The organism is Ruegeria sp. AWH4_226 (genome assembly GCF_056159225.1).
In genome coordinates this window covers 1,250,114-1,305,427 of the sequence record NZ_JBSWUU010000001.1, presented here as the reverse complement: position 1 = coordinate 1,305,427, position 55,314 = coordinate 1,250,114, and the positions used below count along the sequence as shown (strand labels likewise).

The window sequence follows — 55,314 nt, the reverse complement described above, 5'->3', positions numbered from 1 at the left end:
GCCCCGTCAGCGCATCACGCGTGCCGTCCAGTTTGGGTTGCAGCGAGCCGCTGGCACCGGTGCACAGGTACCGCTCACCCCGCATCACCGCGTCGATTGCCTGTTTAATCTCGTCCGTTGGGACGTCTTTCAGCACATAGCCCTTTGCGCCATGGCTGAGCGCGGTTGAGATATATTCCGGGCTGTCATGCATCGACAGGATCAGGATGCGCGTATCCGGCAGGCGTTCGAGAATGATCTCGGTGGCACCCAGCCCGCCAAGGCCGGGCATGTTCAAATCCATCAGGATGACATCAGGGGCCAGATCAGCGGCCTGATCAACGGCCTCTTGCCCGGTTCCGAGAGTGCCGACGACCTCGATCTCGGGATAGCTTTCAAGGATCGACTGAATCCCTTCGGCCACCATCGGGTGGTCATCGACTATCAGAACTCGAATCGTCATGTGCCGGCCTTTCGGTTCAATGTGGCTTCTTCCTGCGGTGGTAACAGGTGGCTGAGGGGTAGGGTGACTTCGATCACGGTGCCGCCTTGCGGACCGCGTGATGACAGAATCCGCAGGGAGCCGTCAAGCTGTTCGATCCGCTCTTGCATGTTGCGCAACCCGATGCCCGAGCTTGCATGACCCGGCTCACGCGGAAGACCGCGGCCATTATCTGAAATCCGCATCGTTGCGCCTTTCTTGTGGCCGCGCAGGTCAATGGTAACGCGGGTCGCATCTGCGTGACGCTCGATATTTGTCAGGGCTTCCTGCGCTATCCTGTACAGCGCGATCTTGGCCTCTTGATCCAGCCGGTTGCGGAAAACCACGGTTGAGAATTCTGTTTCGATGCCGGTACGTTCACTGAAATCATCTGTCAGCGCCTGCAACGCGGGACCGAGGCCCAGATCGTCCAAGACGCCAGGGCGCAGATCGCGGCTGATACGGCGGACCTCGATGATGGCAGTGCCCAGATTTTCTATGCCTTTATATAGTGGGTCGCGGGCGGCCTCGTCGTCCCCGCGTTCAAGCCGACGCCGAGCGTTGTCCAATGCATAGCGCACACCAACCAACATCTGGCTGATACCGTCATGCAGTTCGCGCGCCACGCGACCGCGTTCTTCCTCTTGCGTATCGAGCACCCGCTGCGTCAACTCTTTCAGCTTGGCATCCGCCAGTCGCCGCTCGCGAAAATTCAGGAACATACCTGAGGCAAAGACGATCAGGACTGCCGCCAGAGTGATCCCGCCTATATAGTAGAATGTCCGCTGCACGCGGGCCTCAACCTCGGCCCGGGCTGCGGCGATCGAGGCGACGACATCGTCTATGAAAACGCCGGTACCGACCGCCCACTGCCAATTGGGAAAACTGGTCACGTAGGTGATCATCTGTGCCTCTTCCCCGGTTGAGGGTTTGGGCCAGAGATAGGTGTGATACCCAGCACCCTGCCGGGCGACGCGAATCAATTCGTCCACAATCGGCGTGCCTTCGCTGTCGGTCAGGCCGCTCCAGTTCTTGTTGATGAACTCAGTCTGGCGCGGGCTGACAAGATTGTTACCATCGTAATCATACACAAAGAAGAACCCGTCATCGCCATAGATCATGGCCGACAGGATCTGCGTCACCTGATCCTTTGCCTCCTGATCATCGGGTTGGGCCGAGCCGTAGACGAAATAGAATCCATTGCGGGCTTGGGTCACGTAGTTACGCAATTCGGCCTTCTTGGCTTCGATAAGCTGTGCCTCAAGCTGAACAATTTCGCCTTCGGCGAGTTTGCGGGATTGGTCCGCCACAAGGATCGCAATCGCAGCCACTGCTACGATAAGTGGCAACGTGGCCAGCAGCGACAGCTTCTGCGCATAGTTTGGTCGAAAGACGTTCCGGAATCTCCCCATACCCCTGCGATATGCAAATTTTGCACAAAAAGCAAAGTCCAGCCGTCCGAGGACACGGAGGTGGGCCTAAAACCGAAATAATCAGGGGTAAAACCAGCGGTTTGGCCCAAAGAAAGGCGGTTTCTACGTAGTAATAGGTATTTTCTTCACTGGTCGCAGCGATATGATGCCCGACACTGAAAACGATCAACTGCCCCAACGGGCAGACCACGACTTTGGGAGGACTGACTAAATGGATCGTCGTTCATTTTTGAAAACCACCGCACTGGGCAGCAGCGCGGCGGCAGCAACGGCGCTGGCCGCACCTGCCTATGCTCAGGGTAAGCGGACCCTGACAATGGTGACATCCTGGCCGCGCGGCTTTGCCGTTCTGGATGACGCCGCCACCTATATGGAGCAGATGGTCGGCGAGATGTCCGACGGTCAGTTGACCATTGAAAAGAAAGCACCGGGCGAACTGGTGGGCGCGCTGGAAGTATTCGACGCTGTTTCATCGGGTCAGGCGGATATGTATCACTCGGCCGACTACTACTTTATCGGTCAGCACCCCGGTTATGCCTATTTCACGGCCGTTCCTTTTGGCGGAACCGCTCAGGAACTGACCAACTGGTACTATCACGGCGGCGGTGAAGAGCTGCATGACGAGCTGGGCCAGATCTTTAACCTCAAAGGCCTGTTGGCAGGTAACTCAGGTTCGCAGTCCGGTGGCTGGTTCCGGGGCGAGATCAACTCGGCCGCGGATTTCAACGGGTTGAAGTTCCGTATGCCCGGTCTGGGCGGCAAGGTTTTGGGTAAACTGGGCGCATCCGTTCAGAACATTCCCGGTGGTGAACTCTATCAGGCGCTGTCTTCGGGTGCGCTGGATGGTCTGGAGTGGGTTGGCCCGATGGCCGACGAACGCGCCGGGTTCCAGGAAGTTGCCAAGGTCTACTACACCGCTGGCTTCCACGAGCCGGGCTCGGGTCTGTCGTCGTCCGTTAACCTGGACGTCTGGAACGAGCTGACCCCTGCGCAACAGGCAATCATGCGCTATGCGTCGATGGCCACAACCCACTATCAGCTGGCAGAAACGCTGGCCAATAACGGTGCAGCGTTGGCACGCCTGCAGTCGCAGGGCGTCAAGACGCTGCAGTTCTCGGATGATGTCTGGGATGCGTTCGGAAAAGCATCTGCCGAAGTCATGGACGAGAACATGGGTGACGAGCTGTTTGCCCGTATCCGGACATCGTTCGAGGAATCGCTGGCAACATCGGCGTCGTGGATCAACAAATCCGACGGCTACTATGTCCAACAGCGTGTTCGCGTTCTGGGCGGCTAAGTAACAGCCTGAAATCCTTGAGGCCTCACGAATGTGGGGCCTCTTTTCAATAGATATTCTCTGAATCTGGGGACCCCTGCTAAAGTAGAGGCCACAGACATTCAGATGAGTGAGGGACATCATGGACGATAGCAGCTCGGTTGGTTTGGCCGACGCTCTTGCCGCAATCGGCGGCGGGATAGTCTGGGTTCTGCAAAATCTTGCGCAAGCCTTTTACAATATCGGCTATGCGGTGACCCATCCGGGCCTTTGGCTGGATTGGTCCGACAAAGAAGCTGTCATGCGCTTCGTCTATTATGGCGGGTCGGTTGAGTTCTTCTTTGCCGTTTTTGCAATTCTTCTGGTCATCACGATCATCGGCATAGTCCGCAACCCATTCATGTGGGGCTGTGTCAGGGTGCTTGAAGGGTTCACAAACACCCTTGGCAGGTTCTTTGCATGGGCTGGTCTGCTGATGGTGCTGCAACAGATCATCATCGTGATCATGCAGCGCATTTTCACAAGGCCCGACATTGTGATCGCGTTTGGTATCCCGGTGCAGTTTGACATCAGCTGGTATGCAGAAATGCTGAAATTTTACAACGCGTTGGTGGTGTCCTTTTGTGTGGGTTACACGTTTGTCCAGGGCGGACACGTGCGCGTTGATCTGCTGTACGCGCCGGCGCGGTTCGGCACCAAGAAGGTGGTCGACATGCTGGGCTCAGTCTTCTTTATGATGCCGCTGGCGGTTCTGGTCTGGATGTATGGCTGGTATTTCATGTGGCGGCATCTGATCGTGCCGAAACCATCGGCCAGCGACACACTGGATCGTCTTTTGATGAAGGCGAAGGCAATGCGATGGAACGTCGAGACCATCGGCTTTAGCCCGAACGGATTCACCGCGTACTTCCTGTTTAAAATCATGCTGGTGGCGTTTGCCGGGCTGGTGTTTCTGCAGGCAGTCGCATTCTTGTACCGGTCGTATCTTGAATATGTCGAAGGACCGGAGAGTGATGGAAAATACCTCGACAAGGACAGCCTTGGCGAGGGCGAAGAAGCCTATGAAGGCGCTCATTAAGGACGGAGACCAAGACAATGCTATTCGGACTTGATGGCGTCGAAATAGGCCTCATTATCGTATTTTTCTGCCTTTTCGGAGGCATCCTTTCCGGGTTCCCGGTGGCCTTTGCCATCGGTGGGGCCGGTATCATCTCATTCGGGATCATCGCGGCTTTGGACAGCGCCGGGTTGTTGATACATCAGGCGATCGACACAGGCACGCAGGCCTATCGGGACCTGGTGAATTCAGGGGTAAAACCCGAGTCGATATCCGTATTCCGGTTCCCGGACTTACCAAGGATAGGCGAGCCGGTCTTCCCATCAGGTTGGGAAACCGCGTTGGATCGCAACGTGTCCTTTATCGTCAACCGCATCAATGAACGTGTTTTGGCAGGACAAGCGATCGAGACATTGCTGGCCGTCCTGATGTTCGTTCTGATGGGGATCACGCTGGAGCGGTCGAAGATCGCCAATGATCTGCTGACCACAATGGCGCGTGTCTTTGGTCCTTTGCCGGGCGGTTTGGCCGTTTCGATCGTTGTCGTTGGCGCGTTTCTGGCCGCTTCGACCGGGATCGTGGGCGCGACCGTTGTGACGATGGGCCTGCTGGCGCTGCCGACCATGTTGCGGAACAACTATGCGCCGGAACTGGCGACAGGTGTTATCGCGGCGTCGGGAACGCTTGGGCAGATCATCCCTCCGTCAATCGTGATTGTTCTGTTGGGGACTTTGGCGGGCGACCTGTATTCGACCGCTCAGGAAACCCGCGCGGTTGAGGCCGGGTGTACAGACGCATTGACTTACCTGGGTGAGCCTGCGGTTGTCTCGGTAGGGACGTTGTTCCAAGCGGCGCTGCTGCCGGGGATCATGCTTGCGTTGCTATATGCGCTCTATGCCTTTGGTTACGCATTACTAAACCCCGAGAAAGCCCCGGCGGTTGAGCTTGGCGGCGGCGGTGGTGAGCCGATTACCCGGAGCGAAGGTCTGACCTGGCTTTTAGGTGCGCCTGTTGCGCTGATTGTTGGCGTCCTGTTGCTGGGCAACATGGGTGTCATTGGTAGTCAGAACATCACGGTTTCTGCCTTTTCGGATATTGGTGAAGGCGCTTCGCTGCGTACAAACGTGTCGGAAGAATGTAAGGCCTCGATGATCGAACTTCACGGTCAATCCGCCTGGGATCAGGCCGTGGCCGAGCAACAAGCGCTGGACGAAGCCGGTGGTGTCACGCAAGCACAACGTCTGTCCGAGGAAGAACTGGCCGCCGCGCAGGATGCCAAAATTGCTGCGGCAGCTCCGATTGGTTCTGGCGTTGCGGTTATCGTCGTACTGCTGGGTCTGACGTTGCTGATGGGCCGTGGCATTGCGCCTTCACAATCGACGCAGCCGCTGATCGTGGGGGCCATTGGGCTTCTGTTGATGCTGCTGGTTGACCTTGTGGCTATTTCTCCGACAACGACGTCCGGGACCACGTTCCTGCTTTTGGCGGTGCCGTTTGCGCTGGCAATCTATGGCTGCAAATTCGCGGCTGAACGCTGCGCAACAAATGATCTGATCCGGGTGGTGTTCCCGCCACTGGTTCTGATCATCGCGGTGCTTGGCTCGATCCTGGGTGGTATCACCAACCCAACTCCTGCCGCAGCGCTGGGTGCGGGTGGTGCGATCATGCTGGCGGCCTATCGCAAGCTTCAGGATCAGGGCCTCACGGGCAAAGTGATCATCTGGTCAACGCTTGCCATCATTGTCTGCATGCTGATGGGGATCAATTTCGACCTGCGGATCAATCAGGATGGTGTGACAGTCGAAAGCTGGATCGCCTTCTTCATTGCCTACGCAGCGTACCTCTACGCGCTGTTCGGTCTGATTTTTGCGTGCTGGGTGCTGTATGCAGGCGGTGTTCTGACCCCAATCGTGCGTGAAACGGCCAAGGTGACCTCGATGGTTTTCACTATCCTGATCGGATCGCAACTTCTGAACCTGGTTGTGATCTCGTTCGGTGGTGAGCACTATATCCAGCAGTTCCTGCGCAGTTTCGACAATGAGTTCACTGTCTTCCTGATCGTGATGCTGGTGCTGTTTATCCTGGGCTTCGTGCTGGATTTCCTTGAGATCATCTACATCGTGATCCCAATCGTCGGCCCGGTGATTTATGGCGGCTCGTTTGACCCGAAATGGGTGACGATCATGGTGGCCGTGAACTTGCAGACCTCGTTCTTAACGCCACCGTTCGGATTTGCTTTGTTCTATCTGCGCGGCGTTGCGCCGAAAGAGGTGACAACCGGTCACATCTACCGCGGGATCATACCGTTCGTGATCATCCAGGTGGTTGGGATCGGCATCCTTTGGACCTTCCCGTCGATTGTCACGATCATTCCGGATCTGATCCCGAATTGATCCGGCCGGAATAAAACAACACAGCCGGGGGCTTTCGAGCCTCCGGCTTTTTTGTTGCTGCTATTTCGTGGGGTTCGGTCAGCAGGCTGAGACACCAATTTAGTCACGCCCGATAGTTGGGGCGACAACTCAAACCGCCTCTAGCTTGGGTAAGTGGAACGGCTCACTCAGAGAATTGGAGCAAATCCCATCGGTTGCCAAATGGATCGCGCCAGACAGCCACCGTGCCATAGGGTTCATGGCGTGGCTCTTCCTCGAAATGGACGCCGTTGGCCATCATCGCCGCGTGATCGCGTTCGAAATTATCTGTTTGCAGGAAAAATCCGACGCGACCTCCGGTTTGGTTTCCGACGGCGGCGACCTGATCAGGGCCTTGTGCACGCGCCAACAGCAATGAACCTGAATCGGTTCCCGGAGGCGTTACCAGTACCCAACGTTTGCCCCCGCCAAGGTCGATGTCCTTCGTTAACGTGAAGTTGAGCGTCTGGGTGTAAAAGGTAATCGCGGCATCGTAGTCCGGCACCACGAGGGCGACAGCATGAAGCGTCTGATGCATGTGTGATCAGCCTTTGGTGGGGTGACGATCGGGTAATTGAATACCCGCGACCTGTTCGGCAATGGGGGCGGTTGACAGCGGGTGATGGGCGGTTTCGTTCAGATCGTCAGGGTTTTTGATACGGCGCCATTCACCCCGCATATAAGCCTCAAGACCGGCAAACCGCGCCTTGTAACCCATCTTCGGGCTGCCCGGAACCCAATAGCCCAAATAGACGTAAGGCAGGCCGGCCTCGCGCGCGATATCAATATGATCGAGGATCATGTATGTCCCCAATGAGCTTTGCGGCTGCTCGGGGTCATAGAACGAATAAACCATGCTCAGACCGTCATCCAGAACATCCGTCAGGCTGACCGCGATCAGGTCTTTGGTGTCGGGATCGGCATACTCGACGACGCGGCTGCGGATCGGGGTTTCCTCGATCATCGCTGCAAACTCGAACACGTCCATATCGGCCATGCCGCCATCGGCATGGCGCGTGTCAAGATAGCGACGAAACAGCTCGTATTGCTCGTCTGTCGCCCACGGAGAATTTGCCCGGCGCTGCAGGTAAGAATTGCGCTTGGCCGTGCGTTTCTGGCTTTTGCTGGGGCGGAAAGCCGACACGTCGATTCTGGCAGACAAACAGGCTGCGCAATCGGTGCAAGATGGGCGATAAAGCACGTTTTGCGACCGGCGAAATCCTTGCTGTGACAGGGAATTGTTCAATTGATCAGCGCCTTCCCCCTGAAGGGCTGTGAACAACTTACGCTCCATCCTGCCCTCAAGGTAAGGGCAGGGTTGGGGTGCGGTTACATAGAATTGCGGCGCAATTGGCAGCGTGTGTCGCATGAAGGTCCCGTCTCTCCTGAAACGGGATGATAGCAACGGTTCCTTGAGCCGCCAAGTGATTCACTTGATTGAATTTATGCCCGTTGGTTGATCATGACCGTTCCAAGGAACGAGTCCGTCAAACCCTGGCGTCGTGCGTTCGTTAGCATCATGATGACCGAGATGATTTGCACCACGAAAAACGCCATGCTGACGAAGTATCCGGCAGTGTGGGCCACGGCCTTGCCCATATCCAGGCGCGATCCGAACGCATCGCGTAACTCAATGCCCATAAAGCGCATGCCCAACGTGGCGGATCCATTTGCGATCGTAACCACGCGATAGATAAAGCTGAGGACAGCGTAGATCAGTGGTAGGAAGAAAAGCCCCAAACCGAGAGTCAGGAAGACTGGCACGATGCACAGCAGTGAGATAAAGGCGATATCAAAAAGCCACGCTACAAAGCGTTTTGTCACAACCGACTGATAGAATTCGGGTTGGCTGTCTGGATCGGGTAGGTGGGTCATTCAGTTTTTCCGAGACGTTGTTCGGGAATACCCTGTCCCGAAATCCGGGACAGGGCAAGATTGGATCAGGCACGTTCGCCTTCGTCGCGGTTTTCGCGGGCGCGCTCGTCCATGAACTGATCGAATTCAGCCTTGTCTTTGGCTTCGCGCAGGCGATGCAGGAACGCTTCGAAATCTTGCTGTTCCCGTTCTAACCGGGCGAGTGTATCCGACTTGTAGGCGTCAAAGGCGCTGTTACCCGACGGTTTCATGGCGCTCATGTGACTCTGCCACGACTTGCGGCGGCTGCAGGATTTGCTGAACATGCGTTTGCTCCAGATCATATAGGCCAGAAGGGCAAGGCCAACGGGCCAAAAAAAGATGAAACCCAGCACCATGGCGGCGATCCAGGCGCCTTTGCCCTTGTCATCCATCCAGGCCTCGGCACGGTAAAGCCATCCCGGGTTTGCAGGGACGGCGTGGTCGGACAGTGCGGTCATTTCGTATCTCCGGGGTTGATGTAAATCGTATTCACATTCTAAAGATGGGATGTACAAGGCCAGTTGCAAGGGGTCTATGTGAAAAAGATTTACATTGACAGATCAAGAGCGGTCTCTGGTTGACCTTGACCGTGATCGGGCGCAGGTTTCGCACATGCAAAACAACGATGTTAAACCCACCCCTTCGCTTGAAGATATCCTTTCTCTGGAAAAGCAGGTTTGGAAGGCGCTGGTCGATGGTGATGCGTCGGCTGATCGTGCGCTGTTGAGTGCGGATTTTCTCGGAGTGTACCCCACCGGGTTTGCAAACCGGGATGATCACGTCAGTCAGTTTGCTGATGCGCCAACAATGGCCCGGTACGAACTAAGCCAGGCCAAGCTGCGGGTTTTAACCCCGGACATGGTGTTGCTGAGCTACCGCGCCGATTTCCAGCGCACAGGGCTTGAGGTGCAAGAGGCGATGTTGATCTCATCCCTGTGGGAACGTCGCAATGACGTTTGGGTCAACAGCTTCAGTCAGGACACCCCGTTGGAGGTCCGATGACTGCGCCGCTGACCATTCACCGCGTACCGCGCGCCTTCGATGCCTCGCTTGGCGAAGAAGCTCTGCGCGCCGTGGAGGGCGTTGCGCCGGAACAGCGCGAATTGATCGCAGGCGCGGCGGGGAGCAGCCCGTACCTGAAAGGGTTGATCGAGCAAGAGCGTGATTGGTTGCCCGGTGCCTTGCAGCACCCCGACCAGGCATTGGCTGATTTGATGGACGCCGCGCGCCGTCTTCCTCCGGATCAGCTCAAACCCGGATTGCGACAGGCCAAACGGCGGCTGGCGCTGCTGACCGCGCTGGCCGATCTGGCGGGCGCATGGCCGCTGGAAAAGGTGACCGGGGCGTTGACGGAGTTTGGGGCGCTGGCTGCGGATGTGGCCGCAAAGGCCGAAATCGCAGCGCTCATCCGGCGTGGCAAACTGCCGGGGATGGGGCCGGACGACGTGGAAACAGCCGCCGGGATGATTATCCTTGCGATGGGCAAGATGGGCGCGTTTGAGTTGAACTACAGCTCGGACATCGATCTGATTGTGCTGTTTGACGAAACTCGGTTTGACCCGGATGATTTCTATGACGCACGGCACGGTATGGTGCGTGCTACGCGTAATTTCTGCGCCACGCTCAGCGATAAGACCGCTGATGGCTATGTGTTCCGCACCGATTTGCGACTGCGCCCTGATCCAGCGGTAACGCCGGTCTGCATGGCGGCTGAAGCGGCTGAACGGTATTACGAAAGTCTGGGCCGCACGTGGGAGCGCGCAGCCTACATCAAGGCGCGCCCCTGCGCCGGTGACATCGCGGCTGGGCAGCATTTCCTTGATACCCTGCGCCCGTTTGTCTGGCGTCGCCATCTGGACTTTGCGGCCATTCAGGACGCCCATGACATGCGCCTGCGCATTCGCGAGAACAAAGGAACCGGTGGCGCACTGACAATACCGGGCCACGACATGAAACTGGGGCAGGGCGGTATCCGGGAGATCGAGTTCTTCACTCAGACCCGTCAGTTGATCGCCGGGGGGCGCGATCCTGACCTGCGCGTGCGCGGCACTGTGTCCGGCCTGTCAGCGCTTGCCAAAAAAAACTGGATCCCTCAGGAGGTCGCGGAAAAACTCACCGATCACTACCGCGCGCATCGTCAGGTCGAACACCGCATTCAGATGGTCCATGATGCGCAGACCCACAAGGTCCCGCAGTCTGCAGACGGGATTGAGCGTGTGGCCTGTCTCATGGGGATTGACGGCGCAGAGCTAACTGCCGACCTGACCCGTCGTCTGACCGAGGTACATGAGCTGACCGAAGGGTTCTTCGCCCCCGGGTCTTCGACGCCTGCACCAGCCAGAGAAACCGATTTCGACCAAGGTGTTCTGGCCCGCTGGACCACTTATCCAGCGCTCCGCTCGCAACGCGGGCGGCGGATATTCGAACGGCTGAAGCCCGAGCTTCTTTCGCGTCTTTCGAAAACGGCGAAACCGGATGAGGCGTTGTTGGCGCTAGACGGGTTCTTGTCAGGTTTGCCTGCCGGCGTACAACTGTTTTCCCTTTTCGAAGCAAACCCGCATTTGATCGATCTACTGGTTGATATCGTGGGTACGTCACATGCGCTGGCGGCGCATCTGTCGCGCAACGCATCCGTGTTTGACGCGGTGATCGGTGGCAGTTTCTTTGCCGCCTGGCCCGGGCAATCAGTCTTACAAGCCGAGTTGGAACAGGCGCTCGAGCAAGAGCATGACTATGAAACGAAACTGGATTTTGCGCGCCGCTGGTGCAAGGAGTGGCATTTCCGTATCGGTGTTCACCACCTGCGCGGGTTGATCGACGGCGTTAAGGCCGGGCAATACTATGCCGAACTGGCCAGCGCCGTTATCGCAGCGATCTTGCCCTGCGTTACCGATCAATTCGCAAAGAAACATGGGCCTGCGCCGGGGCGCGGGGCGGCGGTGTTGGCCATGGGGTCGTTGGGGGCCGGGCGGATCAATTCGCAATCCGATCTGGACATGATCGTGATTTATGACCCGCTGGATCAGGAGATGTCTGATGGACCGCGCCCGCTTGCCACGCGCACATATTATGCCCGGTTCACGCAGGCACTAATCACAGCGCTATCAGCGCCGATGTCGCAAGGGCGGCTTTATGAGGTCGACATGCGCCTGCGCCCCTCGGGCAATCAGGGGCCAGTAGCAACCAGCCTGTCCAGTTTCATCAGCTACCAGCAAAACAAAGCCTGGGTGTGGGAGCATCTGGCCCTGACCCGTGCCTGCGTGGTTGCCGGTGATTCAGGGTTGGCGCAGGATATTGAGTCATTCCGCACAGATTTTCTGTCTGAGCCCGTAGATCGCCACAAGGTTCTGCGCGAAGTGGCCGAGATGCGGGCGCGTCTGGCGGCAGCCAAGTCTCCTGCGGGCATCTGGGACGTCAAGAATGGTGCAGGGCGGATGATGGATATCGAGTTGGTGGCGGAAACCGGTGCCCTGATATCGGGTGTTGCGCAGCGTGATGTCTCCAGCGGGTTGGACGGTGCTGTCGCAGCCGGATTACTGGACGTCGCTCAGGCGCAAAATCTCAAGGCCTGCTATGATCTATGCTGGTCCGTGCAATGCGCTGCCCGGTTGTTGTCTGGCAAGGTTATCGAGGCTGACAAGATCGGCGAAGGCGGCACGGCCTTCCTGTGCCGCGCCACCGGCTTTGAACAGGTCGAACAGTTGCAGGCTGCGCTGCAAGAGAGTTATACCGCCGCCGCCGATATCATCGGCCGCGTGATCGAGGAGGGGCAGGATGCCGCGCAATAATGATCCAAACGATCACAAGGGTCTGATCCGCGAAGCCTATCGTATCGAAGGGATCACACTGCCCGAATGCCGCAGTATCTTTCTGGACTGGGCGCTTAGCCTGCCTGCTGATCGGGATCAAACGCAGGCTCTGAACGATCTTCACGCCGTCTATGCCGCGGAAGAGGCAGATCATCCTATGACGCAGGTTCTGGCCGAGGGGTTGCAATCGGCCAAAGCACCGAAACGGCGCGGCGGGTGGCGATCTCGGCCCCGCTAGGGCTTTTCCCCGGACGCGTTCGCCACTAAGAGGGCGTCATGACCCAAGCCACCGACCGCCCCCGTATCCGCCTGAAACCCAAAGCCAATGCGCGCGGCCTGCGACATGGTTTTCCGTGGGTCTATGCCAATGATATCGTGACCGACCGCCGGACACGCAAAATCCCTTCGGGTGCTTTGGCGGTGCTCGAAGACGACAAACGCACCCCAATCGCGTTGGTCGCCGTGAACCCAGACTCGAAAATCATGTGCCGCGTTCTGGACCGCGATCTGGATACGCAACTGGATGCGGATTGGTTCGAAACCCGTTTGCGCCGTGCGCTTGAGATGCGCGAGCGCTTGTTCGACGCGCCGTACTACCGCCTGATCCATGCCGAGGCGGATGGCTTTCCCGGCGTGATTATCGACCGCTTTGGTGAGGCTTGCGTGATTCAGCCCAACGCCGCCTGGGCCGAAGTGCACCTGGAAACTCTGACCGACGCGCTGGTTGCGGTGACGGGCGTGACGACAGTTCTGAAAAACGCCTCGGGTCGCACACGCGGGCTTGAAGGGCTGGATGACGTAAACCAGGTCGTGCGAGGAACGGCGCCTGACGCTCCGCTGCTGGTGCCGATGAATGGCGCGACCTACATGGCTGACCTCACCGGAGGTCAGAAAACCGGTCTGTTTTATGACCAACGCCCCAATCATGCCTTCGCCGCCCGGCTGGTGGAACCGGGTGCAAATGTGCTTGACGTGTTCAGCCATGTGGGCGGCTTTGGACTGGCGATGCTGGCCGGAGGGGCCGAACACGCTCTGGCCGTTGATGGTTCGGTCGCAGCGCTTGAACTGGCGGCGCAGGGCGCGCAGGCCTCGGGCTTTGCAGATCGTTTGCAGACTCGCCAAGGTGATGCCTTCGATGTTCTGACGCAACTGGGTGAGGAGGGAGCGCAATTCGACGTAGTCATCTGCGACCCACCCGCTTTTGCACCGTCAAAACAGGCGTTGGATGCAGGGTTGCGCGCCTATGAGCGCATCGCGCGCCTTGCTGCGCCACTGGTGGCGCCCGGTGGGTATCTTGGTCTGTGTTCATGCTCGCATGCGGCTGATCTGGGCCGGTTCCGCGATGCGTCCTCACGTGGGATTGGTCGGGCAGGGCGACAGGCTCAACTGATCCATACGGGTTTCGCTGGTCCCGACCATCCGCAACTGCCGCAACTGGCCGAAAGTGGCTACCTCAAGGCGGTGTTCTACCGGTTATGAAGGCGGTACTTGATACCTGCGTCATCTATCCCACGGTGATGCGAGAGATGCTGCTTGGCGCCGCCAGGCAGGGCCATTTTTCGCCGGTGTGGTCTGCACGAATCCTCGAAGAATGGGCCCGCGCAGCCCGCAAACTGGGCCCGGAGGGTGAGGTTCAGGCCCGTGCCGAGATCGCCTTGACTCAAGCACAGTGGCCAGAGGCCGAACGCAACGCGAATCCGGGGCTTGAACAGCGGCTGTGGCTACCTGACAGCGCCGATATCCACGTTCTTGCAACGGCAGTGGGGGCATCGGCGGACGTTATCGTAACCGTCAATGCAAAGGATTTTCCAAGGAACATTCTGTCGGAAGAAGGTCTTGACCGCCGCGACCCTGACAGCTTGTTGCTCGGATTCTGGCAAATTGACCCCGACGGAATGGGGGATGTTGCCGCGCGTGTACTGGCAGAAGCCAATCGATTGTCCGGCGACCAATGGGCCATGCGGGCGTTGATGAAAAAGGCGCGCTTGCCGCGTTTGGGGAAGGCATTGGCCAGCTAAGGCCTATCACGCGGCAAGCGAATTGCCGCGCCTGACTAGGCTTCTGTACCCCAGCGCTGCTCAAGCGCTTCAAGCGCGGCGATGCGTTCGTCGGTTTTGGGGTGGCTCATCAGCCAAGCAGGAACGACACCGGCCCGCTGTTGCGTCAGGTCTTCCAGTTTGTGAAACAGGGACTTCTGCGGCCCTATCCCGATCCCTGCCTTTGTCAGCAGGGCGGCTGCATATTCATCGGCCTCATACTCATCCCCGCGTGACAGACGCGACGCGAGAAGATGGGTCAGAGCATTGGCAATCCACGCCCCGATAAAGGGAATGAAACGGTTCAGAAGCATCATCAACGCCGCCCGCATCGCGTTTTGGCCCGAGAAATCAATCATCCGCCGACGCGCGTGCCCTAAGGCGACATGCCCCAACTCATGTGCGATCACGCTTGCCATTTCCTCGGCCGAGACCTCTCCGCTGCGAAACTTGCGGTAAAAGCCACGCGTGATGAAAATTCGACCATCGGGCGCAGCAAGACCATTCACGGGGTCAATTTCATAGATATAGACAGGAACGCGTTCGATCCCCAAAGCTGCTGCAAGCCGATCGGTCATGCGTTTCAACGCCGGATCTGCCAGTTCGGTCGATTTTGCATCCAACTCGCGATGCGTGCGCCATACGGAAACACGATACATCACAAGGGCATAGGCGATTGCCAGCAGGATTGGGGTAAGACGAAACATGCCCAAGATATGGGTGCGCCTGGCGGCAAGAGCAATCAAAAAGTTGTTGGTTGTTCGTGGGCACGTCATCTCAGGCCACGACCAGCCCTTGCTGAGTGGCCCTGTCACTCAACAATCGGATGCCGTCGATTAACGTGTCAGCTCTCGCATGCCTTTTTCGAGCCCGGCCAATGTCATAGGCACCATTCTGTCTTCGAAGATGTCCTGAATCATGCCGATGGAGTGGGTGTAATTCCAGTGCTTTTCCGGCACCGGATTGATCCATAGGTTTGACGGCCACTGCTCGCGTGCGCGCTGCAGCCAGACCTGACCTGATTCCTGGTTCCAATGCTCGTTCGCACCGCCAGGATAAGCGATTTCATAGGGGCTCATCGAGGCATCGCCAACAAAGATGCACTTATAATCCGAGCCATAGGTGCGCAGCACCTCATACGTCGGTGTTTGCTGATCCCAGCGACGGCGGTTGTCGCGCCAGACGCCTTCATACAGGCAGTTGTGGAAATAGTAGTATTCCAAATGCTTGAACTCGGTCCGGGCGGCCGAGAACAATTCCTCGACCACTTTGACATGCGGATCCATTGAACCGCCCACATCCAGGAACAGCAGAACCTTGACTGCGTTGTGGCGTTCGGGGCGGGTTTTGACATCCAGATAGCCATGTTCGGCGGTGGCGCGGATCGTGCCGTCAAGGTCAAGCTCTTCAGCCGCGCCTTCGCGCACCCAGCGGCGCAGGCGTTTCAGCGCGACCTTGATGTTGCGGGTGCCCAGCTCAACCGTGTCGTCGAGGTTCTTGAATTCCCGCTTGTCCCAGACTTTGACCGCACGCTTGTGGCGGCTTTCTTTCTGGCCGATGCGGACACCTTCGGGATTATACCCATATGCCCCGAACGGAGAGGTTCCGGCCGTCCCGATCCACTTGTTGCCGCCCTGATGACGGCCTTGCTGCTCGCTGAGCCGTTCGCGCAGCGTCTCCATCAGCTTTTCAAAACCGCCCAAGGCCTCGATTTCAGCCTTCTCTTCCTCGGACAAATGTTTCTCGGCCATCTTGGCCAGCCAGTCGGCAGGGATATCGACAGCCTCGAGCACCTGTTCGAAGCTGATCGCATCCAACCCTTCAAAACTGGCGGCAAAGGCACGATCGAACTTGTCGATGTTGCGTTCGTCTTTCACCATCGAGACGCGCGCGAGGTAGTAAAACGCCTCAACATCATAGGTCGCCAGACCCTTTTTCATGCCCTCCAGAAAGGTCAGGTATTCGCGCAATGAGACGGGAACGCCGGACTTCCTGAGGTTTTCGAAGAAGGGCAGAAACATCGGTCAGACCACAAATCGCACAAGGAGCAAAGACAAGACCAACCCCAGCAGAGCAAAGGCGATGCCATAGCCAGCGGCATATTGTGCGATGTCTGCACCGCTGCCCTTGCGTTTGCGTGCGGTCATCGCCCCAAGGATTGCCCCCAGTATCGCCATTCCCAGAACTACGACCATGCGCTATCCGCCCCTGCTGTTGGCGGGTCCTTCGGCAACGTTTTGCATCAACGACCGGACCACTGTTTCCGATCCGAACCCGTAGCGCGCCCACGCAAGACTGTCCAGCCTGACGGAACGTGCCTGAGCGGAACGCCCGGCCTGATTGAGCGCTTCGGATTTCAATAGCAACAACGTCGCCAGTTGCGAGGCGTTCTCGGCCCGTGTCATGACACTGATGGCTTTGTCCAGTTCTGGCAGAAACTCTGGTCCTTTGCCCCGTGCAAGGGCAAAAGCAGCAGTTTGGGTCGTAACATATGCCTGATGCACCTCGGTGCCGGGTGCCGCGCGCAGGTATTGCAGCGCAAGCTGATAGTTCTGCAAAGCCTTCTGCGGGTTGTCGAACTGCGCCATGCGTCCCATCACGTAATACGGATAGGCGCGGCGGTGGTCGGTCCAGCCTTGTTCCTGCCCGATCTGTGCGGCTCTTTGCGCGGCCCGCATGCGCCGTTGTGCGCTGACTTGCGGGCGCAGTGATTTCTGAATGGCATTGATCCATTCTCGGGGCGTGCCGGAAACCGGCTGAGCAGGCAGGGTGTTTCCGCGCGGGTTCAGACGGTTCAGCACGCCCGGCAGGACGGCTTCAACCTGTTCGCGCGTCATGCCGCTGCGCAACTCGGGCGCATAGGCGGTGCGCAGGATCAGCATGTCAAATCCCGTCAGAACGGTGTGGATGTTATCATCGTTGAACACCGAATCCGGCAGGTGATAGAGATCGTTCAACGGCCCCAGCGCCTGTGCGACCTCTTCATGCAAACAATCGCGTTTTTCCTGTGGACTGACGTCATAGGGGACAAAAATGCCCAGACGCTCGCGGCTGTTCAGGCGGCTCCAACTGCTTTTCTGTTTGCGGCGGTCGCGGCGATATTCTTCGAAACTCGAAGAATTGGGCACCACGAAACAGGCGGCCTGCGGCAGAATTTCTTGGATTTGATCCTGGCTCACGGCTTCGATCGTGATGTTGGCCGTACCGTCCGAGATTTGGCGGATGTCGATCCCGGCTTCGCGCCGCAACCGGTTCAGCAACAGGGTGAGGTCCCGCTGCATTGAGGGCGTGGGCAAGCCGGTAAGGCGCACCGTGACAGGCGTTTCAAACCGGGTGAACACGGGCAATTGCGCGCCACCTTCCAGCTCAAAATGCAACGACACGAAATCCGACGCGATATTCGCGTTTGACCGGGCCGGAGGCGTTGGGGACGCGCGCGTGAATGCCTTTGCCGGCGGCAACGTCTCTTCAATCGCCTTGACGCGGGTGGGAATTTCGACCGGTTCAACCGTTGCGCAGCCAGCCAGCACTGCTGCGGCAAGAAGAGCGGCCCAACGTATCATGAGCGCTGGTACCGGATGAACGACGTTTGCTTGCCGATGCGGTCATACAGCTTGCGGGCGGTGTGGTTGAATTCCTGCGTCAGCCAGTAAACCGATGGGGCGCGCTGACGGTCAGCTTCGTCATACACCGCCTGAACAAGGGCGCGCCCAACACCGATGCCGCGCGCCTGAGGGCGCGTGAAAAGGTCCTGAAGATAACAGACGTCTTCGATTTTCCAGGCGTGCCGATGAAACAGGTAATGCGTCAGACCCAGCAATTGACCGTCGTGCTCCGCAACGAAGCATGAAAAATCATGTGGGTCGTCCCCGAGAAGCCGCGCGAATGTGGTGGCATACACCTCGTCCGAGACGGTGGTCTCGTAGAAGTCAAGATAGTCGCGCCACATCTCGGACCACTCTGGTAGGTCTTCGGGCCGCAACGCGCGGATGGTCAAAGTGTCAGCCAATCACAGTGTCCCGTTCTGTCCCGATCCAACCTGGCCCGGTTCGTCCGGACCGCCACTTGCAATGCTGACAGCCAGGCCTGTCCAACGCAAGCAGCGATCTGAATATGGTCTGATGTTTAGCGTTTGCTGCGTGCCATAAAGGCAAGCCTTTCGAACAAGTGTACGTCTTGTTCATTCTTCAGCAACGCGCCGTGCAGCTTGGGAAGGGCATTGACACCATCGCGTTTCAGGTCCTCTGCGCTCAGGTCTTCTGCCAACAACAACTTCAACCAATCCAATACCTCAGAGGTAGACGGCTTTTTCTTCAGTCCTTGCGTGTCGCGAATTTCATAGAATTGGGTAAGGGCGGTGGTCAGCAACCCGTCTTTGATACCTGGATGGTGAACCTCGACGATCCGGCGCATTGTCGCCTCGTCCGGGAAGCGGATGTAATGAAAGAAACAGCGGCGCAGAAAGGCGTCTGGCAATTCCTTTTCGTTGTTCGAGGTGATGATGACGATAGGGCGGTGCTTGGCGCGGATCGTCTCACCCGTCTCATAGACGTGGAACTCCATTTTATCGAGCTCTTGTAAAAGGTCATTGGGAAACTCGATATCCGCCTTGTCGATCTCATCGATCAGAAGAACGACTTTTTCATCTGCCTCGAACGCCTGCCACAGTTTCCCCTTTCGGATATAGTTCGACACATCGTGCACACGTTCTTCGCCAAGCTGACTGTCGCGCAACCGGCTAACCGCATCGTACTCGTACAAACCCTGCTGCGCGCGGGTAGTCGATTTGACGTTCCACTCGATCATCTTCAGATTCAGCGCCCCAGCCACCTGCCTGGCCAACTCGGTCTTGCCGGTGCCGGGTTCACCTTTCACAAGCAACGGGCGCTCAAGCGTTACGGCTGCGTTCACTGCAATCGTAAGATCATCTGTGGCGACATATTCTGCTGTGCCTTGGAAACGTGCGGTCATGGGCCCCTCGTGTGGTTTGGCGCGAACTGTGCTGTTCGGGTTACAGAGGGGTGATGATTTTGACAAGCGGGCCGCGGCGTCCCGTGATATGAATTTCTAAGGGCACTCAGTCTTTTTTCCGATCACGGCATTCTGAAATGAATTGCCAGTCCTGAGTCGCCCAATTTTTGCCCGATATTTTCCACAGAAAAACAAGGTTTTGGTGTTCTGTGTCGTGAAGTTAATCAAGTCTGAGCTATAAAGTATCAAGTCGACGTTTGTGTAGTGACATTCTCACGCGCGTCGGATACATGCTCCGCAGAAGGGGGTGCCAAATGACAGGTGAAACATCAGCAACCGACGTCACTGGCTATACCGAGGGAGCAAAAATGAAGCAGGAAGTTTTTCTGCCGGAAGACTATCGCCCGGCCGAAGATGAACCTTTCATGAATGACCGTCAGCTTGAGTATTTCCGCCGCAAGCTGCTGGACTGGAAGAATGAACTTTTGGCTGGCAGCCGCGATACGATCGAAGGACTGCAGGACAACACACGGAACATTCCGGACGTTGCAGACCGAGCGAGCGAGGAAACAGACCGCGCGCTGGAACTGCGGACCAGAGACCGTCAGCGTAAACTGGTTGCCAAGATCGATTCGGCCCTGCGCCGTATCGATGAGGGTGAGTATGGCTATTGCGAGATGACCGGCGATCCGATTTCGCTGAAACGTCTCGACGCGCGCCCGATCGCAACCATGACGCTTGAGGCACAGGAACGGCATGAACGCCGCGAGAAGGTGCACCGCGACGATTGATCGCTGCAAAATACTGGAATTCATGAACGCCGGGGCCTGTTGCTCCGGCGTTTTTGCGTTAAGTCAACGGCATGAATATCGGCAGCCTAAAAGTTTACGTCATTGGTGGTGGAATAGGGGGGCTAGCGTCGGCTTTGGCTCTGCAGCAACGCGGGGCGCAGGTCACGGTGCTGGAACAAGCCCCAGCCTTGAGCGAGGTCGGGGCGGGGTTACAGATAAGCGCCAATGGTTTTGCGGTTCTTCGCGCGCTAGGCGTCGTGGAGGACGTGCCGGGGGATGCGCAGATCTCCCACGGGACGATCATACGGGATTATCGCGAGGGTCGCGTCATAAGCCGCATTCCTGCGCCCGCGGCTGGACCGACCTACTACTATCACCGTGCCGACCTTCTTGACCTGCTGCATCGGGCGGCAACGGGTGCAGGCGTTGAAATTCGCCTTGGTGCGCGTGTGGTGCAGGTTCACGAACATCCGGCCGAAGCCGAATTGGTGCTAGACACGGGCGAGTCTTTGCGCTGTGACTGCGCGATTGCGGCTGACGGGGGCCGCAGCGCGATACGCCCTATCCTGAACGGAGCGGAGACACCGCAGTTTACCAATCAAGTCGCATGGCGCGCGGTTATTCCTTGGGCGATCAGCGAACTGATGCCGTGCGCCTCGCTAACGATGGGGCCGGGACGTCACGTGGTGACCTATCCGCTGCGCGATCAACAGTTGATGAACGTGGTCGCGATCGAAGAACGTTCGGACTGGCAAGAGGAAGGCTGGCGTCTGCGGGGTGACCCCGACGAACTGCGCGCGCGTTTTGCAGATTTCGGAGGGAGCGTGCGAGATATCCTGTCGGATGTGACCGAGACACACCTCTGGGCTTTGTTCCTGCGTCCCGTAGCAGAAAACTGGCAGAACGGGCGGTTGGCCCTGCTTGGAGATGCTGCACATCCGACGCTGCCCTTCATGGCGCAAGGGGCCTGTCTGGCCCTCGAGGACGCCTGGGTGCTGGCGCAATCCTTTGAAGAGCAATCCGGAGTAGCACAGGCGTTGGCCGCGTATGAATCCCGCCGTCTTACAAGAACAAAAAAGGTGGTTGCCACCGCCGGGTCAAATGCGCGGAATTTTCACCTTCGCGGCCCAATGCGTCTGGCGGCACAATTGGCGTTGAAGGCCATCGGCCCCCGGCTTTCCAAGAGGTACGAGTGGATCTACGCCTACGATGCGACGGCCTGACACCTCAAACGTCAAGATCGACCCAGACCGGAACGTGATCAGACGGTTTATCGTGTCCGCGCACAGCGGCATCAATCTGGCAATCGCGCATCAGGTCAGCAGCCTGCGGTGTCAGCAAAAAGTGATCAATCCGGATGCCGTCATTCTTGTTCCAGGCACCTGCCTGATAATCCCAGAATGAATAGTGGCCGGGGCCCTGAACGCGGGCTCGGAATGCTTCGGTAAACCCAAGGTTCAGGATTTTACGAAAAGCCGCGCGGCTTTCAGGGCGAAACAAAGCATCCTCACGCCAAGCGTCTGGGCGGGCAGCGTCTTCAGCTTGTGGGATGATATTGTAATCACCTGCCATCAGCGCCGGTTCTTCGCTGGCCAAAAGATCACCGGCGCGGTGATAAAGCCGCTCCATCCATGACAGCTTATAGTCGTATTTCGGGCCCGGCACGGGGTTACCATTGGGTAGGTACAATCCGCAAATGCGCAAAGCCTTTTTGCCAATTACCGTGGCTTCGATCCAGCGTGCCTGCTCGTCTTCATCATCGCCGGGCAACCCACGCGTCACATCTTCAAGCGGCAGCTTTGAAAGGATCGCGACACCGTTAAAGCTTTTCTGACCGTGCGTTTCCACATTAAAGCCCCGTTCTTCGAACATCTCGCGAGGAAAGTTCTCATCAATCGATTTGATTTCCTGCAATAGAACGACATCTGGCTGCGCCTCGTCCAGCCACCGCGGCAAAGCTTCGGCCCGCGCTTTGATGCCGTTAATGTTGAACGTGGCGATTTTCATGCGCGATCCTCCGAAGCCTTATGGCAACCTATCGCGCAGAACCGGCCCAACGGCAAGTCGAAGAGCGGGTTTGCGAGGCTCCGCCTCGCGCTCCGGGATATTTTTAGCCAAATGAAGTAACGAACCCTTAACTGTTTTGAGCAACAAAAGTTCTGCGGTACAGGCGGGGACGCCGATGACCGCGCCAGGTGAAGCTCTCCGGCGGAAGGGTCGGAGAGCGGACCCTTGCTTCATCTGGCTGGAAATATCCTGGGGGTGTGGGGGCAAAGCCCCCGCTGGCGATTACATAGAAAAGGACGTACCGCAGCCACAGGAAGAGGTCGCGTTCGGATTTTCAATTACAAACCGCGCACCGATCAGTTCCTGAGTAAAGTCAATAACGGCATTTTCAAGAAATGGCAGTGAAACCGAGTCGACAATGACCTTTTGCCCTTTGCCTTCCAATACAAGGTCGTCCTCCTTCGGTGTGTCCAGCGCGATTTCGTACTGAAAACCGGAACATCCGCCGCCTTCAACAGCGACCCGCAGGGCCTGACCCTGATCAGCGGCGCCAATTTCGGCCAACCGGTCAAAAGCGCGTTCGGTGACTGTTGGGGGCAGATTCATGCCGGACTCCAAAGGTTTATTTCTCGACCACGCTACAATATATGAAACCTTAGGACAGGCGACAAGGACAAGACCTTTGGAAAGAGCGGGATTTGCCTCGGACCCGGGCCGCGCGAAGGGGCGGCTTGTGCCTGAGGAAGAAAGCAGTTTCCGATCATGTTTCCAGCGTGACAGGGATCGGATCATTCATGCCAGCGCGTTTCGGAGGCTCAAACACAAGACGCAGGTTTTTGTTGAGCATGAAGGGGACAGCTATCGAACCCGTCTGACTCATTCCATCGAGGTCGCCCAGGTCGCCCGCACGATTGCCGGTGCTTTAGGTCTGAACCCCGAACTAACCGAAGCTGTCGCATTGGCACATGATCTTGGACACACGCCATTCGGCCATACTGGAGAAGACGCGCTGCACGCGCTGATGGAGCCATATGGCGGATTTGACCACAACGCTCAGGCCATTCGTATCGTTACCAAGCTGGAACGCCACTACGCCGAATTCGATGGCTGTAACCTGACGTGGGAGTGCTTGGAGGGAATTGCCAAGCATAACGGCCCTGTAGTCGGTAGCTTGCCTTGGGCTTTGGCCGAATGTAACGGCAGCTTCGATTTGGAGCTGCACACGCACGCCAGTGCCGAGGCACAGGTGGCGGCGCTGTCTGATGACATTGCCTACAATAACCACGATCTGCTGGATGGTTTGCGGGCAAATCTGTTCACCGATGAAGAAATCCAAGAATTGCCCATCGTGGGCGATTGTTACGCCGCAGTAGACCGAAAATATCCTGGGCTAGACCCATACCGCCGCAGGCACGAGGCGTTGCGGCGTGTTTTTGGTGTCATGGTTTCAGACGTCATTGACACATCGCACGGCCTTATCGCCAAGTCAGGCGCACAACGTGTCGAGGATATTCGGAATCTGGGCTATCCCGTGGTTCAGTTCTCACTGGGCCTGTGGTCGCAGCTTAAAGAAATCAGGACGTTTTTGTTTTCGCGCATGTATCGCGCGCCCAGCGTGATGAAAGTCAGGGCCGACGTCAGTAAAGTTGTTGAGGAGCTCTTTCCAATCTACCTTGCTGACCCCAAGCAGATGCCTACACGGTGGCACGGTGATATCGAGGCTGCCCAAGATGAAACTGCGCTGGCCCGGATTGTGTCGGACTATATTGCAGGAATGACTGACCGCTTTGCCCTTCAGGACCACAAAAGACTGACGGGCCGATAGCTGTCCGGCGGCACCCTGACGAGCCTACACACGACCGGCCCCGCTGTTGATGTCTGTCCGGTCTGAAACTGACCGCTTCCATTGACCTTGCCGTGACGCGTGTTAAACCGCCCGACAAGCAAAAGGACATCCGAAATGAACCTGTTTTCCGAGATCCGCGGCCTTGTGCTGGACGCGCTGGCGCAGATGCAGTCCGAAGGTACGCTGCCCGAGGGGCTGAATTTTGACAACGTGGCGGTCGAACCTCCGCGCGATGCGGGGCATGGCGATATGGCCACAAACGCAGCAATGGTGCTTGCAAAACCCGCCAAGATGAAACCGCGCGATATTGCCGACGTTCTGGCGGGAAAGCTGGCAGCGGATGCACGCATCACCAGTGCCGAGGTGGCCGGGCCGGGGTTCTTGAACCTGCGACTTGCACCGACGGTTTGGCAGGGCGTTCTGGCGGCAGTGTTGGAAAAGGGCGCCGACTATGGGCGCTCGACCATGGGCCACGGGCAGAAAGTCAACGTGGAATATGTCTCGGCCAACCCAACCGGCCCGCTGCATGTGGGTCACACGCGGGGGGCAGTGTTCGGCGATGCGCTGGCGAGTTTGCTGGCGTATTCCGGCCATGACGTGACGCGTGAATACTACATTAATGATGGCGGCGCGCAGGTGGATGTGCTGGCGCGCTCGGCTTACGAGCGGTATCGCGAAGCCAACGGGTTGAGCCCCGAGATTGCCGAAGGGCTCTATCCCGGCGACTACCTGATCCCGATCGGTGAGGCGCTGAAAGAGAAATACGGCGACAGCCTGATCGACAAACCGGAAAGCGTGTGGCTTGAAGAGTTGCGCAGCTTTGCCACCGACGCGATGATGGATCTGATCCGCGACGACCTGAAGGCGCTGGGCGTTGAGATGGATGTGTTCTTCTCAGAGAAATCGCTCTACGGCACCGGTAAGATCGAGGCCGCGTTGAAATCGTTGAGCGACAAAGGCCTGATCTACGAAGGCGTTTTGGAGCCGCCCAAGGGTAAAAAACCCGAAGACTGGGAACCGCGCGAGCAGACACTGTTCAAATCCACCGAACACGGCGACGACGTGGATCGCCCGGTCAAGAAATCGGATGGCAGCTGGACTTATTTTGCGCCAGATATCGCGTACCACTACGACAAGGTGAGCCGTGGCTTCGACGCGCTGATCGACGTTTTCGGTGCGGACCATGGCGGCTATGTCAAACGGATGAAGGCAGCGGTGTCGGCGTTGTCGGACGGCAAGGTGCCGCTGGATATCAAGCTGACCCAATTGGTAAAGCTGTGGAAGAATGGCGAGCCGTTCAAGATGTCCAAGCGGGCAGGGAACTTTGTTACCCTGCGCGACGTGGTGGATCACGTCGGCCCGGACGTGACCCGGTTCGTAATGTTGACCCGCAAGAACGACGCGTCACTTGACTTCGATTTTGACAAGGTGCTTGAGCAGAGCCGTGAAAATCCCGTGTTTTATGTTCAATATGCGCATGCCCGCGTCATGAGCGTGCTGCGCCGTGCCGCCGAAGCAGGTATCGCTGCCGATGACACCGCCCTAGCCAGCGCGGACCTGAGCAAGAATGACCACGCCTCTGAACTGACGGTTGCCAAGAAGCTGGCGGAATGGCCACGTCTGGTCGAAATCGCGGCGCGCACCAACGAGCCGCATCGCGTTGCCTTTTACCTGTACGAGCTCGCAGGTGATTTCCACGCGCTGTGGAACAAGGGGAACGACGAAACTCAACTGCGCTTCATTCAAGATGGCGATGTTGCCACAAGCCAGTCGAAAATCGCATTGGCCCGGGCTGTTTCTGTTGTGATTTCAGCAGGCTTGAGTATTCTTGGTGTTACTCCGGCGCAGGAGATGCGGTAACAAACTCCGCCCGACGCGCCGGTTTGAGGTAGGCAAGAAATGACCCGCGCGCCTTATTTTCCGGCGCGAAACGGGCGGTGAGGCGGACATGGCACGTTACGATTACGCGGGGCAGGCGCGCCCCGAGCATATGCATTATACGAATCAACCGTATCCGCAGGATGGGTATGAGTATCCCGAGGATTTGCCGGACTATGATGAGGCACCGCGTGTTGCGGGGCTGGGTCGTATCCTAAACGCTGTGGGAGCGGCCGCATCGCTGGCACTGGTCGCAGGGATTGGTGTCTGGGGCTACAAGCTTGTCATGCGGGACGTCAGCGGCGTGCCGGTGGTGCGGGCCATTGAAGGACCGATGCGAATTCAGCCTGAAAACCCGGGCGGAACGCCTGCGGATCACCAAGGGCTTGCTGTGAATACTGTGGCTGCAGTCGGGACTGCAGCGCCTCCGGCGGACAGGTTGATCCTTGCGCCCCGCCCGGTTTCTTTGGCGGATGAGGATATTCCGGTTGAACCCTTGAGTGCCACTCCTGCCGTGCATGTCGTGCAGGAAGAGATTTCCGATCAGGAAGCCGCCCGGTTGCGTCAGGGCAACGTGGACGCTCTGGTCGCTGAACTGGCAGGCGAGGCGGCAAAAATCGACAACACGACCGAAGATGGAGTGCAGCTTGCAGCACTGGTAACGCCCGAAGAAGAGCCCGCAATTGACCCCGCCGATCTGGCGGCGCTTCTGCCCGATCCGGAACTGGCAGCCCTGCCGGGTGTTCGCCGTTCGCTGCGGCCCATTACCCGCCCGGCGCGTTCCAGACCGAGTGGGTTTTCAACCAGCAAAAGCACTGAGGATGCGATCAACGCTGCCGTAAAGGCGGCGGTGGGTCTGGATGTGGACCCAAACAAGCTGACCAAGGGCACAAGAATGGCCCAGCTTGGGGCGTATGAAAGCCCGGATGTGGCATCGGCAGAATGGAACCGTTTGAATGGTCGATTTGGTGAATATATGTTTGGAAAGCAGAGGGTTATCCAGAAGACTTCACGTGGTGGACGGACATTTTACCGTCTGCGCGTTGTCGGATTTGACGACCTGAGCGACTCGCGCCAGTTCTGTGCGGCGCTAGAGGCGCAGGGCGCAGATTGTATTCCGGTCGCCGCTCGGTGACGTTCGGCGCGGCGATCAGCGATGCGGAAGGTTTACGCCTGACGCCCGAAGAAAAAAGCCTGTTTCGCGAAATGAACCCGTTCGGGTTCATTCTGTTCGCCCGAAACATTGAGACCGCCGATCAGGTACGTGCCCTCTGCGATGACTTTCGCAACGCTGTTGACCGCAACTGCCCTATCACGATCGATCAGGAGGGCGGCCGGGTTCAACGCTTGCGCGCACCGTTGGCACGGGATTGGATGCCACCGCTTGATCACGTCCACCGTGCCGGGGATCATGCCGAACGGGCCATTTATCTACGCTATCGTCTGATCGCTCATGAACTATTTGCGCTTGGCATCGACAGCAACTGCGCGCCGATGGTCGATCTGGCGCGCCAGGACACCCACGCGTTTTTGAAAAACCGATGCTATGGCTCTGATCCGAAAGTGGTTTCCCAGATCGGAAAGGCTGTCGCACAGGGGCATTTGGACGGGGGTGTCTTGCCAGTACTCAAACATATGCCTGGGCATGGCTTGTCGACCTTGGACAGCCACCACGATCTGCCGCATGTGAGCCTGACGAAAGATGCGCTGGAACAGATGGATTTTGCGCCGTTCCGCGCCCTCAACACCTTGCCGATGGGGATGACCGCGCATTTGGTATTTGACGCCATCGACCCGCAACCAGCCACGATTTCACCCACCATGATCAGCTTGATCCGCAACACAATCGGCTTTGACGGGTTGATCATGACGGACGATATCTCGATGAAAGCCCTCAGCGGCGCGCCCGAGGATATTGCGCACAAGGCGCTGAGTGCCGGGTGCGACGTTGTATTGCATTGCAACGGGTCGTTCGCCGCCCGCGAAAAGGTTCTGATTGCGGCCGGAGAAATGACTGCACAGGCACAGAAACGCGCAGAAAGGGCGCTGGCTATGCGTCAAAAGCCTGCGGAACTTGACATCCAAGCTGCCGAAGCGGAACTATCTGCCCTAATGGGCGGGCAGGTGTATGAACGATAACCTTTTCAGCGAAGACCCGGTCTCGGTCGCGGATCGCCTTGCGGCCGAAGCGCTGATTGTTGATGTCGACGGGTTTGAAGGCCCGTTGGACGTATTACTGACCCTGTCCCGTACGCAAAAAGTCGACCTGCGGAAAATCTCGGTCCTAGCACTGGCGCATCAATATCTTGCCTTTGTGGAGAAGGCGCGTGCGCTGCGCATCGAACTGGCCGCAGATTATCTGGTGATGGCGGCTTGGCTGGCTTTCCTGAAGTCTCGCCTGCTCTTGCCCCCTGATCCTGATGACGAGGGGCCATCTGGTGAAGAGCTGGCCGCGCATCTGGCGTTTCAGCTTGAACGCCTTCAGGCCATGCGCGACGCCGCCGCACGTCTGATGGCGCGGGACCAACTGGGGCGCGATTTCTTCAAACGCGGGCAGGGTGAGGATGTCACTCGCATCCGCACGGTGACATACTCGGCCACTTTGCTGGACCTCATGCAGGGGTATGCGCGTATTCGAACGCGGGACGAATTCCGCCCCTTTGTTATGGATCGCGATGCGGTGTTTACCATGGAGCAGGCGCTGGAACGGATGCGACCCCTGATCGGATTTGCTGGGACTTGGACGGATATGGAAACCTATCTGCCCCAAGGCTGGGATGCTGATCCAGTGCGTCGCAGGTCGGCCACCGCGGCGACGTTCGCGGCCTCGCTGGAACTGGTGAAAGAAGGACATATGGAGATCAAGCAGGCCGAAACCTTTGCCCCGATCCAACTGCGCAAGAGGACTGACACCCGTGATTGACGCCCCCGAAGACGAAGGCACCGGCACCCTGTTCGAAGCGCCCCCAATGGCAGAGCAGGAACGCATGGTCGAGGCGGTGTTGTTCGCCAGCGCCGAGCCGGTGACAATCGCCGATCTTGAGGCTCGTATGCCGCATGGTAGCGACGCAGCGCAAGCCGTTGAAATGCTTCAGAAACGTTATGAGGGTCGCGGTGTTCAGGTTACCCGTGTTGGCGAGGCCTGGGCCATTCGAACGGCCCCGGACCTAGGATTTCTGATGCAAAAGGAAACGGTTGAGACTCGCAAGTTGAGCCGTGCCGCGATCGAGACGCTGGCAATCGTGGCGTACCACCAACCCTGCACACGGGCTGAGATCGAGGAGATACGCGGCGTTTCGGTTTCGCGCGGGACCATCGATCAGCTGCTAGAGATGGAGTGGATCAGGCTGGGTCGCCGCCGCATGACCCCGGGCCGCCCGGTGACGTTTGTGGTGACGCCGCAGTTCCTCGACCATTTCGGACTTGAAAACGCGCGCGACCTGCCTGGGCTCAAAGAACTGCGTGCCGCGGGGTTGCTGGAAAACCGTCCACCGCCCGGCACTATTCCCTTAGGCGAGGGACAGGAAAACGAAGAAGACGAAGATCAGACGGAGCTGTTCGAGGAAGAGTGATCAGCGGGGCCTTTTGTTGCCACACTGATCGCTTATGTTAGGGCTCAGGAAATGGAGTTGAACTATGAACGCCAATCGGATCATTGACATGATCGTCCGTCAGGTCATGCGCCGCCTCATCAACAAAGGCGTCGACAAAGGCTTTGATGTGGCAAGCCGAATGGGTGGCAGATCGGATCAAGGCACCGATGCACCCAAACGCGGCAACACCGCAGGGCCACGCCCGTCACGACAACTGGGTCAGGCACAGAAAGTAACGCGTCAGATGCGTCGGTTCATGAAATTCTGATCAGTCAACTTTGAAGTGTTTGGAAAGCTTCAACCCTTGACCCTGATAGTTTGACGCGATGCCCGAGCCATAAAGTTGCGTGGGCATTTCGGCCATTTTTTCGTAGACCAGCCGACCAACGACCTGACCGTGTTCCAGAACAAACGGTGCTTCGTGGCAGCGTACTTCCAGAACACCGCGTGATCCCGCACCACCTGCTGCGGCGTGGCCAAAGCCGGGGTCGAAGAACCCGGCATAATGCACCCGAAACTCACCAACCATGGCAAGATAGGGGGCCATCTCTGCGGCATACATGGGCGGGATGTGCACCGCCTCACGACTGACCAAGATATAGAATGCGCCGGGGTCCAGAATGATGCGGCCATCCGTTGTGCGCACCTCTTCCCAGTACTCTTGCGGGTCATATTCGCCGATCCGGTCCAGGTCGATCACGCCTGTATGTGGCTTGGCACGATAGCCGACAAGATCGGTGTCGGGCAGTCGCAGGTCGACGGAAAAGCCCAGCCCGTCCTGAATCACCGCCGGCCCGTCGACTAATGGCGAGTCACGGTGCAACGCGGTCAGTTCCGCGTCGCTCAGCACGGCCTGACCGTGGCGGAACCGAATCTGATTCAGCCGCATCCCCGGCCGGACCAGCACCGAGAAGGAACGGGGGCAGATCTCGGCGTACAAAGGACCAGCATAGCCCGCAGGCACGCGGTCGAACTCGGTACCTCCATCGGTGATGGTGCGGGTTAGCAGATCGAGACGCCCGGTCGAGCTTTTGGCGTTAGCGACCGCGGTTATACTTTTGGGCAGGTCAAGAGCCTCCATCAGCGGCACCAGATAGACACAGCCTTTTTCAAGAACCGCGCCATCCGAAATGTCGATACGGTGCATTTCGAATTCGGCAAGACGGTCGGCGACTGATCGGCCTTCGCCTGCCAGAAACGACGCGCGAACCCGGTAAGCGACTGTTCCCAAACGTAAATCAAGGCTCGCGGGTTGAATTTGTGCAGGGATCACCTCGGGGTTGGCGGTGATCTCACCACGCGCGATCATCGTTTCGATCTGCTGGTTCGGGCATACGCCTGTCATTCCGATCCCCCCTGATGCCAGAGCGGGATCTGGCCTGTCTGCCATAAACGTCGGTGTGATTTGGTCGGGCTAGCAGGACTCGAACCTGCGACCTTCCGTCCCCCAGACGGACGCGCTACCAGGCTGCGCCATAGCCCGACGATGACGTGTTCATAAAGACTTTCCCGGCAGGGGCAAGAGGAAATCATCGCCTTTTTTTCTTATCCCGCCGTTCGGTTTTCCATACGGTCCAGAATGGCGCGCAAGTCCTTTGCCATAGGAGCAATCTGCTGCAAAAGCTGGTCATCGAAATCTGCTAGGGCCCAGGCTTGCGTTGCGATACCGCGTTTTTGAAGTGCCTCATCCTGACTGTCCGGACTGGCCGCCTCGGGGCGTATTTCAGGTTTGGGTGACGCAGATTGTGCCCGCGCTGCGGGCGCAACTTTTCCGATGGTGGGATCACTTTCCCCCAAATCCATTTTGACCTGTTCACCCGTCGGAGCGGATTTCGAGGTAAATGGTACGACGACATTTTCCTCTGCCGCTGTGTCTGGCTCTGTCCCCTCGTCCAAGCTAGGGGAAAGCGCGGTAACATAAGCTACACCTTTTTCGCGCAGGATACGCTGTACGCCTTTGATGGTGATCCCATCCTCGTGCAACAATTTCTTGATGCCACCCAGAAGGCGCATATCGTTGGGGCGGTAATACCGACGACCTCCGGCGCGCTTTACCGGTTTGACTTGGCTGAAACGGCTTTCCCAGAATCGCAAAACATGAGCCTGAACGTCCAGCCAGACCGCAACTTCACTGATGGTGCGAAACGCGTCGGGGGACTTGCTCATGACCGTGCTGCCCCGATCTTACTTTCGATTCCCTGCGGCGACGCGATCCTTCATCAGGTGCGACGGTCGAAAGGTCAGAACACGACGTGGCTGTATCGGAACTTCTTCCCCGGTTTTGGGGTTGCGGCCGATGCGGGCGGTCTTATCCCGAACACTGAACGTGCCAAAAGACGAGATTTTCACTTGCTCACCGCGCACCAGCGCGTCGGACATATGATTCAAAACGCTTTCAACGAGTTGCGCGCTTTCGTTGCGTGACAGGCCGACCTCACGAAAGACGGCCTCGCTCAGATCCATTCGAGTCAGTGTTTTATCGCCCATACCTATTCCCCTGTTGTTTAGCGAGAATATGGCGAGGGGAAATTCGCTGTCAATATCAATGAATTGCAGGTCTGTGTGTAAGCTGATTTGCGCCGGTTACCAGCGCAGAACCACCGCACCCCAGGCCAGACCGCCGCCAATCGCCTCGGTCACGACAAGATCGCCTTGCTTGATTTGACCCCGTTGTTTGCCTACGGACAGGGCGAGCGGGATAGATGCGGCCGACGTGTTACCGTGGTCCTGTACCGTAACGACCACGTTATCCATCGACAGACCCATTTTCTTGGCAGTGCCCTGAATGATCCGGATATTGGCCTGATGAGGCACGATCCAGTCAACATCGGCACTGCTGAGGCCAGCCGATTCCAAGGCAGTCTCAGCCGTTTTCGTAAGTTTTTCAACGGCATGGCGGAAGACCTGATTGCCTTGCATACGCAAGTGACCTGTCGTCTGGGTGGACACGCCGCCATCGACATAAAGCAGGTCTTTGTATCGTCCGTCCGAGTTAAGGTCGACCGCCAGAATTCCTCGATCCTGTGCGGTACCTTCGCCCTCCTGCAGTTCCAACACGAGGGCGCCCGCACCATCGCCAAACAGCACGCAGGTCGACCGGTCTGTCCAGTCCATGATTCGTGAAAAGGTTTCCGCGCCTATGACAAGCACGCGCCTGGCCTGCCCGGACAGGATCAGGGCGTTGGCATTGCTGAGTGCAAAGACAAACCCGGCGCATACCGCTTGAACATCAAATGCGAAGCCTTTGGCCATGCCCAACTGGGCCTGAACCATCGTGGCGGCAGAGGGAAATGTCAGGTCGGCGGTCGAAGTGGCCAGAACAATCGCATCGATATCGTCGGCGGTCAGACCGGCATCGTCCAAAGCCGCCTGAGCCGCCTTGGACGCCAGATCCGACGTTTTTTCGTCATCGGCGGCAAAGTGGCGGCGTTCAATACCTGAGCGGGTTCTGATCCACTCATCCGTTGTATCAAGCGTCTTTTCAAACTCGGAATTCGGAACAACGCGCTCTGGCAAATAATGTCCGACACCTACGACAACTGAACGGCCTGCCATTTTGGGGTACTGCCTTTTTTGTTATTCGCCGGCCTTTGACGGCGTGTGGGCGGCATCTTGTGCAAGCTCGGCTGTTGATGCAACCCGTGCCGCCAATTTTTCGGCGAAACCAGACTGTGCCAGGGTATAGGCCAGTTTGACTGCTGCCGAGACTCCGGTGGCATCCGCGCCACCATGCGATTTTACCACTGTTCCATTGAGGCCAAGGAAGACCCCACCATTCACGCGGCGCGGGTCGATGCGTTTCTTAAGACGATTAAGCGACGTGATGGCCAGTACCGACGCCAGACGGGACAGCGGAGAGTACTTGAAAGCCTGGCGCAGAAGCTCGCCGATCAGGCCTGCCGTACCTTCACCGGTCTTGATTGCGACGTTGCCGGTAAATCCATCGGTTACAACGACATCGGCCTTGTCACCGGGAATGTCGCTGCCCTCGACAAAGCCCACGAAGTCAAAATTTGCTTGCTCTGCAAACTCTGCGATCAAGGTGTGCGCCTCTTTAAGTTCAGCGCGGCCTTTATGTTCTTCGGTACCCACATTCAGCAGGCCGATCCGCGGGCGTTCAAGTGCCATTCCGTTTCGGGCGTAGGATGCACCCATCAGCGCATATTGCAGCAGATCTTTGGCGTCGGCGCGCACATCCGCGCCTACATCCAGCATAACGTTGAACCCCTGCGGGTTGCGGGATGGCCACAGAATCGCAATCGCCGGGCGGTTCACACCCGGCAATTTACGCAGACGTATCATCGACAGCGCCATTAACGCGCCCGTGTTGCCACAGGAAACAGCACCGTGCGCCTCATTCTGGCGGACGGACTCAAGCGCCGACCACATCGACGTCTGCTTGCTGCTGCGGACAACCTGACTGGGCTTGTCCTCCATCGTGACCACATCGGGGCAATCACGAAAAACGACGCGCCCCTCAAGGACACGTCGTTTGGCGACAAGTTTGCGCAACGTCTGCTCAGGCCCGTGCAGGATGAACGCAATGTCGGGGTTCTTGTTTGCCGATTTGGCAATGCCCGCAACCACGGTTGCGGGCCCCGAATCTCCGCCCATAGCGTCAACCGAGATGGTAATCCGTCCGGCGTGCGAGGGCTGTTCAGTCATGCCTTGCCTGCTGTTTTAAAGGCTTAGGCCGCGTCTTCGTCCAGATCGATTTCGTCGGCCTGTGCGACGACTTCGCGGTCATCGTAGTAGCCACACGCGCCACAAACATGGTGCGGGCGCTTCAGTTCACCACAGTTCGGGCATTCGTTCGGGTTTGCAGCAACCAGAGCGTCGTGTGCGCGGCGATTGTTGCGACGCGACTTGGAAACTTTGTTCTGTTGGACGGCCATGGTCTCAACCTTTGTATAACTATGGGCCAACAGATTCGCTGAGGGCCGGGTTTCATTCTTCGTTTTTTTCGTGGTTTGACGCGCGTTTAGGGCACAAGCCCCACGTTGTCCAACCCAAATTCCGATGAGCGCGCGAAAATACTGCGATTCTCGTCATGTTCAAGCGATTTTTCTGAGGGCCTGCTATGACAGGAAAACCATCCTGTGTCACTCGTCTTTTTTTAACGCATCACGCAAACCAGCCAGCCCGGCAAACGGTTTTACATCTTCGTCCGTCATCGCCTGTTTGCCGGACTCGGTGAAGTTTGACTGACCCAATTCCGCCCCGTCCTTGCGCGGATATAAGGGCAGGGCCAGGGACAATGCCTCGACCATGACAAGGGCGGGATCGATCTCAGAACCAAGCTGTTCGGTGTCGTCGCCTTCGGGAATTTCAAACTCAGCTTCTGTGGGATCACTCCAATCCGCCACAAAGATTCGGGTCACCGGGATGTCGATCCTGCTTGTCACCGGTTCAAGCGTGACGACGCATGGCTGAATCACCGTGGCGCCCAAGTTACCGTTTAGAACCCAGTCCCGCTTGCCTTGTGCCCTAACGTCACCTGCGAAGCTGAGTTTGCGTAAGCCAAGCAGGCCAAGATCGTCTTTTATGGCCTCTAGTGCCTTGGCGTCAGGGCGCAAGTCAAACGTCGTTGGTGCGTTTTGAGGCAGGTCGGCCACCCGCAGAGATGTCTTGTTGCTCATTCGTGACCCTTTCCTGTGTTGAACCGGGGCTGCGGTTTCTGTAATCGGATAGGGTCCGTACGGGGCCAAGGCAAGAGGGTGTAAATGTTGAAGCTTGTAAACAGGTTGAAACCGGCGTCGAAAACGCTTGTCTTTGTGGCCTGTCTGGCGGCAGCAAGTGCGTGTACGCCCGTGTTCAAGAATCATGGATATATCCCGCCCCCCGAGGACCTGGCCGAGATCACGGTGGGCGTGGACACCCGCGACAGCGTGGCCGAAGCAGTCGGTGCCCCCAGTTCATCAGGTGTGGTTCGGGATTCGGGCTATTACTACGTGCGGTCTCGCGTTCGTCACTACGGCCCGAAAAAGCCCGAGGTTGTCTCGCGCGAGCTGGTGGCGATCAGCTTTGATGACAGCGGAGTTGTCCGGAACATCGAACGGTTCGGGCTTGAAGACGGTATTGTGGTCCAATTGGACCGCCGCGTGACCGAATCCACAATTCAGGGCCAGGGCTTTATCCGCCAGCTGCTGGGCAACATTGGCAACTTCAACCCGGCCAACATTCCGGGCGCGACGCAAGAGTAACGGCCACATCTTGCGATAGTCATACCACAGTTACACAGTTTGTGGTAAGGACGCGACAAGAGGAAACCGGTCAGCAACCGTGGAGGATGCGACCATGGCACACTTGCTCTGGAAAGGGCGGTACCGCGCCCGTCTTGGGCAATCGCATCACGATCTGGCGTTGGCGCAGCGGCTTCGGACGTTGGCCTTCGGCACGGAACAGACCGATCACGATCAGTTCGATCCGGTTTGCGCTCATATCCTTATTGAAGATATGCGGGAGGGTGGGCAGTTGGTCTGCTGCTTCCGCATGTTGACCATGGAAGATGGGTCCGAGATTGGCCAAAGCTATTCGGCGCAATTCTATGACCTGTCTGCTTTGGAAGGGTTCCAAGGGCGGATGGTCGAAATGGGGCGGTTCTGCATCCATCCTGACTGGACCGACCCGGACATCCTTCGCGTCGCTTGGGGGGCGATGACCGCCTATGTCGATCAGAACGGGATTGAGATGCTGTTTGGCTGTTCCTCTTTCGCAGGCACCGAGACCAAAGAGTATCTGGACGCCTTCGCCATGCTGAAACATCGCCATCTTGCGCCAAAACGCTGGTTGCCAAGGGTGAAGGCACCGGATGTTTTTCGGTTCGCCGCGCGTCTGCGCCGCAGGCCGGACGTAAAAAAGGCGATGATGCGGATGCCGCCTTTGCTGCGAACCTACTTGATGATGGGCGGCTGGGTCAGCGATCACGCGGTGGTAGACCGCCACATGAACACGTTGCATGTTTTTACGGGGCTTGAGATTGGCGCGATCCCCCCGGCGCGGAAACGTCTGCTGCGTGCGGTGGCCGGGTAATCGCCGTTGACGCTTTGGCCTTACCGGTTTAGCTGGCGGGCATGGCGAGAATTCCTTTATTGCAGATGTCCGGTATTTCCCTGACTTTCGGGGGTGATCCGGTGTTTTCCGAACTTGATTTGGTGGTCCAGCCCGGTGATCGCGTCGCACTGGTTGGGCGGAACGGTTCGGGAAAGTCCACCCTTATGAAAGTCATGGCCGGGTTGGTTGAGGCTGATCACGGTGACATCGTGGTGCCGCCCGGAAAATCCGTCGGATACATGGAGCAGGATCCCGGCATGGAGGGGTTCGCAACGCTGGGTGATTACGCTTCCAGCGGGTTAGAGCCGGGCGAGTTGTACAAGGTTGAGCGAGCCGGGGAGGGGTTGAAGTTCGATCCCGAACGCGCGGTTGAAACCGCCTCGGGTGGGGAGCGTCGGCGGGCGGCGCTGGCCAAGTTGATGGCCGAAGCGCCCGATTTAATGTTGCTGGACGAACCGACCAACCATCTGGACATCGAAGCCATCACATGGCTGGAGCGCGAGTTGGGATCGACGCGGGCAGCTTTTGTGTTGATCTCACATGACCGCGCATTCCTGCGCGCCTTGACCCGCGCGACCTTGTGGATCGACCGTGGAATGGTGCGGCGGCAGGAACAGGGATTCGAAGCGTTCGAGGCCTGGCGTGACAAGGTCTGGGAAGAAGAAGACCAGCAGCGCCACAAGCTGAATCGCCTGATCAAGTCCGAGGCCAAATGGGCCGTCGAGGGCATCAGCGCGCGGCGAAAACGCAACCAAGGCCGGGTGCGCGCCTTGCAAGCCCTTCGCGCCGAAAAGGCGGCTCAGATCAAGCGTCAGGGTGCGGCTGCTATGGCGCTGGAGGCGGGACCAAAGTCCGGTAGAAAAGTGATCGAAGCCAAAGGCGTGTCGAAGTCGTTTGGCGAAACGCAGATCGTGCGAAACCTTGATCTGCTGGTGCAACGCAGCGACCGGGTGGCCTTTGTCGGGCCGAACGGCGTAGGCAAGACCACGCTCTTGAAAATACTGTTGGGTCAGGAACAGCCAGATGAGGGCTCCGTAACCTTGGGCACCAATCTGGAGATCGCTGTGTTCGACCAAGCCCGCGCGCAACTGGACCCGGAAATGACCCTTTGGGACAGTCTGACCGGTGACCCGGAGATGCGGGTATCTGGCAAGGCTGATCAGGTCATGGTCGGAGGTCAACCCAAGCACGTGGTCGGTTACCTCAAGGAGTTTCTGTTCGACGAAGCGCAAGCAAGGGCGGCTGTTAAGTCTTTGTCAGGTGGTGAGAAAGCGCGTTTGCTTCTGGCGAAGCTGATGGCGAAACCTTCGAACCTGCTGGTGCTGGACGAACCAACCAACGATCTGGATGTTGAAACACTGGATCTGCTGCAAGAACTGCTGGATGATTATGACGGCACTGTTCTGCTGGTCAGTCACGACCGGGATTTTCTGGATCGGGTTGCCACAACGACCATAGCTATGGAAGGCAATGGCCGTGCAACCGTTTACGCGGGCGGCTGGTCAGACTACATCGCGCAGCGTGGTGACGTTGCCGAGAAGAAGCCAGAAAAAACAAAGCCTTCAGTCCCGAAGGTGAAGTCGGAAAGCCAGCCGAAATCGGGTCTGTCATTCTCGGAAAAACACCGGCTTGAAAAACTGCCAGCCGAGATTGCCCGGCTTGAGGCCGAGATCGGCAAGCTGGAAGAGCTCATGTCTGATCCCGAGCTCTTTACCCGCGAGCCGATCAAGTTCCAAAAAGCCACCGAAGCTTTGGTCGAGCGGCAAGAGAAACTGGCCGCGGCTGAAGATGAATGGCTGACGCTCGAAGAAAAGGCCGAAGGTGCCTAGGGGCGCCGAAGCGGCCGGGCGGGATTACCCACAACCGTTTCTCCGGCGGCAACGTCCTTGGTCACGACGCTACCTGCGCCGATTGTCGCATTGTCGCCAATAGTAACGCCGGGCATCAGAATAGCCCCACCGCCGACCCAGACGTGTCGACCAATCGTGACGGGCAGCCCGATTTCCAGCCCTTGCGCGCGCTCTTCGGGGTCTTTGGCATGTTGGGCGCAATAGATTTGAACATGCGGGCCGAACATCGAGTCATCTCCGACCCGCACGGATGCTGTATCCAGAATCACGCAGCCCGAATTGAAGAACACCCGCGCGCCGAGGTGTATATTGATCCCATATGCACAATGAAACGGAGCTTCGAAAAAGCAATCTGATCCAACGCTTGCGAACAGCGCCATTAGCTCCGGGGCCATCGCTCCCCGCGCATCCGGGGGACAGGTGTTGTGGGCGTGTACTGCGCGTCGGGCATGGGCGCGCAAATCGTCAAGCTCGGGGTCCAGACAGCAATACCATTGCCCGGCCTGCATCTTTTCTCTCTCGGTCATGGGGCAGACCTATCGCATGCGCAGTGCGCCGTCGATACGGATAACTTCACCGTTCAGATACCCCATCTCGACGATGAAACCGGCCAGCTTGCCGTATTCACGCGGATCACCCAGTCGCGCAGGGTTGGGAACGTCAGCGGCCAGCTGTTGCTGTACCTCTTCGGGCAGCCCGGCCAGCATTGGGGTCATGAATATGCCCGGTGCGATGGCCATAACCCGGATGCCGGTCGAAGCCAGATCGCGGGCCATGGGCAGCGTCATGCCCACGACACCGCCTTTCGACGCCGCATAAGCCGCCTGACCCTTTTGCCCATCAAAAGCCGCGATTGAAGCCGTATTAATGATCACGCCACGCGCGCCGTCCGGTTCGGGTTCATTCTTTGCCATTTCGGCCGCAGCCAGGCGTGAGACGTTGAAAGTTCCGACCAGGTTAATGTCAATGGTGCGTTGGAAGGCGTCCAAAGGGTGGGGGCCGTCTTTCCCAACGGTCTTGATCCCAAACGCGACCCCCGCGCAGTTTACCGCGGCCGTGATGCGCCCCATTTTGTCCATCGCCTGCGCTATGGCCGCTGCAACCGATTCTTCGTCAGTTACGTCCGTTTGAGCGAAATAGCCGCCAATTTCGGATGCAACCCTTTCGCCCCGCTCGGAATCGCGGTCAAGAATCGTAACTTTCGCGCCCTGTTCGGCAAAATACCGGGCGGTTGCTTCGCCAAGCCCCGAAGCGCCGCCAGTGATGACCGCGGATGTGGAAGACAATTGCATGGCAGATCCTTTCCTTCGGGATATGAACGTGTGTTCATTTAATGCAAGGGTTTGGGGTCTGTCCACGGTTTTGATGCCCTGGACACAGTTTTCAAAGCGTTTCTCAAGGCAATCTCAGACAATCTTTAACCGCGCTTAATGAGCGAGTCTCACATCGATAGCGAATGCAATGAGGCGTGGCATGAACGCCAAGCAAGGAGACAAGCAATATGTTCAGGAGTTCAAGGGTCGGAGTTCCCGCGCTGATAGCGGCACCTTTTCTGACCGTGATAGCAGCAGGCAGCGTCGCAGCGGCACCAGAGGTCTGCAATTGGAAAACCGCGCGGGATGCTGCAAACCGAGGTGATTACAGGGCGTTGTGTGAGTGTCAGCAGGTTACGCCCAGCTTCTTGGAGCGTCTGCAATCGCGGTCAGATTTTGCAACAACACTACAAAACACGTCTGCGCAATGCCCGGGGTTAGCTGCCTTGTTAACGGACCTGCCAACCGCGTCAATCACTGCGTCAGGTAGTTTGGGCGAGTCCCGCGGAGGTGAAGAGTTTGCATCGTCGGGCGTGGACAACAGAGGTGGCTCTAACGGAGGAAGCGGCCCCGGTAATGGTGGCGGCAGCGATCCGGGTGATGGTGGCGGAAGCGACCCGGGTGATGGTGGCGGAAGCGACCCGGGTGACGGTGGCGGAAGCGACCCGGGTGATGGTGGCGGCGGTGGTAACGGCGGCAATAATGGCGGCGGCAACGGCGGCAACAATGGCGGCGGCAACGGCGGCAATAATGGCGGCGGTAACGGTGGCAATAATGGCGGCGGTAACGGTGGCAACAATGGCGGCGGCAACGGCGGCAACAATGGCGGCGGGAACGGCGGCAAAAATGGCGGTGGCAACGGCGGCAATAATGGCGGCGGCAACGGCGGCAATAATGGCGGCGGTAACGGTGGCAATAATGGCGGCGGCAACGGCGGCAACAATGGCGGCGGCAACGGCGGCAACAATGGCGGCGGTAACGGTGGCAACAATGGCGGCGGTAACGGCGGCAACAATGGCGGCGGTAACGGCGGCAACAATGGCGGCGGTAACGGCGGCAACAATGGCGGCGGCAAAGGCGGCGACGGCAAAGGTGGCGGCAAGGGCGGCCACGGCGGCGGCAAAGGCGGCGACGGCAAAGGTGGCGGCAAGGGCGGCAAGCGCTAAGCGCACCAACAGAACCGGAAAAGAAAACGGCCACCCGATCGGGTGGCCGTTAGCAGTTTAGAACAAGGCTCTGATCAGCCCAGCTGCACCAACGCGTGACGCTTCTTGCCCGCGCTCAGCTTGATCGGAGACGAAAGCGCGCCCGCGTCGATCATCAGCCCTGCATCGGTCAACGGTGCGTCATCCAGCTTGGCGCCGTTCTCGGCGATCAGACGCTTGGCCTCTTTGCCCGATTTTGCCAGCCCTGATTTCACGATGATCTGCACGATGGACATCCCGTCGCCCAGCTCATCCGAGCTTAGCGTCAGGGTGGGAAGGTCTCCGCCCACACCGCCTTTTTCAAAAACCTCGCGTGCAGTCGCTTCGGCGGTCTCAGCGGCCGGGGCTCCGTGGGCCAGTGTCGTCACTTCATTGGCAAGGCGGATCTTGGCCTCGTTGATCTCGGACCCTTGCAGCGCACCCAGACGGTCACACTCATCCACGGGCAGTTCGGTATAAAGCTTCAGGAAGCGACCCACATCCGCATCGGTGGTATTGCGCCAGAACTGCCAGAATTCATAAGGAGAGCGCATGTCGGCGTTCAGCCAAACCGCGCCATCCTGAGATTTGCCCATCTTCTTGCCGTCGCTGGTGGTCAGCAGGGGCGATGTCAGGCCGTAAATTTCGTGATCCAACACGCGGCGGGTCAGGTCGATCCCGTTGACGATGTTACCCCATTGGTCACTGCCGCCCATTTGCAGAACGCAACCATACCGGCGGTTCAGTTCCAAGAAGTCATAAGCCTGTAGGATCATGTAGTTGAACTCAAGGAAGCTCAGCGATTGTTCGCGATCAAGCCGCGATTTCACGGACTCGAACGAAAGCATCCGGTTGACCGAGAAATGCCGCCCGATATCGCGCAGAAAATCAAGGTAGTTCAGACCGTCCAACCACTCGGCATTGTTCAGCATCAGCGCTTTGTTTTCGGCGTCAGTGTCGTAGTCGATATAGGCCGCAAACACCTTCTTCATGCCGGCGATGTTTTCGTCGATCTGTTCAGGGCCCAACAGGGGGCGTTCATCCGCACGAAAAGACGGGTCGCCCACCTTGGTGGTGCCGCCGCCCATCAGGGTGATTGGTTGGTGGCCGGTCTTCTGGAACCAGCGCAGCATCATGATCTGGATCAGGCTGCCCACATGCAACGACTTGGCCGTTGCATCAAAGCCGATATAGGCCGGTTTGCACCCACTGATCAGCGCTTCGTCAAGGCCCTGATAATCGGTGCAGTCGGCGAGAAAGCCGCGCTCGATCATCGTGGCGATGAAATCCGATTTGGGGTGGTAGGTCATATCGTGCCCTTTGGGTTTATGTTGCGGGGCACTGTATAGGCGGCGTGTCAGGCAAGGAAAAGGCACCATTTCCAAGAAAACGTGGACCGCGTCAGCTTTTGGTAGGCGGCAGACGAAGAGCATACACCATCGCGACCAAATTCAGGGCAGCCAGTGCAAAGATTGGTGTGATCGGATCGTGCAGATGCGCCACCGCACCAAGGATCGCGGCAAATACAATGCCGATCAAGCCCGCGCAGACGTCGCCGAGGGCCACAAGATAGGGGCGCTCTTTCTCCGAGGTCATTTCGATGATGTAGAGATACCGGCCGTAAATCACTCCGTTCCCGCCCAAGGACAGCAGCAGGATGACCAGCGCGTAAATCCAGACATTCTGAGAGTACCCGAGAAATGTGAACACCAGAGCCAGAACGGCAGATCCTGCTGAAATCATGCATCCCATCCACATCACGGGTTTGACCGAAATCCTGCCGCTAAGCCAGCCCCACACGAGCGAGCCAAGTACCATACCAAGGCTGGCAGCCATTACGAAGTAGCTCAGCGAATGTTTGGTGCCCACGTGAAAGGTTGCTGCGTGGATTGTGTAAAATGGCATCGCCAACTCGACCGAAACAAAGATGAGGCGTGCGGTTACAAACTTGCGATACCATTTGTACGCCATGCCGGTTTTGAAACCGGTCTTCAGTTCGGACAGGGGTTTCGTTTTTGCTTTGGTCGTGGGTGAACGGGTCTGCTCCACTTCTAAAAGCCGTACGCCGGCAAAGCTTACCCCGGCGGCAAAAATGGCGACAACGCCGCACCACAAGACGACAATGTGCCGTTGCAACGGCTGTTCCGAGGCCAGCAGGTCGCGAGTTATCCACACAATGAGAATCGCCAGAATGCCCGAGATCGTGGCCTGGGCAAAAACCATTCGATTCCGTTTTTCGTTTGGGATGGATATTCCATAGATCTGACTTGTGCCGAGACTTGTAATCCCCTGGCATAGGCCCATGATGACTGCGGTGGTCAGAAACAGCAGTACGATCATAACATTGGGCAAGTCAGTTGCGAACAGGGCCAGAATCGCCAGAACAGTTGCCGTCAGGATATTGGGCACATAGACAGCCAGCTTTGCGCGGGTCACCCTGTTGATGAACGGCGACATGAATATCTCAGCAATCAGACGCGATCCGGTGACAAAGGGCAGCAGCAAGCTGGCGAAAAAGGTCGGTGCCCCCAGTGCCAGATACAGGAATGGCAAAACCAGATTGGGGTTTACCAGCTGTCCGCCAATCGTCGCCAGCGAACCTGACCAAAAGATCAGCTGGTAATTACGCCTTTCGGCGGGTTGTTTTGGAGCCTGAGTGTCCGTCATGCCTGACCATAAAAGATGCCGATGCGTGCAATCGTTACCCAGGCCGCGTTTTCACGCAAGCGTCTGTAGAGCTGTTGTGGTCGCAGGCACCCATACAGCACCGAAATTGAGCGTTTGAGTTTGATGCAACTTGCTTTACCGGTCGTCTGAAGTGCAGGTTGAGCGTCATCAAACAACAAAAACCGAGGTGGGTGTGAACCGGGCTATCAGGAAACACGGACCGATCAGGGCCTTGGGGGCGATGTCAGGTACATCGCTGGATGGTGTGGATGCCGCGGTTGTTGAAACTGACGGGTACCAGATTTTTGGGTTCGGCCCGAGCGGCTATCGCGCCTATACAAAAACCGAACGAGCTGATCTGCGCGCCGCACTGGGCCATTGGCACGGACCGATGGTGGATAGGGCTGCTGAGTTGGTGACGATTGCTCATGCCGAGGCGCTCTCGGAATTTGATGCGGTTGACCTGATCGGATTCCACGGACAAACCCTGGCGCATGAGCCGCGCGGGCGGGGCACCTTGCAGGTGGGCGATGGCAAAGGGCTGGCGCAGGCACTGGGCGTGCCGGTTGTTTGGGATTTCCGAAGTGATGATATCGCAATGGGGGGTGAGGGTGCGCCTCTGGCGCCGTTCTTTCACTTCGCCTGCGCCAAATGGATCGGCGCGACTCAGCCGTTGTGTTTCCTGAATCTTGGCGGGGTGGGGAACCTTACGTATGTGGACCCCAGCTTTGACGCGCCAGAGAGACCCGGAGCTTTGTTGGCATTTGACACCGGTCCAGCCAACGCGCCGGTGGATGATCTGATGCAAGTGCGTTTCGGCCTGCCGATGGATCGCGATGGAGCAATGGCCAAAGGCGGCACGGTTGAGACCGGCGCGCTCGAACTTTTTCTGGCTGAGGCCTATTTTAACCGAATGCCGCCCAAGTCTCTGGATCGAAACGACTTTGCCGAGATGATCAAGCTGGTGAAGGAACTGGACGATGCCGATGCCGTGGCCACTCTGACCGCCATGTGTGCGGCAGGCGTGGCCCAGGGGATGGAGCATTGCCCGAAAGCGCCTGCGCGCGTGTTGGTGACCGGGGGCGGGCGGCACAACCCGGTGCTGATGGAAATGCTGCGTGTCTCACTTGATTGTCCGGTCGAACCGGTCGAGGCGGTGGGTCTGGACGGCGACATGCTTGAGGCGCAAGCCTTTGCCTATCTGGCTGTCCGCGTTGCGCGCGGCCTGCCAACCTCGTGCCCCGGAACAACAGGCGTCAAAGCGCTTGTTGGCGGCGGGGTTGTGAGCATGGTTCCGGGGCGAAACCAGACAATTGCCAATGCTTGAAAACCGGGATCGACACTATTGAACGCGCAAAAGCTAGCCTTTCAACCGCGCGGTATATCAAATTCCGGCTCGGCCAACACGAAGCCTTCAAACTCAAAACCCGGCGAGACGGTGCAACTGACCAGAGTATAGTCGCCGGTCGTGCGCGCAGACTGCCAGTGGTTCTTGGGCACGATCATTTGCGGCGCGCCCTTGGTCAGGTCAGGGGTCAGCATGTGGTCGGTCGCTGGGCCATCATCCGTAGGGCTGAGGGTTAGGATCAGCGGCGCACCTGAGTGGAACAACCATATCTCGGTTGCGTCAACACGGTGCCAGTGGCTGCGTTCACCCGCTTGCAATAGGAAATAGATGCAGGTGCCCGTAGCGCGACCAGCGTTGTCGGCCCGCCAGGTTTCGCGGAACCAGCCGCCTTCGGGGTGGCGTTGCAGGTGCAGGCGGTCGATGATCTCTTGCGCGGTCATGGGGGCCTCGGGCGTGTTGGATCGATTATGCATGCGGACGTGCGATCCGCTATGGTATTTGGGCGTTTCGACAATATGTTTGCGGCATGACCTTGAATATCCCTTTTGACAACAGCTACGCTCGGCTTCCGAACACCTTCTTCGCCCGTCAGGCGCCGGTTCCCGTGCGCGCGCCGCGCCTTGTCGCATTCAATGAGGGCTTGGCGCAAATATTGCGTGTAGCACCCGGTGACGTTGAGGAAATGGCCGAGACTTTTGCGGGGAACGTTGTTCCTGAAGGAGCCGAACCGATTGCGCAGCTGTATTCGGGGCACCAGTTCGGTAACTACAACCCCCAGCTTGGCGATGGGCGCGCCGTTCTTCTGGGTGAAACCGTTGGTACAGATGGCGTACGCCGTGACATTCAGTTGAAGGGATCGGGTCAGACCCCGTTCAGCCGCCGGGGCGATGGCCGTGCGTGGCTGGGCCCGGTACTACGGGAATATGTTGTGTCTGAGGCGATGCACGCGCTGGGCATTCCCACGACCCGAGCGCTGGCCGCGGTTGAAACCGGTGAGGTTGTTCTGCGCGAAGGTCCGATGCCCGGAGCGGTCCTGACACGCATCGCACAAAGCCATCTGCGCGTGGGAACGTTTCAGGTGTTTGCCGGTCGGGGACAGATTGACAGCCTGAAGCGTCTAACCGACTATGCCATCGCCCGACACTATCCAAACGCATCGGGGCCGATGGATCTGTTGCGCGCGGTGCGCGACGCTCAGGCTCGGCTGATTGCAGGCTGGATGAGCGTGGGCTTTATCCACGGGGTGATGAATACCGACAATTTCTCAATCGCCGGAGAGACGATTGATTATGGTCCGTGCGCTTTTATGGACAGCTACCACCCCAATACGGTTTATAGCTCGATCGATCGGATGGGGCGCTATGCGTATTCCAATCAACCCGACATTGCCGTGTGGAACCTTGCACAGCTTGCAACGGCGTTGATCCAGCAATTCGATGATCCCGAACAAGCCGTTGAGGAGGCGACCGAGATCGTGCATGCGATGCCCCCTCTGATACAGCAGGAATGGCTGGCCCGGTTCCGGGCCAAGATCGGTCTGTTATCCGAAGATGAGGGCGATGAGGCGTTGATCGCTGACCTGCTGACCCGGATGGCGCAAAACTCGGCCGATTTCACCAACACCTTCCGGGCTTTGAGCGGTGACAAGGCTCGCGATCAGTTCCTTGCCCCCGACGCATTCGATGACTGGGCGAAGGGCTGGCGGGAACGGCTGAAGCGCGAGGAAAACCCTCAGGCCGTGATGAATGCTGCCAACCCCGCCTTTATCCCGCGCAACCACAGGGTTGAGCAGATGATCCAGGCGGCTGTTCAAGGGGATTATACCCCGTTCTACCGGCTCAACGCCGTGCTTGCACACCCCTACGAGGATCAGCCCGATGCGAGTGATTTAGCGCGGCCTCCGACCGAAAGGGAAGTGGTCCATGCGACTTTCTGCGGGACGTAAAGGTGCCTTTGGGTTGATCTGAACGTTTAAAGCCCCTGTCGGTAGACACCTGGCGTGCCGTTTAATCCCGCAAAATCTCTGACACGGCGGCACTGACGATCAGCGCTGCGCCAAACGCTTCGCGCAGGCGATAGCTTGGTCGCAGGCCAGATAGTCATGAAGATCATTGGCAAAATATAAATCGCTGAAAGAAGCACCAAACCCAGCACTGTATTAATGACACCCGAAACGTCAGGGCGGATATCCCTTGTCGTGTCGGCATAAGGTGCCAAGGGCGCGGTGATCAAGAGGAGCTGCATTTGCCGCCTATTTTTTAGTCAGGTTGTCGCGGTTCACCCTGTATGGCGGGAAGCAGGGGGTTGCACCCAGCGCCCAGCGTGGCACTTTATCTGTATTTGTTTGATCAGAGCCACATGAAACCCCAGTCGACCCTGCGCATTGCCAGCTACAATATTCAGAAATGCGTCGGGCTCGATTTCCGACGGCAGCCCCAGCGCATCATGCAGGTTATCGACAGCATGAAAGCTGATATCGTGGTCCTGCAAGAGGCCGATAAACGCCTTCCGCCACGCCCTGCAGCATTGCCGCATTTTATGCTGGATGAGGCAGGGTGGCAGATTGTTGATCTGGGTGGGGCAGGCAGTCTGGGTTGGCATGGCAATGCCGTAATTTGGCGCGGAGACGCGATCCGCGTACGCCAAAAAGGCCACCACGACCTGCCGGGGCTAGAGCCGCGAGGCATGGTTCAGGTTGAGTTCGACACGCAAATCGGACCGTTGCGCGTGATTGGCATGCATCTTGGTCTATTGCCTGCATCGAGGCGGCAGCAGATCATACATATCCGCCGATTTGACAAAAAGCTCAACGATATGCCGACCGTGTGGGCGGGGGATTTTAACGAATGGTCGCGTCAGCCGGTGTTGGATCATCTGGCCCCGGATATGCGATTTTTGCCACCGGTGCCTAGTTTTCCAGCTGCCCAACCGCTGGGTGCGCTGGACCGGATCGCGCTGGGCGATGGGTTAGAGGCGGTGTTGCACGGTGTGCATGATGCGCGGCCCGCTCATATCGCCTCGGATCACCTGCCGATCTGGGCTGACCTGCGTCGTGTGACGCAAGGCGCAAATCCCCTGTGGCGCGATCCGCACAGACGTATTAAGACATAACCCCGAACTACTCTGAGGGTCACACATGACCGATACGATTATCGCCCGCTGCGAAGCAAAAGGACTGCGCATGACGGGCCAGCGCCGCACAATTGCACAGGTGCTGCAGCAAAGCGACGATCACCCCGATGTCGAGGAGCTTTATGCCCGCGCGTCCGAGGTGGATTCGGGTATCTCGATCGCTACGGTCTATCGCACCGTGAAACTGTTCGAAGAGGCGGGGATCCTCGACCGGCTGGAGTTCGGAGACGGGCGCGCGCGGTATGAAGATGCCGAGCGTGATCATCACGACCACCTGATCGATTTGCAGTCTGGCGAAGTGATCGAATTCGTCGACCCTGAAATCGAAATTTTGCAGGAAAAGATCGCGGCCAAGCTGGGTTACAAGCTGAAAGGCCACCGGCTGGAACTGTACGGCGTTCCGCTCAAACAGGACTGAATCATCACGGATCGCGAAGGGCAGGCGCACGGGAATTCATGTTTTCCGGCCCGATAGCACTTGCCCGTGAGGCTTGGTTGCGCTTTTGGTGAAGATTGCGGCCGTGAGTCGGGCCGAAGGTTTCAACGGACACGATCATGAACAACGTAAACGGCATATTGCTGGTCGTCGGTGCGATGGCGGCCTTCACTCTTGAGGACATGTTTATCAAGCACCTGTCGTCCACTGTTCCGACCGGTCAGATCATGATTGTTCTTGGGCTGGTCTGCGGGTTGGTTTTCGCCGTGATGTCGGTGGTCACGCGCAAACGTATCTTTGATCCGTTTGCATGGCGTCCACTTCCCTTGATACGTGCCGGCGCCGAAGCGGTTGGCGCGCTGACTTTCGTGACCGCGTTGTCCTTGGTGGAGCTGTCCACCGTAGCCGCGGTGTTTCAGGCAATGCCGCTTGCCGTGACTATGGGAGCTGCCCTGTTTCTGGGCGAGCATGTCGGCTGGCGACGTTGGAGCGCGATTGGCGTGGGTTTTATCGGTGTATTGATGATTATCCGCCCAGGGCTTCAGGGTTTTCAGCCCGAGTCGCTGTTTGTCGTGGCCACTGTTATTGCGATTGCCGCGCGCGACCTGATCACGCGTAAGCTGGATGTCCGGGTGGCTTCTTCTGTCGTGGCGCTTCAAGCCTATCTTGCGATTGCGCTTGCCGGCCTCGTTCTAAAGTTTGTTACCGCGCAACCCGTGGTGCCACTGCAAGCGGCTCAAGTTGGTCCGTATTTGGGTGCCATCGTGTTTGGCGTCGTCGCCTACTATGGGATCGTCACTGCCATGCGGATTGGTGAGGCTTCGGCGCTGACCCCGTTTCGCTACACGCGGTTGGTCTTTTCGATTGCGGCGGGGATGCTGATGTTTGGCGAGCGTCCTGACCTGATGACACTGGCCGGCGCCACGTTGATCATGGGGTCGGGAATGTACACCTTCATGAGAGAGCGCAAATTGGCCCGTGAGCTTGCTGCCGTAGTCTGAAGGAGCGCCGCAAGTGGCGAAATCGTTTAACTGTTAGCCCTAAACTCAGGTAGTTATCCGTGTTAGCGGTAACGTATCCGGTTTACTTTTTGCAGGGTGATGGTATGAGGCGTGCAAGTTATTTTAGCGACAGGAACGCGCCTCATGAGCACCATCATCGACATCCACGCACGCGAAATACTGGACAGCCGGGGTAACCCGACCGTTGAGGTGGACGTGATTCTGGAAGACGGCACCATGGGCCGCGCTGCTGTACCCTCGGGTGCGTCTACCGGAGCCTATGAGGCGGTGGAAAAGCGTGACGGCGACAAGTCGCGCTATATGGGCAAGGGCGTGCTCGAGGCCGTTGCCGCAGTCAACGGTGAAATTGCCGAGGAACTGGTTGGCTTCGACGCGACTGAGCAGGTCGCCATCGACCAAGCCATGATCGAACTGGACGGGACCGAGAACAAAGGCCGTCTGGGGGCAAATGCCATTCTGGGCGTTTCACTGGCGACTGCGAAGGCGGCGGCAGATTTCACCACTCAGCCCTTGTACCGTTATGTTGGCGGCACGTCGGCCCGCGTTTTGCCAGTACCGATGATGAATATCATCAACGGGGGCGAGCATGCAGATAACCCGATCGACATCCAGGAATTCATGATCATGCCCGTTTCGGCCGCGAATATCCGCGAAGCGGTTCGCATGGGCTCCGAAGTGTTCCACACACTGAAAAAAGAACTGTCAGCGGCGGGGCTGGCCACAGGTGTCGGTGATGAAGGCGGGTTTGCACCCAACATCGCCTCTACCCGTGAGGCGCTGGATTTTATTCTGAAGTCCATCGAAAAGGCGGGCTACAAACCGGGTGAGGAGATTCACCTTGCCCTCGATTGTGCGGCGACCGAATACTACAAGGACGGCAAATACGTTCTGTCGGGTGAGGGAAAAAGCCTGACCTCAGAAGAGAATGCGAACTATCTTGCGGCTCTGGTCAACGACTATCCGATCATTTCGATCGAAGATGGCATGTCCGAGGATGACTGGGACGGCTGGAAGGCTCTGACCGACACCATCGGCGACAAAGTGCAGCTGGTGGGTGACGACCTGTTCGTGACCAACCCGGAGCGTCTGGCCGAGGGGATCGAACGCGGTTGCGCGAACTCGATGCTGGTCAAGGTGAACCAGATCGGATCACTGACCGAAACCCTGCGCGCCGTCGATATGGCCCACCGTGCGTGCTATACCAACGTGATGTCGCACCGTTCGGGTGAAACCGAAGACGCCACGATTGCCGATCTTGCCGTTGCAACCAATTGCGGTCAGATCAAGACCGGCTCGCTTGCGCGGTCGGACCGGTTGGCCAAGTACAACCAATTGATCCGCATCGAAGAATCTCTGGGCGAAGTGGCAGAATATGCCGGGGCTTCGATCCTCAAGCGCTGAGTGTTACGCTGATCCCTGAATTTACCGAGGATCAGCCCGTGCTTCGCATTACAGAACCCACAACGCCGGACCAAGTCGAAGCGGTCCGGCGTCTGTGCTGGGACTATCGTGATTTTTTGCTAACGCTGGATGCGCACTCTCGGAAAATAGTTCGAACCTTCTATCCGCGCGAAAAATATGCGCGGATACTTTCGTCTATAGAAACTGAACACAGCCCTCCAAACGGTGGTATGCGTCTTGCCTTGAAAGATAGTCAGCCCGTCGGGTGCGGGATGTTCCACACCATCGCCCCGCGCGTAGCCGAGATAAAACGCGTTTTTGTGGCAGATAGCGTTCGGGGCGCAGGTGTGGGTTTCGCGATAATGCAATCCCTCATCGAACAGTGCCGCGAGCGTGGATTTGACTATATCCGTATGGACACGGGCAAACCGATGCAGACGGCTGCGCGTTTATACCTGTCGATGGGGTTCTCTTTGCGGGATGCGTATTCAGAGATTCCAGAAATCGCGAAGGGTCATTTGCTGTTTTTTGAGATGGATTTGCGCGCGAACAACTCTGCTTGAAGAACATGCATAGATTTTATGCTTGGTTTTCGAATTGAAAACGCAGAGGAATCCGTCGCGTAAAAAATAAATCATCAAATATATCATTATGTGTGAACTTTTTCATACTTGTCCCGGATTGAGTTGAGGTATTCTGAACAAATTACAGAAAGGAGCACACCATGACTGGTTCGAAATTCCTTCTCGTAGCTTCAGTGATCAGCACCATATTCCTGGCGGCCTGCGCGGGACCGGGGACATATCCGATCACGGGTGAAACGGTGTCGTCCGGTGACCCGGTTCAAGACATGGATATGCCGACGTTCATCTTCCGCGGCGAGTCGCGTTAAAGGACCTTGCTCATCAGCATGTATTTGTCGCGCGGTTTGAACCCCGTGCGCAAGTAAAGCTTCTGCGCGGTCTCGTTCGCGCGATCGACTTCAAGGTGTAGGGCGGTCAACCCCGCGTTGGACAATGCTTTAGGCAGATCGTTCAGCACCTCTGTGGCGATGCCGCGTCCGCGGATGGCAGGGCGAATGTAGATTTCATCGACAAAGCCGTCCATGCCACCAAATTCGACCGACCAGCCGAAGGTCAGGATGATGTAGCCCAACGGTGCGCGACCCGGACCGATCAGGTAAATGCATCCGTGGGGGATACCCTCCAGCAGTGGTAAAAGGGCGTCACGTCTTTGATCCGCGTCCTGTTCAATGCCTTCTTCGGCATGAAAAGCTGTGACCAAGCCCATGAGACGGTCCAGATCCTCGGGACGGGCGAGCCTTAGTGCGGCGCTCATAACCGGGCCAGCCTTTCTGTCAGCAGATCAAAGAACCCATCGGCGTCAATATCCCCGATGAACAATGCGTTGGGCGGGCGGTCCGTGACGCCCCACCAGTCGGCGACCGTCATGCCCATCGTCAACTCGGATTGCGTTTCAATCTGAACGTTGATGTGACGGCCCGAAAACAGCTCTGACTGGATCAGATAGGCTGTCACGCAGGGGTCGTGCAATGGCGCACCTTCCGAGCCGTATTTTTCCTTGTCGAAGCGTTCGAAAAAATCCGTCATCTCGGCCACGGCGTGACCGACCTTGGTAGCAAGCGCGCGGAAGGCATCGTTACGGTCTTTTGTAACCAGAGCCTTATGCGTTACGTCCAGCGGCATGACGACGATTGAAACGCCAGATTTAAACACGATATCAGCGGCTTCCGGATCGACATAGATGTTGAATTCTGCGGTCGGAGTGATGTTTCCCACCTCGAAATACGCTCCGCCCATCAAGATAATTTCCTGCACCTGGTCGATTATGTCAGGGGCCTTCTGAAAGGCGGTGGCAATGTTGGTCAGCGGCCCCAGCGGGCACAACGTGACAGTTCCAGCCTCGTGCTTGCGCAGCGTGTCTATGATGAAGTCCACCGCGTGCCCGTCGGTCAAAGCCATTTGTGGATCAGGCAGGACAGGGCCATCAAGCCCGGTTTTGCCATGCACATGCTCTGCCGTGACCAAAGGGCGTTTGAGGGGGCGGTCGCAACCGGCGTAAACTGGAATATGTGTTTTATCCGCCAACTCGCAGACAATGCGCGCGTTCTTGGCGGTCAGCTCCAGCGGCACGTTTCCGGCGACGGCGGTAATCCCCAACACGTCGATCTTTTCCGGGCTGGCCAGCGCCAGCAGGATGGCCACTGCGTCGTCCTGACCAGGATCGGTGTCTATGATGATTTTGCGCGGTGCCATGCCTTACCTCCGGGATCTTGAAGCGCGGACACTCGCAAGTGTCACCGTGCTTGTCCAGCGGTTTCAGGCGTTGCTCGGTACATCCACAGGCGGGAGTTTGCCATTGGCACGATGCTCTTCGGTTTTCACCTCATCCCAGAGCGCATCCATCTCTGCCAGGTCGCTTTGTGATGGGGTCTTGCCACGGGCGGCCAGGCGTGCCTCAACCTGTTCAAAGCGGCGGGTGAACTTGGCGTTGGTACGGCGCAGAGCGGCCTCGGGTTCGATACCCAAATGACGGCCCAGATTGACCATCACGAACAGCAGATCGCCGAACTCATCTTCAAGCGCGTCGGGGTCCATCCGGTTGCGTGCTTCTTCCAACTCGGCGGCTTCTTCGGTGATTTTTGCGAGGACATGGCTGGCATCGGGCCAGTCGAACCCCACACGCGCGGCGCGTTTCTGCAGCTTGTGGGCGCGCAGCAGGGCGGGCAGGTTTGCTGCAAGACCGTCCAGCGCGCCTTTTTGTTCTTTGCCAGCGCGTTCTGCCGCTTTGATGGTCTCCCAATCCAGCGTCTGCTGCTCCGCAGATTTTTCACGGGATTCGTCTCCGAACACATGCGGATGGCGGGCGACCATCTTGTCCGACATGGTGCGGACCACGTCCTGAAAGGTAAAATACCCGGCTTCTTCGGCCATCTGCGCGTGAAAGACGGATTGGAACAGCAGGTCGCCCAGCTCGCCCTTCAGCTCGTCAAACGCTTCGCGTTCGATGGCGTCGGCGACCTCATAGGCCTCTTCAATCGTGTAGGGGGCAATCGTGCCAAAATCCTGTTCGATATCCCACGGGCAGCCTGTTTCAGGATCGCGCAGGCGTCGCATGATTTCCAGCAGACGTTCGATACCTGCGTCGCTGTCGTGGATCAGAGGATTTTCGGCCATTGCGAACCCTTTCGTTCCGGTGTCAGATGCATGCATTCCGCACTCAGGATCAGGAGTCCACCCCAGATGCCGGTCGTCAACCGAATTGCTGATTTCTCTTCCGATATGGCCGCGTGGCGCCGACATCTGCATTCCATCCCCGAACTTGCCTTCGACTGCCATGAAACGGCGGCTTTTGTAGCGGACCGGTTGCGTGGGTTCGGCGTGGATGAACTGCACGAAGGAATCGCAACAACGGGGATTGTCGCGATTATCAACGGGCAGGGCGATGGCGCGACAATTGGCCTTCGGGCAGATATGGACGCGCTGCCGATACCTGAGGATACGGGTGTCGAATACGCTTCGAAGCATCCCGGCAAAATGCATGCCTGTGGTCATGACGGCCACACCACGATGCTGTTGGGGGCCGCGCGATACCTGGCCGAGACGCGAAATTTTCGTGGTCGGGTGGCGCTGATCTTTCAGCCCGCCGAAGAAGAGGGTGGCGGTGCTGGTGTTATGGTCGAAGAAGGCATTATGGACCGATTCGACATTGCCCAAGTCTATGCGCTGCACAACGCGCCGGGCCTGCCCGTGGGCGCCTTTCACACGACAGCGGGAGCGATTATGGCGGCGGTGGACACGTTCCATGTGTATATCCAAGGTGTTGGCGGTCATGGTGCCATGCCGCACGAGACCCGCGATCCGGTCATGGCCGCCTGTGGTATCGCGCAGGCGCTTCAGACCATCGTCAGCCGAAATCACCACGCGCTTGACGATCTTGTCGTTTCCGTCACGCAGATTCACACAGGTACGGTGAATAACGTCGTTCCCGATACAGCCTATATCAACGGCACGGTACGCACGTTCGATCCAGCGGTCCAACAGATGGTGATTGAGCGGATGGAGCAGATCGTACAGGGGCAGGCGGCCTCGTACGGGGTCGAGGCGCGGCTGGACTATGAGATCGACTACCCGGCTACGATCAACGATGCCGAACGCACCAGCTTCGCAGCGGATGTCGCGCGCGAAGTTTCGGGGCCCGAACAGGTTGTCGACAATATGACCCGCAATATGGGGGCCGAGGATTTTTCATACATGCTGCAAGCCCGCCCGGGCGCCTACCTGTTTCTGGGTCAAGGCGAGGGGGCCGGGCTGCACCATCCGAAATACAATTTCAATGACGAGATCGCGCCGGTGGGCGCCTCGTTCCTTGCGCGGATCGTGGAAAAGGCGCAGCCGCTGGGGTAAAAAGGAAACCACATGGC

Annotated in this window: 60 protein-coding genes and 1 tRNA gene (2 of these 61 only partly in view); 31 read left to right on the top strand and 30 right to left on the bottom strand. The window is 57.9% G+C overall.

What is annotated here, in order from left to right; translation table 11 throughout:
* Window positions 1-442, bottom strand: partial view of a response regulator transcription factor gene (locus ACXAET_RS06345; protein WP_068331834.1) — the 5' portion only. The gene continues 197 nt to the left of window position 1, outside the view; the window shows 442 of its 639 coding nt (coding positions 1-442); the start codon lies at window positions 440-442; the stop codon falls past the left edge of the window.
* Window positions 439-1,872 (bottom strand): cache domain-containing protein, encoded by a 1,434-nt coding sequence (locus ACXAET_RS06340; RefSeq protein WP_475182761.1) that lies wholly within the window; start codon window positions 1,870-1,872, stop codon window positions 439-441. Before ACXAET_RS06340 ends, ACXAET_RS06345 begins: the two co-directional genes overlap by 4 nt.
* A gap of 232 nt (window positions 1,873-2,104) precedes the next feature.
* Between ACXAET_RS06340 and ACXAET_RS06335 the strand changes: the two genes are divergently transcribed.
* The 3 genes from ACXAET_RS06335 (at window position 2,105) to ACXAET_RS06325 (ending at window position 6,619) form a co-directional block, all read left to right on the top strand.
* Window positions 2,105-3,190, top strand: a complete 1,086-nt coding sequence (locus tag ACXAET_RS06335; RefSeq protein WP_475182759.1) for a TRAP transporter substrate-binding protein — start codon at window positions 2,105-2,107, stop codon at window positions 3,188-3,190.
* 121 nt (window positions 3,191-3,311) lie between these two features.
* Window positions 3,312-4,247: a TRAP transporter small permease subunit gene (locus ACXAET_RS06330; protein WP_475182755.1), complete on the top strand. Its 936-nt coding sequence runs from the start codon at window positions 3,312-3,314 to the stop codon at window positions 4,245-4,247.
* A 17-nt stretch (window positions 4,248-4,264) separates the two neighbouring features.
* Window positions 4,265-6,619 (top strand): TRAP transporter large permease, encoded by a 2,355-nt coding sequence (locus tag ACXAET_RS06325; RefSeq protein WP_475182751.1) that lies wholly within the window; start codon window positions 4,265-4,267, stop codon window positions 6,617-6,619.
* A 163-nt stretch (window positions 6,620-6,782) separates the two neighbouring features.
* On the opposite strand, the gene ACXAET_RS06320 is transcribed toward ACXAET_RS06325, so the two are convergent.
* From ACXAET_RS06320 to ACXAET_RS06305, 4 genes are all read right to left on the bottom strand, one after another.
* Window positions 6,783-7,175, bottom strand: coding sequence for a VOC family protein (locus tag ACXAET_RS06320; RefSeq protein WP_475182747.1), 393 nt, complete (start codon window positions 7,173-7,175; stop codon window positions 6,783-6,785).
* A gap of 6 nt (window positions 7,176-7,181) precedes the next feature.
* Window positions 7,182-8,006 (bottom strand): arginyltransferase, encoded by an 825-nt coding sequence (locus ACXAET_RS06315; protein WP_475182743.1) that lies wholly within the window; start codon window positions 8,004-8,006, stop codon window positions 7,182-7,184.
* 74 nt (window positions 8,007-8,080) lie between these two features.
* Entirely contained in the window at window positions 8,081-8,512 is a 432-nt protein-coding gene (locus tag ACXAET_RS06310) for an RDD family protein (protein ID WP_475182739.1), read from the bottom strand.
* Window positions 8,513-8,577: 65 nt separating this feature from the next.
* Window positions 8,578-8,991: a DUF2852 domain-containing protein gene (locus ACXAET_RS06305; protein WP_475182737.1), complete on the bottom strand. Its 414-nt coding sequence runs from the start codon at window positions 8,989-8,991 to the stop codon at window positions 8,578-8,580.
* 154 nt (window positions 8,992-9,145) lie between these two features.
* Between ACXAET_RS06305 and ACXAET_RS06300 the strand changes: the two genes are divergently transcribed.
* The 5 genes from ACXAET_RS06300 to ACXAET_RS06280 are packed head-to-tail and all read left to right on the top strand — an operon-like array spanning window position 9,146 to window position 14,360.
* Window positions 9,146-9,535 (top strand): DUF4440 domain-containing protein, encoded by a 390-nt coding sequence (locus ACXAET_RS06300; RefSeq protein WP_475182732.1) that lies wholly within the window; start codon window positions 9,146-9,148, stop codon window positions 9,533-9,535.
* Window positions 9,532-12,321 carry a [protein-PII] uridylyltransferase family protein gene (locus ACXAET_RS06295; protein WP_475182730.1) on the top strand — a complete coding sequence of 930 codons (2,790 nt, stop codon included), beginning with the start codon at window positions 9,532-9,534 and terminating at the stop codon, window positions 12,319-12,321. Before ACXAET_RS06300 ends, ACXAET_RS06295 begins: the two co-directional genes overlap by 4 nt.
* Window positions 12,308-12,580, top strand: a complete 273-nt coding sequence (locus ACXAET_RS06290; protein WP_068331806.1) for a hypothetical protein — start codon at window positions 12,308-12,310, stop codon at window positions 12,578-12,580. Before ACXAET_RS06295 ends, ACXAET_RS06290 begins: the two co-directional genes overlap by 14 nt.
* Before the next feature lie 38 nt (window positions 12,581-12,618).
* Window positions 12,619-13,821: an RSP_2647 family RNA methyltransferase gene (locus ACXAET_RS06285; RefSeq protein ID WP_475182723.1), complete on the top strand. Its 1,203-nt coding sequence runs from the start codon at window positions 12,619-12,621 to the stop codon at window positions 13,819-13,821.
* A complete protein-coding gene (locus ACXAET_RS06280; RefSeq protein WP_475182718.1) occupies window positions 13,818-14,360 on the top strand; it encodes an RSP_2648 family PIN domain-containing protein in 543 nt (180 codons plus the stop codon). The genes ACXAET_RS06285 and ACXAET_RS06280 overlap by 4 nt, the downstream gene beginning before the upstream one ends.
* A gap of 35 nt (window positions 14,361-14,395) precedes the next feature.
* On the opposite strand, the gene ACXAET_RS06275 is transcribed toward ACXAET_RS06280, so the two are convergent.
* From ACXAET_RS06275 to ACXAET_RS06250, 6 genes are all read right to left on the bottom strand, one after another.
* The gene (locus ACXAET_RS06275; RefSeq protein ID WP_475182715.1) at window positions 14,396-15,085 is read right to left on the bottom strand and encodes a M48 family metallopeptidase; all 690 of its coding nucleotides are present in this window, start codon (window positions 15,083-15,085) and stop codon (window positions 14,396-14,398) included.
* A gap of 129 nt (window positions 15,086-15,214) precedes the next feature.
* A complete protein-coding gene (locus tag ACXAET_RS06270) occupies window positions 15,215-16,399 on the bottom strand; it encodes a vWA domain-containing protein (protein WP_475182710.1) in 1,185 nt (394 codons plus the stop codon).
* A 3-nt stretch (window positions 16,400-16,402) separates the two neighbouring features.
* The gene (locus tag ACXAET_RS06265) at window positions 16,403-16,573 is read right to left on the bottom strand and encodes a hypothetical protein (RefSeq protein WP_224889224.1); all 171 of its coding nucleotides are present in this window, start codon (window positions 16,571-16,573) and stop codon (window positions 16,403-16,405) included.
* 3 nt (window positions 16,574-16,576) lie between these two features.
* On the bottom strand, window positions 16,577-17,941 hold the full coding sequence (locus ACXAET_RS06260) for a DUF2927 domain-containing protein (protein ID WP_475182704.1): 1,365 nt from the start codon (window positions 17,939-17,941) through the stop codon (window positions 16,577-16,579).
* Window positions 17,938-18,327 (bottom strand): GNAT family N-acetyltransferase, encoded by a 390-nt coding sequence (locus ACXAET_RS06255; RefSeq protein ID WP_475187135.1) that lies wholly within the window; start codon window positions 18,325-18,327, stop codon window positions 17,938-17,940. Before ACXAET_RS06255 ends, ACXAET_RS06260 begins: the two co-directional genes overlap by 4 nt.
* Before the next feature lie 176 nt (window positions 18,328-18,503).
* A complete protein-coding gene (locus ACXAET_RS06250; RefSeq protein WP_475182700.1) occupies window positions 18,504-19,349 on the bottom strand; it encodes an AAA family ATPase in 846 nt (281 codons plus the stop codon).
* A 368-nt stretch (window positions 19,350-19,717) separates the two neighbouring features.
* Between ACXAET_RS06250 and dksA the strand changes: the two genes are divergently transcribed.
* Together dksA and ACXAET_RS06240 are read left to right on the top strand one after the other, a co-directional pair.
* Complete coding sequence (dksA, locus tag ACXAET_RS06245; protein WP_039531267.1) at window positions 19,718-20,140, top strand: RNA polymerase-binding protein DksA; 423 nt, start codon at window positions 19,718-19,720, stop codon at window positions 20,138-20,140.
* Window positions 20,141-20,211: 71 nt separating this feature from the next.
* On the top strand, window positions 20,212-21,363 hold the full coding sequence (locus ACXAET_RS06240) for an FAD-dependent oxidoreductase (RefSeq protein ID WP_475182697.1): 1,152 nt from the start codon (window positions 20,212-20,214) through the stop codon (window positions 21,361-21,363).
* A 4-nt stretch (window positions 21,364-21,367) separates the two neighbouring features.
* Here ACXAET_RS06240 and xth read toward each other — a convergent pair whose 3' ends face one another.
* Both xth and ACXAET_RS06230 read right to left on the bottom strand, forming a co-directional pair.
* The gene (gene xth, locus ACXAET_RS06235) at window positions 21,368-22,147 is read right to left on the bottom strand and encodes an exodeoxyribonuclease III (protein WP_475182693.1); all 780 of its coding nucleotides are present in this window, start codon (window positions 22,145-22,147) and stop codon (window positions 21,368-21,370) included.
* Window positions 22,148-22,429: 282 nt separating this feature from the next.
* On the bottom strand, window positions 22,430-22,753 hold the full coding sequence (locus tag ACXAET_RS06230; protein WP_068331783.1) for a HesB/IscA family protein: 324 nt from the start codon (window positions 22,751-22,753) through the stop codon (window positions 22,430-22,432).
* Between the two features lie 76 nt (window positions 22,754-22,829).
* Here ACXAET_RS06230 and ACXAET_RS06225 point away from each other — a divergent pair, with 76 nt between their 5' ends.
* From ACXAET_RS06225 to ACXAET_RS06195, 7 genes are all read left to right on the top strand, one after another.
* Window positions 22,830-23,972 (top strand): deoxyguanosinetriphosphate triphosphohydrolase, encoded by a 1,143-nt coding sequence (locus ACXAET_RS06225; RefSeq protein ID WP_475182689.1) that lies wholly within the window; start codon window positions 22,830-22,832, stop codon window positions 23,970-23,972.
* Between the two features lie 135 nt (window positions 23,973-24,107).
* Complete coding sequence (gene argS, locus ACXAET_RS06220) at window positions 24,108-25,853, top strand: arginine--tRNA ligase (RefSeq protein WP_475182682.1); 1,746 nt, start codon at window positions 24,108-24,110, stop codon at window positions 25,851-25,853.
* Between the two features lie 88 nt (window positions 25,854-25,941).
* The gene (locus ACXAET_RS06215) at window positions 25,942-27,006 is read left to right on the top strand and encodes an SPOR domain-containing protein (protein WP_475182679.1); all 1,065 of its coding nucleotides are present in this window, start codon (window positions 25,942-25,944) and stop codon (window positions 27,004-27,006) included.
* Window positions 27,003-28,010, top strand: coding sequence for a beta-N-acetylhexosaminidase (gene nagZ / locus ACXAET_RS06210; RefSeq protein ID WP_475187133.1), 1,008 nt, complete (start codon window positions 27,003-27,005; stop codon window positions 28,008-28,010). Before ACXAET_RS06215 ends, nagZ begins: the two co-directional genes overlap by 4 nt.
* On the top strand, window positions 28,000-28,794 hold the full coding sequence (locus tag ACXAET_RS06205) for a segregation and condensation protein A (RefSeq protein ID WP_475182675.1): 795 nt from the start codon (window positions 28,000-28,002) through the stop codon (window positions 28,792-28,794). Before nagZ ends, ACXAET_RS06205 begins: the two co-directional genes overlap by 11 nt.
* Complete coding sequence (gene scpB / locus ACXAET_RS06200; RefSeq protein ID WP_475182673.1) at window positions 28,787-29,443, top strand: SMC-Scp complex subunit ScpB; 657 nt, start codon at window positions 28,787-28,789, stop codon at window positions 29,441-29,443. Before ACXAET_RS06205 ends, scpB begins: the two co-directional genes overlap by 8 nt.
* Window positions 29,444-29,507: 64 nt before the next feature.
* Entirely contained in the window at window positions 29,508-29,732 is a 225-nt protein-coding gene (locus ACXAET_RS06195) for a hypothetical protein (RefSeq protein ID WP_475182669.1), read from the top strand.
* Here the strand turns inward: ACXAET_RS06195 and ACXAET_RS06190 are convergent, their stop codons facing one another.
* The 8 genes from ACXAET_RS06190 to ACXAET_RS06155 form a co-directional block, all read right to left on the bottom strand.
* The gene (locus ACXAET_RS06190) at window positions 29,733-30,809 is read right to left on the bottom strand and encodes a 2'-deoxycytidine 5'-triphosphate deaminase (RefSeq protein ID WP_475182665.1); all 1,077 of its coding nucleotides are present in this window, start codon (window positions 30,807-30,809) and stop codon (window positions 29,733-29,735) included.
* A 61-nt stretch (window positions 30,810-30,870) separates the two neighbouring features.
* Window positions 30,871-30,947: transfer RNA gene (locus ACXAET_RS06185), tRNA-Pro, on the bottom strand.
* 62 nt (window positions 30,948-31,009) lie between these two features.
* Window positions 31,010-31,630: a MerR family transcriptional regulator gene (locus tag ACXAET_RS06180; RefSeq protein ID WP_475182661.1), complete on the bottom strand. Its 621-nt coding sequence runs from the start codon at window positions 31,628-31,630 to the stop codon at window positions 31,010-31,012.
* Between the two features lie 18 nt (window positions 31,631-31,648).
* Window positions 31,649-31,951, bottom strand: coding sequence for an integration host factor subunit alpha (ihfA, locus tag ACXAET_RS06175; RefSeq protein WP_008755922.1), 303 nt, complete (start codon window positions 31,949-31,951; stop codon window positions 31,649-31,651).
* A gap of 96 nt (window positions 31,952-32,047) precedes the next feature.
* Window positions 32,048-33,019 (bottom strand): beta-ketoacyl-ACP synthase III, encoded by a 972-nt coding sequence (locus ACXAET_RS06170; RefSeq protein WP_475182657.1) that lies wholly within the window; start codon window positions 33,017-33,019, stop codon window positions 32,048-32,050.
* A gap of 21 nt (window positions 33,020-33,040) precedes the next feature.
* A complete protein-coding gene (gene plsX / locus ACXAET_RS06165) occupies window positions 33,041-34,129 on the bottom strand; it encodes a phosphate acyltransferase PlsX (protein WP_475182654.1) in 1,089 nt (362 codons plus the stop codon).
* Window positions 34,130-34,152: 23 nt separating this feature from the next.
* Window positions 34,153-34,359 carry a 50S ribosomal protein L32 gene (gene rpmF, locus ACXAET_RS06160; RefSeq protein ID WP_039531231.1) on the bottom strand — a complete coding sequence of 69 codons (207 nt, stop codon included), beginning with the start codon at window positions 34,357-34,359 and terminating at the stop codon, window positions 34,153-34,155.
* A gap of 207 nt (window positions 34,360-34,566) precedes the next feature.
* Window positions 34,567-35,103 (bottom strand): YceD family protein, encoded by a 537-nt coding sequence (locus ACXAET_RS06155; RefSeq protein WP_475182651.1) that lies wholly within the window; start codon window positions 35,101-35,103, stop codon window positions 34,567-34,569.
* A gap of 84 nt (window positions 35,104-35,187) precedes the next feature.
* Between ACXAET_RS06155 and ACXAET_RS06150 the strand changes: the two genes are divergently transcribed.
* The 3 genes from ACXAET_RS06150 to ACXAET_RS06140 all read left to right on the top strand — a co-directional run bounded on the left by ACXAET_RS06150 (window position 35,188) and on the right by ACXAET_RS06140 (window position 38,346).
* Window positions 35,188-35,667: an outer membrane protein assembly factor BamE gene (locus ACXAET_RS06150; RefSeq protein WP_475182649.1), complete on the top strand. Its 480-nt coding sequence runs from the start codon at window positions 35,188-35,190 to the stop codon at window positions 35,665-35,667.
* A 94-nt stretch (window positions 35,668-35,761) separates the two neighbouring features.
* The gene (locus tag ACXAET_RS06145) at window positions 35,762-36,496 is read left to right on the top strand and encodes a GNAT family N-acetyltransferase (RefSeq protein WP_475182646.1); all 735 of its coding nucleotides are present in this window, start codon (window positions 35,762-35,764) and stop codon (window positions 36,494-36,496) included.
* 41 nt (window positions 36,497-36,537) lie between these two features.
* A complete protein-coding gene (locus tag ACXAET_RS06140; RefSeq protein ID WP_475182644.1) occupies window positions 36,538-38,346 on the top strand; it encodes an ABC-F family ATP-binding cassette domain-containing protein in 1,809 nt (602 codons plus the stop codon).
* On the opposite strand, the gene ACXAET_RS06135 is transcribed toward ACXAET_RS06140, so the two are convergent.
* Window positions 38,343-38,894, bottom strand: coding sequence for a sugar O-acetyltransferase (locus ACXAET_RS06135; protein WP_475182641.1), 552 nt, complete (start codon window positions 38,892-38,894; stop codon window positions 38,343-38,345). The genes ACXAET_RS06140 and ACXAET_RS06135 overlap by 4 nt on opposite strands.
* A gap of 9 nt (window positions 38,895-38,903) precedes the next feature.
* Window positions 38,904-39,659 carry a 3-hydroxyacyl-CoA dehydrogenase gene (locus ACXAET_RS06130; protein ID WP_475182639.1) on the bottom strand — a complete coding sequence of 252 codons (756 nt, stop codon included), beginning with the start codon at window positions 39,657-39,659 and terminating at the stop codon, window positions 38,904-38,906.
* A 209-nt stretch (window positions 39,660-39,868) separates the two neighbouring features.
* Between ACXAET_RS06130 and ACXAET_RS06125 the strand changes: the two genes are divergently transcribed.
* A complete protein-coding gene (locus ACXAET_RS06125; RefSeq protein ID WP_475182636.1) occupies window positions 39,869-40,846 on the top strand; it encodes a hypothetical protein in 978 nt (325 codons plus the stop codon).
* A gap of 74 nt (window positions 40,847-40,920) precedes the next feature.
* Here the strand turns inward: ACXAET_RS06125 and tyrS are convergent, their stop codons facing one another.
* Both tyrS and ACXAET_RS06115 read right to left on the bottom strand, forming a co-directional pair.
* On the bottom strand, window positions 40,921-42,174 hold the full coding sequence (gene tyrS / locus ACXAET_RS06120; RefSeq protein ID WP_475182633.1) for a tyrosine--tRNA ligase: 1,254 nt from the start codon (window positions 42,172-42,174) through the stop codon (window positions 40,921-40,923).
* 91 nt (window positions 42,175-42,265) lie between these two features.
* Window positions 42,266-43,531, bottom strand: a complete 1,266-nt coding sequence (locus ACXAET_RS06115; RefSeq protein WP_475182628.1) for an MFS transporter — start codon at window positions 43,529-43,531, stop codon at window positions 42,266-42,268.
* 193 nt (window positions 43,532-43,724) lie between these two features.
* Here ACXAET_RS06115 and ACXAET_RS06110 point away from each other — a divergent pair, with 193 nt between their 5' ends.
* On the top strand, window positions 43,725-44,858 hold the full coding sequence (locus tag ACXAET_RS06110; RefSeq protein WP_475182625.1) for an anhydro-N-acetylmuramic acid kinase: 1,134 nt from the start codon (window positions 43,725-43,727) through the stop codon (window positions 44,856-44,858).
* A 41-nt stretch (window positions 44,859-44,899) separates the two neighbouring features.
* Here the strand turns inward: ACXAET_RS06110 and ACXAET_RS06105 are convergent, their stop codons facing one another.
* Complete coding sequence (locus ACXAET_RS06105) at window positions 44,900-45,319, bottom strand: cupin domain-containing protein (RefSeq protein ID WP_475187131.1); 420 nt, start codon at window positions 45,317-45,319, stop codon at window positions 44,900-44,902.
* A gap of 86 nt (window positions 45,320-45,405) precedes the next feature.
* Between ACXAET_RS06105 and ACXAET_RS06100 the strand changes: the two genes are divergently transcribed.
* The 7 genes from ACXAET_RS06100 (at window position 45,406) to ACXAET_RS06070 (ending at window position 51,762) form a co-directional block, all read left to right on the top strand.
* Complete coding sequence (locus tag ACXAET_RS06100) at window positions 45,406-46,824, top strand: protein adenylyltransferase SelO (RefSeq protein ID WP_475182621.1); 1,419 nt, start codon at window positions 45,406-45,408, stop codon at window positions 46,822-46,824.
* A gap of 413 nt (window positions 46,825-47,237) precedes the next feature.
* Window positions 47,238-47,990, top strand: a complete 753-nt coding sequence (locus ACXAET_RS06095; protein WP_475182618.1) for an endonuclease/exonuclease/phosphatase family protein — start codon at window positions 47,238-47,240, stop codon at window positions 47,988-47,990.
* 25 nt (window positions 47,991-48,015) lie between these two features.
* Window positions 48,016-48,429: a Fur family transcriptional regulator gene (locus ACXAET_RS06090; RefSeq protein ID WP_475182615.1), complete on the top strand. Its 414-nt coding sequence runs from the start codon at window positions 48,016-48,018 to the stop codon at window positions 48,427-48,429.
* A 137-nt stretch (window positions 48,430-48,566) separates the two neighbouring features.
* Entirely contained in the window at window positions 48,567-49,448 is an 882-nt protein-coding gene (locus ACXAET_RS06085) for a DMT family transporter (protein WP_475182612.1), read from the top strand.
* Window positions 49,449-49,592: 144 nt separating this feature from the next.
* On the top strand, window positions 49,593-50,870 hold the full coding sequence (gene eno / locus ACXAET_RS06080; protein ID WP_475182610.1) for a phosphopyruvate hydratase: 1,278 nt from the start codon (window positions 49,593-49,595) through the stop codon (window positions 50,868-50,870).
* A gap of 38 nt (window positions 50,871-50,908) precedes the next feature.
* Window positions 50,909-51,433, top strand: coding sequence for a GNAT family N-acetyltransferase (locus tag ACXAET_RS06075; RefSeq protein ID WP_475182607.1), 525 nt, complete (start codon window positions 50,909-50,911; stop codon window positions 51,431-51,433).
* 161 nt (window positions 51,434-51,594) lie between these two features.
* Window positions 51,595-51,762, top strand: coding sequence for a hypothetical protein (locus ACXAET_RS06070; protein WP_475182604.1), 168 nt, complete (start codon window positions 51,595-51,597; stop codon window positions 51,760-51,762).
* Here the strand turns inward: ACXAET_RS06070 and ACXAET_RS06065 are convergent.
* From ACXAET_RS06065 to mazG, 3 genes are all read right to left on the bottom strand, one after another.
* Window positions 51,759-52,208 (bottom strand): GNAT family N-acetyltransferase, encoded by a 450-nt coding sequence (locus tag ACXAET_RS06065; RefSeq protein ID WP_475182603.1) that lies wholly within the window; start codon window positions 52,206-52,208, stop codon window positions 51,759-51,761. The genes ACXAET_RS06070 and ACXAET_RS06065 overlap by 4 nt on opposite strands.
* Complete coding sequence (locus ACXAET_RS06060) at window positions 52,205-53,146, bottom strand: nucleoside hydrolase (RefSeq protein WP_475182599.1); 942 nt, start codon at window positions 53,144-53,146, stop codon at window positions 52,205-52,207. The genes ACXAET_RS06065 and ACXAET_RS06060 overlap by 4 nt, the downstream gene beginning before the upstream one ends.
* Window positions 53,147-53,209: 63 nt before the next feature.
* A complete protein-coding gene (gene mazG, locus ACXAET_RS06055) occupies window positions 53,210-54,067 on the bottom strand; it encodes a nucleoside triphosphate pyrophosphohydrolase (RefSeq protein WP_475187125.1) in 858 nt (285 codons plus the stop codon).
* A 66-nt stretch (window positions 54,068-54,133) separates the two neighbouring features.
* On the opposite strand from mazG, the gene ACXAET_RS06050 reads away from it, so the two are divergent.
* A complete protein-coding gene (locus tag ACXAET_RS06050) occupies window positions 54,134-55,297 on the top strand; it encodes a M20 aminoacylase family protein (protein WP_475182596.1) in 1,164 nt (387 codons plus the stop codon).
* A 12-nt stretch (window positions 55,298-55,309) separates the two neighbouring features.
* Window positions 55,310-55,314, top strand: partial view of an agmatinase gene (gene speB, locus ACXAET_RS06045; protein WP_475182592.1) — the start only. It continues 964 nt past the right edge of the window; only the first 5 of its 969 coding nucleotides appear in the window; the start codon lies at window positions 55,310-55,312; its stop codon lies off the right edge, out of view.

Bases quoted from the DNA above. Each gene is read 5' to 3' on its own strand.
- ACXAET_RS06340 (WP_475182761.1), bottom strand. From the start codon at position 1,872: ATGGGGAGATTCCGGAACGTCTTTCGACCAAACTATGCGCAGAAGCTG.
- ACXAET_RS06335 (WP_475182759.1), top strand. From the start codon at position 2,105: ATGGATCGTCGTTCATTTTTGAAAACCACCGCACTGGGCAGCAGCGCG.
- ACXAET_RS06330 (WP_475182755.1), top strand. From the start codon at position 3,312: ATGGACGATAGCAGCTCGGTTGGTTTGGCCGACGCTCTTGCCGCAATC.
- ACXAET_RS06325 (WP_475182751.1), top strand. From the start codon at position 4,265: ATGCTATTCGGACTTGATGGCGTCGAAATAGGCCTCATTATCGTATTT.
- ACXAET_RS06320 (WP_475182747.1), bottom strand. From the start codon at position 7,175: ATGCATCAGACGCTTCATGCTGTCGCCCTCGTGGTGCCGGACTACGAT.
- ACXAET_RS06315 (WP_475182743.1), bottom strand. From the start codon at position 8,006: ATGCGACACACGCTGCCAATTGCGCCGCAATTCTATGTAACCGCACCC.
- ACXAET_RS06310 (WP_475182739.1), bottom strand. From the start codon at position 8,512: ATGACCCACCTACCCGATCCAGACAGCCAACCCGAATTCTATCAGTCG.
- ACXAET_RS06305 (WP_475182737.1), bottom strand. From the start codon at position 8,991: ATGACCGCACTGTCCGACCACGCCGTCCCTGCAAACCCGGGATGGCTT.
- ACXAET_RS06300 (WP_475182732.1), top strand. From the start codon at position 9,146: ATGCAAAACAACGATGTTAAACCCACCCCTTCGCTTGAAGATATCCTT.
- ACXAET_RS06295 (WP_475182730.1), top strand. From the start codon at position 9,532: ATGACTGCGCCGCTGACCATTCACCGCGTACCGCGCGCCTTCGATGCC.
- ACXAET_RS06290 (WP_068331806.1), top strand. From the start codon at position 12,308: ATGCCGCGCAATAATGATCCAAACGATCACAAGGGTCTGATCCGCGAA.
- ACXAET_RS06285 (WP_475182723.1), top strand. From the start codon at position 12,619: ATGACCCAAGCCACCGACCGCCCCCGTATCCGCCTGAAACCCAAAGCC.
- ACXAET_RS06280 (WP_475182718.1), top strand. From the start codon at position 13,818: ATGAAGGCGGTACTTGATACCTGCGTCATCTATCCCACGGTGATGCGA.
- ACXAET_RS06275 (WP_475182715.1), bottom strand. From the start codon at position 15,085: ATGTTTCGTCTTACCCCAATCCTGCTGGCAATCGCCTATGCCCTTGTG.
- ACXAET_RS06270 (WP_475182710.1), bottom strand. From the start codon at position 16,399: ATGTTTCTGCCCTTCTTCGAAAACCTCAGGAAGTCCGGCGTTCCCGTC.
- ACXAET_RS06265 (WP_224889224.1), bottom strand. From the start codon at position 16,573: ATGGTCGTAGTTCTGGGAATGGCGATACTGGGGGCAATCCTTGGGGCG.
- ACXAET_RS06260 (WP_475182704.1), bottom strand. From the start codon at position 17,941: ATGATACGTTGGGCCGCTCTTCTTGCCGCAGCAGTGCTGGCTGGCTGC.
- ACXAET_RS06255 (WP_475187135.1), bottom strand. From the start codon at position 18,327: ATGTGGCGCGACTATCTTGACTTCTACGAGACCACCGTCTCGGACGAG.
- ACXAET_RS06250 (WP_475182700.1), bottom strand. From the start codon at position 19,349: ATGACCGCACGTTTCCAAGGCACAGCAGAATATGTCGCCACAGATGAT.
- dksA (WP_039531267.1), top strand. From the start codon at position 19,718: ATGAAGCAGGAAGTTTTTCTGCCGGAAGACTATCGCCCGGCCGAAGAT.
- ACXAET_RS06240 (WP_475182697.1), top strand. From the start codon at position 20,212: ATGAATATCGGCAGCCTAAAAGTTTACGTCATTGGTGGTGGAATAGGG.
- xth (WP_475182693.1), bottom strand. From the start codon at position 22,147: ATGAAAATCGCCACGTTCAACATTAACGGCATCAAAGCGCGGGCCGAA.
- ACXAET_RS06230 (WP_068331783.1), bottom strand. From the start codon at position 22,753: ATGAATCTGCCCCCAACAGTCACCGAACGCGCTTTTGACCGGTTGGCC.
- argS (WP_475182682.1), top strand. From the start codon at position 24,108: ATGAACCTGTTTTCCGAGATCCGCGGCCTTGTGCTGGACGCGCTGGCG.
- ACXAET_RS06215 (WP_475182679.1), top strand. From the start codon at position 25,942: ATGGCACGTTACGATTACGCGGGGCAGGCGCGCCCCGAGCATATGCAT.
- ACXAET_RS06205 (WP_475182675.1), top strand. From the start codon at position 28,000: ATGAACGATAACCTTTTCAGCGAAGACCCGGTCTCGGTCGCGGATCGC.
- ACXAET_RS06195 (WP_475182669.1), top strand. From the start codon at position 29,508: ATGAACGCCAATCGGATCATTGACATGATCGTCCGTCAGGTCATGCGC.
- ACXAET_RS06190 (WP_475182665.1), bottom strand. From the start codon at position 30,809: ATGACAGGCGTATGCCCGAACCAGCAGATCGAAACGATGATCGCGCGT.
- ACXAET_RS06180 (WP_475182661.1), bottom strand. From the start codon at position 31,630: ATGAGCAAGTCCCCCGACGCGTTTCGCACCATCAGTGAAGTTGCGGTC.
- ihfA (WP_008755922.1), bottom strand. From the start codon at position 31,951: ATGGGCGATAAAACACTGACTCGAATGGATCTGAGCGAGGCCGTCTTT.
- ACXAET_RS06170 (WP_475182657.1), bottom strand. From the start codon at position 33,019: ATGGCAGGCCGTTCAGTTGTCGTAGGTGTCGGACATTATTTGCCAGAG.
- plsX (WP_475182654.1), bottom strand. From the start codon at position 34,129: ATGACTGAACAGCCCTCGCACGCCGGACGGATTACCATCTCGGTTGAC.
- rpmF (WP_039531231.1), bottom strand. From the start codon at position 34,359: ATGGCCGTCCAACAGAACAAAGTTTCCAAGTCGCGTCGCAACAATCGC.
- ACXAET_RS06155 (WP_475182651.1), bottom strand. From the start codon at position 35,103: ATGAGCAACAAGACATCTCTGCGGGTGGCCGACCTGCCTCAAAACGCA.
- ACXAET_RS06150 (WP_475182649.1), top strand. From the start codon at position 35,188: ATGTTGAAGCTTGTAAACAGGTTGAAACCGGCGTCGAAAACGCTTGTC.
- ACXAET_RS06145 (WP_475182646.1), top strand. From the start codon at position 35,762: ATGGCACACTTGCTCTGGAAAGGGCGGTACCGCGCCCGTCTTGGGCAA.
- ACXAET_RS06140 (WP_475182644.1), top strand. From the start codon at position 36,538: ATGGCGAGAATTCCTTTATTGCAGATGTCCGGTATTTCCCTGACTTTC.
- ACXAET_RS06135 (WP_475182641.1), bottom strand. From the start codon at position 38,894: ATGACCGAGAGAGAAAAGATGCAGGCCGGGCAATGGTATTGCTGTCTG.
- ACXAET_RS06130 (WP_475182639.1), bottom strand. From the start codon at position 39,659: ATGCAATTGTCTTCCACATCCGCGGTCATCACTGGCGGCGCTTCGGGG.
- ACXAET_RS06125 (WP_475182636.1), top strand. From the start codon at position 39,869: ATGTTCAGGAGTTCAAGGGTCGGAGTTCCCGCGCTGATAGCGGCACCT.
- tyrS (WP_475182633.1), bottom strand. From the start codon at position 42,174: ATGACCTACCACCCCAAATCGGATTTCATCGCCACGATGATCGAGCGC.
- ACXAET_RS06115 (WP_475182628.1), bottom strand. From the start codon at position 43,531: ATGACGGACACTCAGGCTCCAAAACAACCCGCCGAAAGGCGTAATTAC.
- ACXAET_RS06105 (WP_475187131.1), bottom strand. From the start codon at position 45,319: ATGACCGCGCAAGAGATCATCGACCGCCTGCACCTGCAACGCCACCCC.
- ACXAET_RS06100 (WP_475182621.1), top strand. From the start codon at position 45,406: ATGACCTTGAATATCCCTTTTGACAACAGCTACGCTCGGCTTCCGAAC.
- ACXAET_RS06095 (WP_475182618.1), top strand. From the start codon at position 47,238: ATGAAACCCCAGTCGACCCTGCGCATTGCCAGCTACAATATTCAGAAA.
- ACXAET_RS06090 (WP_475182615.1), top strand. From the start codon at position 48,016: ATGACCGATACGATTATCGCCCGCTGCGAAGCAAAAGGACTGCGCATG.
- ACXAET_RS06085 (WP_475182612.1), top strand. From the start codon at position 48,567: ATGAACAACGTAAACGGCATATTGCTGGTCGTCGGTGCGATGGCGGCC.
- eno (WP_475182610.1), top strand. From the start codon at position 49,593: ATGAGCACCATCATCGACATCCACGCACGCGAAATACTGGACAGCCGG.
- ACXAET_RS06070 (WP_475182604.1), top strand. From the start codon at position 51,595: ATGACTGGTTCGAAATTCCTTCTCGTAGCTTCAGTGATCAGCACCATA.
- ACXAET_RS06065 (WP_475182603.1), bottom strand. From the start codon at position 52,208: ATGAGCGCCGCACTAAGGCTCGCCCGTCCCGAGGATCTGGACCGTCTC.
- ACXAET_RS06060 (WP_475182599.1), bottom strand. From the start codon at position 53,146: ATGGCACCGCGCAAAATCATCATAGACACCGATCCTGGTCAGGACGAC.
- mazG (WP_475187125.1), bottom strand. From the start codon at position 54,067: ATGGCCGAAAATCCTCTGATCCACGACAGCGACGCAGGTATCGAACGT.
- ACXAET_RS06050 (WP_475182596.1), top strand. From the start codon at position 54,134: ATGCCGGTCGTCAACCGAATTGCTGATTTCTCTTCCGATATGGCCGCG.